This window comes from Streptomyces sp. NPDC003023 (assembly GCF_042888225.1).
Classification (GTDB): Bacteria; Actinomycetota; Actinomycetes; order Streptomycetales; family Streptomycetaceae; genus Streptomyces.
Genome location: NZ_JBIAPL010000004.1, coordinates 393295 through 450400 on the forward strand (window position 1 = coordinate 393295; position 57106 = coordinate 450400).

Below are 57106 nucleotides of genomic sequence, written 5' to 3' on the forward strand. Positions count from 1 at the left end.
ACGGGTCAGCACCGTGCCGGTGGGGTTGTGCGGGGTGTTGATCAGGAGCAGACGGGTCCGGTCGGTGACCGCGTCACGCAGCTCGTCCAGGTCGAGGCGGAACGCGTGCTCGTGCGGTCGCAGCGTCACGGGCACCCGTACACCGCCCGCCATCGCGATGCACGCCGCGTACGAGTCGTAGTACGGCTCCAGCGCGATCACCTCGTCGCCGGGCTCGACGAGCGCGAGCAGGGCGGCGGCGATCGCCTCCGTGGCACCGGCCGTGACCAGGACCTCGGTGTCGGGGTCGCAGGTGAGGCCGTGGAAGCGCCGCTGGTGCTCCGCGATCGCGCTGCGCAGCTCAGGGACGCCGGGGCCGGGCGGGTACTGGTTTCCGCGACCGTCGCGCAGCGCCCGCACCGCCGCCTCCCTGACCTCCTCGGGGCCGTCGGTGTCCGGGAAACCCTGGCCGAGGTTGATCGAGCCGGTGCGCAGGGCCAGCGCCGACATCTCCGCGAAGATCGTGGTCCCGAACTCCGCGAGCCTGCGGTTGAGCAGCGGTCGTGGGCTCTCGTCGCGTGCCGTGTCCGTCGTCATGGCGGCCATCCTGCGCGCAACCTCTGGAGTTGCTCAAGTCTGCTTTGGCTCCGCGCGGCCAGGGGCATCTCCCTGCCACGCCGGCAAGCGTCCGGCATGCGGCACGAGAAGCGGTCACGCGGCGTCGCGGGGGAACGAGAAGGACGGTGGGAAAGATGACGGTTCTCGGATTCGTACTGATCGGGGTACTGCTCGTCGTGGTCTTCACGGTGGTGGCGTCCGGCCGGAACCGCAGGGGCAGGCGGCGCGGCGCCGCGGGGAGCGCGTCGGGCGGGGGCTGGTGGGCCGGCGGCGGCAACTCGGGGGGTTGCGCCGGTTCGTCCTCCTGCGGCAGCAGCTCGTCCTGTGGCGGCGGCGGGGGCGGATGCGGCGGAGGCAGCTGACAGGGGCAGCTGGTCCGCGGGTGAATGTGCCCGGTGGGTGTGCCGAAAAGCGGCCAACTCCCGCCGGGCACGCCTCTGTTGGCGCTTCCGCCGTAAAAAGTCCGGCTGGTGTGTTGACTTCACGCCGCGTTTTCCGTTGAACAGTTGAACCCCCTGCCCCCGAGTGGATGGAAACCACGTCAAGTTGGGTAAAAACGCTGTGGGCATCATCCACTTCGTGATTCGCTCAATGTCGGAACCTGTTGGATCCATCCAGCCCTCGGACCTCTCGTGGACCCGAGCAGGCCACCCCCCACACGTCCTGCGATCCGTTTCCGGAGCGCCCAGGTCCACGCGTCCACCCAGCCGAAGCGCGCTTGCGGAGCCGACCCATGCTCACGATCATCGATACCGCCTACACCGACACCCGTGCCGACGACCTCGCCTGGGCGCTGGGTCGGGAGCCGCTCCCAGCCCTCGCCGTCCTCGACCTCGAACTCTCGGGCGCGAAAATCCAGTTGAGACTGCTGGGCGCGTCCCACCAGGTGCTGCTCGAAGAGGAGCAGGGCACCTGTTCGGAGACCGTCGCCTGCATGCCCGGCAGCAGCACGCCGCTGCCACTGGGCGTGGCCAAGCGGCTCGGCGACCGGGAGTACGAATTCGCCGCTCGCGTCGAGACGCTCTCGCAGCGCTCGTTCGCGGGCCGCGCCCAGGAGTTGCTCGCCCTCGTGGCCGACCATCCGCACGGTCTGGCCGGCACGTTCCCCGGCTCTCCGCACGCGTTCACCGCGATGGTGGCGCAGGGCGGCGAGGGTCAGGTGCGGTGGCGCACCTGGCACGCGTACCCGCAGGAGGGCCGTCTCGTGGTCACCCGTACGAGGGTTGGCGTCCCGGCCCACGCGTCGCCTGTTGCTCGCCCCGATCACCGCCCCGATCACCGCCCCGAGTACGGCCCGGGGCGTCGCCTCGGGCGGGACATCGAGCGGTCCGGGATGTAGTCGACTCGTGTGGGTGACAAACAGCCAACTCCTCGTGACGTAGCGTTACGTGGATGATCGACCGGCCGCAGACCTCGCCGCCCACGGGCCGGGTGCCGCTGCCCGTACGCCCGGAGGCCGGCCGTCATCTCGTGCTGGCGGCGGTCTTCGTGTGTGCCGCTTGCGGTCTGGTCTACGAGCTCGAACTGGTCGCGCTCGCCACGTATCTGATCGGGGACTCGGTCACCCAGGCGTCCGTCGTCCTGTCGGTGATGGTCTTCGCGATGGGCATCGGATCGCTCCTCGCCAAACGGCTGCGCTGCCACGCGGTCGTCGGCTTCGGACTTCTCGAAGCGGCGCTGGCGCTCGTCGGCGGCCTGTCGGCCTTGGTGCTGTACGCGTCCTTCGCGTGGATCGGCGACTCCAGGGTCGCCCTGGTGGGCTTCAGCCTGACCATCGGGGTTCTGATCGGTGCGGAGATACCGCTGCTGATGTCGCTGATCCAGCGCATCTCGCGGCGGGACGCCGAAGGCACCGTCGCAGACCTGTTCGCCGCGGACTACGTGGGAGCCCTCGTCGGCGGGCTGGCCTTCCCGTTCCTGCTGCTGCCCTGGCTCGGCGAGCTCACGGGAGCGCTGGTGACCGGCGGGGTCAACGCGGTGGCGGGCGGGGCACTGGTGCTGTGGCTGTTCCGCCGGGACCTCACGCCGCGCTGGCGGGTCCGGCTGCTGGTCGTCAACGCGCTGGTGCTGGCGCTGCTGGCGGGCGCCACCGTGATGGTCGACGAGTTCGAGCGCGCGGCACGCCGGGCGGTCTACGGCCCCGACGTGCGGGTCGCCGTGCGCACCGGGGTCCAGGAGGTCGTGCTCACCGGCGGGCCGCGGCAGCCGCCCGACCTGTTCCTCAACGGGCGGCTGAAGGTCAGGGGCCATGACGAGCACCGCTACCACGAGGCGCTCGTCCACCCCGCCATGCTCGGACGGCACGACCGCGTCCTGATCCTCGGCGGCGGCGACGGGCTGGCGGCCCGCGAGGTGCTGCGCCACGGGGACGTCCGCGCGCTGACCGTCGTCGAACTCGACCCGGGAGTCGTCCGGCTCGCCCGTACCGATCCCGCTCTCACCGCGCTGAACGACCGTGCCTACGACGACCCCCGGCTGCGGGTCGTCACGGCTGACGCCTTCTCCTGGCTCCGAGAGCACCGCGGTGACTACGACGTGATCATCTCCGACCTGCCCGACCCGGGCATCACCGCGAGCACCAAGCTCTACTCGCTCGAGTTCTACGGGCTCGCCCGGCGGACGCTGGCCGACGGAGGGAGGCTCGTCGTCCACGCCGGGCCGACCGCGCGGCCGCGGACGTACTGGACCGTCGACGCGACGCTGCGCGCCGCCGGGTTCACCACCGTCGCGTACCGGGTGCGCGGTGCCGCGTCGGGCGCGGCGAGCGGCCCGGAGCGGTTCGACCCCACCGTGGCCGCCGGTACCGACTGGGGGCTGCTGCTCGCGGCCACGGACCACACACCGCACCTCGGGCTCGGGGCGGACGTGCCGCGGCTGCGCTCGGAGGCGGCCGACACCTTCCGGCAGGACGCGCTCGCCGCCCAGCGCACCCGGTTGCCCGGACTGGCGCCGTCGACCCTGGTCCACCCGCGCTACGCGGACTGAGGACCACGTCCGCGGACCCCGGTGCGGGACCGGTGCGAAACCCCGGTGCGGGACCCCGGTGCGGGACTCCGCGCGCGCCGGACGCCCGCGGGCAGACGCCGGGTACGCGCCCGGCACGCGCGGAAAGGCAGACGCGGCGGGCCGTGCTGAGTAGGCTCGACTCCCATGGAGCATGAGGTGTTCGTTCCGGTACCGACCGAGACCCTCCGACGGGTGCTGAGGGACCCCGCCCGGGTCGCCCGCTGCGTCCCCGGACTCCAACAGGACGCGGACGAGGCCGCCGGGCCCCTCGCGGGGCGGCTCAAGGTCAGGGTCGCCGGCCACACCATCACGTACCGCGGCGCCCTGCACATCACGGAGCAGGCCGACGAGCGGGGCGGCGCCTTCGCGGTCGAGGGCGACGGTGCGGAGGCCCGCGGCACAGGTTCCGTGAAGGTGACGCTGATGATCCGTCCCGCGCCGACCGACGGCGGCACCACGGTGACGTTCACCGGCTCCTCGCGTGCGGAGGGCCGACTGGCCGACCTGGCGACCGGGGCGAAGACCTCGGCGGCGCACCGGCTCCTCGACCGTTTCGCGGAGGCACTGGCCGCGGCCGCCTTCGACGAGGCGGGTCGCCCGCAGCGCTCCGAAGGAGCCGACCGTACCGGCGCCGCCACCGCGGGTGCCGCGGCCGCGGCACCGGAGGACCCGGCCACCGGCGAGGGCCCTGAGGCCGGTGAGGACCCGGCGGCCGACGACCGGGCAGGGCAGCCCCGGCCCGCCGCGGACAACGGCGCCGACCGGTCGGATGACGACTCGCGGCCCCCCGCCGCCGACTCCGACCCGTCCGGCGCACCCCACGACCGTGCCGGAGCCGAGGCGACCGACGCCGACGGCGGTTCCGTCTTCGACGCGCCCGTGCCACCGCCCTCGCTCGGACCTGACGCCGACGACGAGTTCGAGGACCTCGACGGTGTGGACGGACTCGACGGCGCGGACGACTTCGACGGCATCGAGGCGCTCGACGACCTCTCCGGCCTGCCGGGCGCGGTGCCGGCGGAGGCCGCCCACGCCCGGCGCACCATGATCGGCCGCAGCGCCGAGGAAGTGGACCACGCCCCGCCGCGCGGGCGTTACGCGCCCACTCCCGCACCCCAGGCGGGCTCCGCCGGCGCGACTCTGCGTTGGCTCGCACCCGCGGCCGCCCTCGCGCTGGCATCGGCGGTCGTGGTCGGCAGGGCGTTGCGCCGCCGTAAGTGACACGCCGTAATGTCGGGGTGTGAGTAGCGAAAAGAGCATCCGGCTGGCCGCCGGTGACGTCGAGTTGACCGTGGATCCTACGATCGGCTGCCGCATCGCGAGCCTGCGTGTCGGCGGTACGGAGCTGCTGCGCCAGGGCGAGCGGTACGGCTCGTTCCCCATGGTCCCGTGGTGCGGCCGCACACGGGACGGCGAGTTCAGCAACGGCGATGTGCACCACCGGCTGCCACTGAACGCCGCGCCGCACGCCATCCACGGCACCGGTCGTGACACCGCCTGGAGCATCGCGCGGGCGGGTGACGGCGAGGCGCACTTCACCTACGACCTGAGCGACCCGTGGCCGTACACCGGGCGCGTCACGCAGACGTTCGCGCTGGCGGACGACTCGGTCACCATCCGGATGGGTGTGGAGACCTACGGGACGTCGTTCCCCGCGCAGGCCGGCTGGCACCCCTGGTTCCTTCGCAACCTCGGGGCCGGCGGCGCGGACGTACGGATCGACTTCACGCCCGAGTGGCAGGAGGAACGCGGTGCGGACCACCTGCCGACGGGCAAGCGCATCACACCGCTGCCGGGCCCGTGGGACGACTGCTTCGGCATGCCCGACGGGGTCGACGTGACTCTGACCTGGCCCGGTGAGCTGGAGCTGAAGGTCAAGAGCCCGGCGGAGTGGGTGGTGATTTACGACGAGCAGGCGGAGGCGGTCTGCGTGGAGCCGCAGTCCGGGCCGCCGAACGGTCTCAACACCCACCCCGAGTTCGTCACGCCGATCGAGCCGCTGGAGATCGCGACAACCTGGAGCTGGCGGCGGCTTTAAGCTCATGGGCATGACTGACGTGCGTGCTGAGCTGCTTCAGCAGATCAAGGACAAGGCCGTGGTGCACGGCAAGGTGACCCTCTCCTCGGGCATCGAGGCCGACTGGTACATCGACCTGCGCCGGATCACGCTGGACGGCGAGGCGGCGCCGATGGTCGGCCAGGTGATGCTGGACGCCACCGCCGACCTGGACTACGACTGCGTGGGCGGCCTGACGCTGGGGGCCGACCCCGTCGCGACGTCGATGCTGCACGCCTCCGCGGCGCGCGGCAAGCGGCTGGACGCCTATGTCGTCCGCAAGGCGGGCAAGGCGCACGGCATGCAGCGTCGCATCGAGGGCACGGACGTGAAGGGACGCCGCTGCCTGGTCGTGGAGGACGTGTCGACCACCGGCGGCTCCCCGCTGACCGCCGTCGAGGCGGTCCGGGAAGCCGGCGGCGAGGTCGTCGCGGTCGCGGTCATCGTGGAGCGCGGTGCCGCCCCCAAGATCGCCGAGGCGGGCCTCCCGTACGTCAACGCATACTCGCTCGACGAGCTCGGTCTCGCCTGATCAAGGGCTGACCTGCACGTACGCCATGGGGCGTTCTGTTTCACGTGAAACAGGACGCCCCTGTCGCATATCCGCAGGACAGGCATGCTGGTGCCCGGACGGGAGTCTGGAAAGATAGGCCGCGACGATGACGTCGCCCAAGGTCAGGGCCCAGCACCACACACCCGCACATCACAAGGAGCGGACACATGCCCATCGCGACTCCCGAGGTCTACAACGAGATGCTCGACCGGGCGAAGGCAGGCAAGTTTGCCTACCCCGCCATCAACGTGACCTCGTCCCAGACCCTGCACGCTGCCCTGCGTGGTTTCGCGGAGGCCGAGAGCGACGGCATCATCCAGATTTCCACCGGCGGAGCCGAGTTCCTGGGTGGTCAGCACAGCAAGGACATGGTCACCGGCGCCGTCGCCCTGGCCGAGTTCGCGCACATCGTCGCAGCCAAGTACGACATCACCGTCGCCCTCCACACCGACCACTGCCCGAAGGACAAGCTGGACGGCTATGTACGTCCGCTGATCGAGGTCTCCGCCGAGCGTGTGAAGGCCGGCCGCAACCCGCTGTTCCAGTCCCACATGTGGGACGGTTCGGCCGAGACCCTCGCCGACAACCTCACCATCGGGCAGGAGCTGCTCGCGCAGGCCGCCGCCGCCAAGATCATCCTCGAGGTCGAGATCACCCCGACCGGTGGCGAGGAGGACGGCGTCACCCACGAGATCAACGACGAGCTCTACACCACCGTCGACGACGCGCTGCGCACCGCGGAGGCCCTCGGCCTGGGCGAGAAGGGCCGCTACCTGCTGGCCGCCTCCTTCGGCAACGTGCACGGCGTCTACAAGCCGGGCAACGTCGTGCTCCGCCCCGAACTGCTGAAGGACCTGCAGGCCGGTGTCTCCGCCAAGTACGGCAAGGCCGACCCGTTCGACTTCGTCTTCCACGGCGGCTCCGGCTCCACCGCCGAGGAGATCGCCACCGCGCTGGAGAACGGCGTCGTGAAGATGAACCTCGACACCGACACCCAGTACGCCTTCACGCGCCCCGTCGCGGACCACATGTTCAAGAACTACGACGGTGTTCTGAAGGTCGACGGCGAGGTCGGCTCGAAGAAGACCTACGACCCCCGCACCTGGGGCAAGCTGGCCGAGGCCGGCATGGCCACCCGCGTCACGGAGGCCTGTGCGGCCCTGCGCTCCACCGGCACCAGGATCAAGTAGACGTCTGCCGCCACCGCGGGCCCGGCATCCCTTTCCGGGGCGCCGGGCCCGCGGTGTGTCCGACACCGGGAGGGTTCGATATGACCTTTGACTTCGATGCCGTCACAGACCGGCGGGGCACCTGGTGCGTGCAGTGGGACGGTGTCGCCGACCGGTTCGGCGCCGACGGCCTGCTCCCCTTCACCATCTCCGACATGGACTTCACGTCCCCGCCCGTGGTCCTGGACGCGCTGCGGGAACGAGTCGCGCACGGCGTCTTCGGCTACACCGACTGGCGCCACGAGGACTTCCTCTCCGCCGTCCGCGACTGGTTCGCCGTCCGGTACGGCACCCGTGTCGACACCGATCGCGTCGTGTACGCGCCCTCCGTGCTCAACCAGCTCTCCCAGCTGCTCCGGATGTGGACGGAGCCCGGCGACGGTGTCGTCGTCCACACCCCGACGTACGACGGCTTCATCAAGGCGGTGAAGGGCCTCGGGCGTGAACTGCGCGGGGTGCCCGTCGGCGACGGGGAAGCGCTGGAGCGGCAGCTCGCCCGGCACGACAGCAAGGTCCTCGTGCTCTGCTCACCCCACAACCCCACCGGCAGGGTGTGGACGCACGACGAGCTGACGAGGACCGCCGAGCTGGCCGCCCGGCACGGCGTCGCCGTCATCAGCGACGAGATCCACGCCGACTTCGTGCACGGCGGCGGAGTCCACCTGCCCTGGACCCGGTACGGCACCGGCCGCTGGGCACTCGTCACGTCCGGCACCAAGACGTTCAACTTCCCCGCGCTGAGCGGCTCGTACGGCATCATCGGCGACCCGGACGACCACGCGGAGTTCCTGCGCCGGATGGAGACCGGTGAGGGGCTGGCCTCGCCCGCCGTGCTCTCGCTCACCGCGCACATCGCCGCGTACCGCGAGGGCGGGCCCTGGCTGGACGAACTGCGGACCTACGTGGCCGGCAATCTGCGCATGCTCGCCGACCGGCTCGGGGCCGCCTTCCCGCAACTCGGCTGGGAACCGCCGCAGGCCGGATACCTCGCCTGGATCGACCTGCGCCCGCTCGGCGTGGGCATACGGATCGACGACGCCGCACTTCAACGGGAGCTGGTCGAACGGGAGAAGGTCGCGATCATGCCGGGTACGACGTACGGGAGCGCGGGCTTCGTCCGCCTCAACGTCGGCTGCCCGCGCAGCAAGGCGGAACGCGGTGCGGACGCGCTCGTCGCAGCGCTTCACCGCCTTGTCTGAGCTGTTCCGTCCGAGCCGTCCTGTCTGAGCACGCCTGCGCCGGAGTCGTCCGCGTCGGCCCGTGTGAGCTCTCCCCGCCCGAGCCGTTCCCGTCCGGCCGCTTCGTCCGGCCGTCCCGTCCGATCCGCCGGCCGGAGCCGTCCAGGGCCTCTGCTCGCGCCCACTCGTCCCGCCGCGGCCGGGCTGGGATGATCCTCGTATGGCCAATCGCCCGGACGACGAGCGCGACGAACCGGTCGAGGAGGCCGTCCGGCAGGAGCGGGCCGCCGGGCGGTACGGCCCCGGCGCCGACCCCCGCCCCGGGGGCCTCAGACTGTCGTCGGCCACCGGCCGCTGGGTGGTCCTGACGACCGTCCTCGGATCCGGGATGGCACTTCTCGACTCGACCGTCGTCAACGTCGCGCTGCCCCGGATCGGCAGGGACCTCGACGCCGACCTGTCGGTCCTCCAGTGGACCGTCAACGCGTACATGCTGACGCTCGCGGCGCTGATCCTGCTCGGAGGGGCGCTCGGCGACCGCTACGGACGCCGCCGCGTCTTCGTACTGGGCGTGGTCTGGTTCGCCGTCGGCTCCCTGCTGTGCGGCCTCGCACCGAACGGGGGCGTGCTGGTCGCCGCCCGCGCTCTCCAGGGCATCGGCGGCGCCCTGCTCACGCCTGGATCACTGGCCCTGATCCAGGCGAGCTTCCACCCCGACGACCGCTCCCGCGCGGTGGGTCTGTGGTCGGGCCTGGGCGGCGTCGGAGCCGCGATCGGCCCGTTCGTCGGCGGCTGGCTGGTCGACGGCCCGGGCTGGCGCTGGGTTTTCCTGCTCAACGTGCCGCTCGCCGTGCTGTGCGTGCCGGTGGCGCTGCGGCACGTTCCGGAGTCCCGGGACCCCAGGGCCACCGGCCGCTTCGACGCACTGGGAGCGGTGCTCGGCGCGGCGGCCCTCGGCCTCGTGACGTACGCGCTCATCGGCGAGGCACCGTGGGCCGGGCCGGCGGGCGCGGCGCTGGGCGTGGCCTTCGTCCTCGTCGAACGCCGGACGCCCGAACCGATGCTGCCCCTGTCGATCTTCGCCTCCCGCCAGTTCACCGCCGTCAACGTGGTGACGGTCTGCGTCTACGCCGCCTTCGGCGGGTTCTTCTTCCTCATCGCCCTCCAGCTCCAGGTCGTGTCCGGCTACTCGGCCCTCGGCGCCGGTACGGCCCTGCTGCCGACGACCGTCCTGATGCTGCTGCTGTCCGCGCGCTCGGGCGAGCTGGGCGAACGCATCGGCCCCCGCATCCCGCTCACCGTCGGGCCGCTGCTGTGCGCCGCCGGCATCCTGCTGACGCTACGGGTCGGCGAGGACCCGTCGTACCTGTCCGACGTGCTGCCCGCGCTGCTGGTGATGGGCCTCGGCATGGTCACCCTCGTCGCGCCCCTGACCGCGACCGTGCTGGCGTCCGTGGAGACCGGCCGGGCGGGCGTCGCCAGCGGCATCAACAACGCGGCGGCACGGGCGGCCGGTCTCATCGCGGTGGCGGCGCTGCCCCTGCTCGCGGGCATGGGGCCGGAGGCGTACCGCTCGGCGGCCGAATTCGGGGAGACGTACCGGCGGGCGATCCCGCTGTGCGCGGGCGTGCTGGTGGCCGGTTCGCTGCTCGCGTGGTGGACGGTGCGCCGACCCGGCGACGCGGGCCGCTGCCACCCGGAGTGCAAGGTCAACTGCGGCGTGACGTCCCCGCCGCTCGAGCCGCCGACCGCGACCGAACACCCCCGCCCCTGACGCCCCGGAGCGGTGCCCGACCTGTGAGACTGGGGGCCATGTCGATCCACGAGAACCTGCTCGGGGGCCCGCCCCCGACCCACCTGCCCGACGAGCCCGGCCCGCGTGAGCTGCTGGCCGGCAAAACCGCCGCCGCCGACGTCGCGGCCCAGTACCCGACCAGCTCGCTGGCCTGGGCACAGCTCGCCGACGACGCCTTCGAGGACGGCCGGGTCGTCGAGTCGTACGCCTACGCCCGCACCGGGTACCACCGCGGTCTCGACGCCCTGCGCCGCAGCGGCTGGAAGGGCCACGGCCCCGTGCCGTGGGAGCACGAGCCCAACCGCGGTTTCCTGCGCGCGCTGAACGCGCTGGCCCGCGCGGCCGGCGCGATCGGCGAGAAGGACGAGCACGAGCGCTGCACGACCTTCCTGCGTGAGTCGTCCGAGACGGCGGCGGAGACGCTGCGCTGATCCCGACCGGGCCGCGCTCGCGGGCGCGGCCCGGTTTTCTCGCGTGTCCCGGGCGGGGCCCGGTATCGCGTGTCGCGGGCGGGGCCCGGTATCGCGTGTCGCGGGCGCGGCCCGGTATCGCGTGTCCCGGGCGGAGCCCGGTCCGTGCCGCCTGGCGTCCGGATGCCGCTCCGGGGCATGTCCCGGACTGCTTTCGGCGAACCTGCGCCTGCCTGGGCTCACGTCGCCTTACGTCCCGGACACGCCCCTGCGCGTCGCCGGCCCTCCTCGCCCCCGTGGGTGCGGCGTGCGGGCCGTCTTCAGGCCGGTTGCCTACGACGACCTGTCTCACCGGTCCGTCCGTATGAGGTTCTGTTTATGATGCCGGTGGGGACCGGGGCCCACACCGGAACAGGAAGGGGCGGACCGCTACCCGGATCGTCGAGGAGACAGCGATGTCACATGACGCCGCCCCGAATCTGGACTTCGCGGGCACCACACCGTACGAGGACTACGTCCAGGCGGACGTCCTCACCCACCTCCAGCATCCGCGGTCGGACGACCCGGGCGAGATGGTCTTCCTGGTCACCACCCAGGTCATGGAGCTGTGGTTCACCGTCGTCGTCCACGAGTGGGAGACCGCCGCACGCGCCCTGCGCGAGGACCGGATCCCCGTGGCGATGGAGGCCCTGAAGCGGTCGGGACGCGAGCTGGAGGCCCTCAACGCCTCCTGGAAGCCCCTCGCCAACCTGACACCCGCGCAGTTCAACTCCTACCGTGACGCCCTCGGCGAGGGCTCCGGATTCCAGTCGGCGATGTACCGGCGGATGGAGTTCATGCTCGGCGACAAGTCCGCGTCCATGCTCGTGCCGCACCGTGGCGCACCGCGTGTCCACGCCGAACTGGAGAAGGCGCTGCACGAGCCGAGCCTCTACGACGAGGTGCTGCGGCTCCTCGCGCGCCGCGGGTACGCGGTGCCGGCCGAGGTGCTGGAGCGTGACCTGTCGCAGAAGTACGAGCCGTCCGAGCAGGTCGAGCGGGTCTGGGCCGAGGTGTACTCGGGTGACCAGGACACCGAGCTGGTCCGGCTCGGCGAGGCGCTCACCGACGTCGGAGAGCTGGTCTGGCGATGGCGCAACGACCACCTGGTGGCGACCCGGCGGGCCATGGGATCCAAGGTCGGTACGGGTGGCTCCGCCGGAGTCTCCTGGCTCGAGAAGCGCGCCCGCAAGAACGTCTTCCCCGAGCTGTGGACGGCGCGCAGCCATGTCTGAGTCCCTGGCCCAGCGGGCCGCGGCGCTCGACGCCGCAGACGAACTCGCCGGTGCGCGCAAGCTGTTCACCCTCGACGACGCGGTCTACCTCGACGGCAACTCGCTGGGCGCACTGCCCGCGCACGTCCCCGACCGGGTCGCCGACGTGGTGAACCGGCAGTGGGGGCAGCTGCGCATCCGCTCCTGGACCGAGGGCGACTGGTGGACCGCGCCCGAGCGCGTCGGAGACCGGATCGCGCCTCTTGTGGGCGCGGCGCCGGGACAGATCGTGGTCGGCGACTCCACGAGCGTCAACGTCTTCAAGGCCGTCGTGGGCGCGGTACGGCTCGTCGACGACCCGGCGCGCACGGACGTCCTGGTGGACGCGACGACGTTCCCGACGGACGGCTACATAGCCGAGTCGGCCGCGCGCATGACCGGCCGCCGGATCGTCCCCGTCGACCCGTCCGACCTGCCGTCGGCTCTCGGACCGACCACGGCGGTGGCGCTCGTCAACCATGTCGACTACCGCTCCGGCCGGCTCCACGACCTGCCCCGCCTGACCGCCGCCCTCCACGACGCGGGCGCCCTCGCGGTCTGGGACCTGTGCCACAGTGCCGGCGCCCTTCCGGTCGGGCTCGACGCGCACGGGGTCGACCTGGCGGTCGGCTGCACCTACAAGTACCTGAACGGCGGCCCCGGTTCGCCGGCGTACCTGTACGTCGCCGAACGGCATCAGGCCGCGTTCGACTCGCCCCTGCCCGGCTGGACGTCCCACGCGGACCCGTTCGCGATGACCTCCGGGTACGAGGCGGCCTCCGGGTCGACCCGCGGCCGGGTCGGCACACCCGACATCCTGTCCATGCTGGCCCTCGAGGCCGCGCTGGACGTCTGGGACGGGATCTCGATCGAGGCGGTACGGGCCAAGAGCCTGGCCCTGACGGACTTCTTCCTGGAGTGCGTCGAGGCGTACGTCCCCGCAGGGCGGGTCACCTCCCTGACCCCCGCGGAGCACACCTGTCGCGGCAGCCAGGTCGCTCTGCGCTGCGAGGGCGCTCCGCGGGTGATGGAGGAACTGATCGCCCGTGGCGTCGTGGGCGACCTGCGCCGCCCGGACGTGCTGCGGTTCGGTTTCACGCCGCTGTACGTCGGCTTCGCCGACACGGAGCGAGCGGCGCGGGTCCTGGCGGACATCCTCTCCGCGTAGCTCCTGGCCGGGGTCCCGGGAGCTTGCGCGTCCCCGGGACCCCCGGCCGGCCGGGAGCGGCGGTGACACCGACGACGCCGGTCAACGCGTCGCGCGTCGGCTGCGGATGCTCAGCGCGACAACGGAGACGAGGAACCAGAAGGCACCGAACGCCGAGTATCCGGCCACGGTGGACAGGTTGCTCGTCGCCGAGGCGGACGTGGCGGCGATGGTGGCACCGGCGAGTACGGACTGTCCGCCGCTGATGACCATGGGCCACTGGGCGCCGACGGTGCGCCGGCGCCGGATCGCCACGACGAGCTGGATCGCTCCGGAAAGGAGGGCCCAGACGCCGAACACGAGAAGGGCCGTCGCGACGGTGGTGAGGACGGCGGCGATCATCCCGGCGGTGGCGGCGAGACCGAGACCGATGTTGAGGGTGCTGACGCTGCTCGAGGAGCCGGTTCCGGCCGTGCGACGCTCGATGAGCGTGGCGACGACGTCCCACAGGGGGTAGACGACGAGCAGCACGGCCGCGATCGTCGTGGGCTTGTCCGCCGACACGAGCGAGGCGGAGGTCGTGAAGACGAGTGCCACCCAGATCAGCGAGAAGGCGACTCGGATCAGGTGGAGCGATCGGAGTCCGGAGGCCGTGGCCGTGGCCGTGGCGGTGGCGGTGGCCGGAGCGGTCGAAGTTGCGGTGGTCTGAGTCATCGGGTGTCCCGTTGTGATCGTGACGGTGCGAGACGGTCGCCTCGCCGAGGAGTCTCAGCGGCATCGGGAGGGGCCGCGTACTTCGAACGAAGTACTTCTGCCGTTCACCTTCGACCGAACGCGTGCTGCTGCCCCCGTCGACCGGGACAGCTCGGTCGTCTACTTCGTTCGAAGTACACGGCCGCCGCGCTCGTGAACGAGAATCGGTTCATGGCCAAGGCGCGGAGCAGTCAGGACGGGCCCGCGGCGCCGCTGTGGGTCCGCCGCCCCGAGGTGCTGCACCGGGTCGCCTGTTCGACGGCTGCGCTGGTGTTCGCCGGGCAGATCGTGGCGGCGACAGCGCGCGGGGCGGACTGGCCGACGGCCCTCTCCGTACTCCTCGCCGGTGGCGGCGTCGCCCTCTCGTGGTGGAAGCCGTGGGCGGGGCTGGTCGTGACGAGTGCGGCGTCCTTCGCCGTCACGGCCGTGGGCCACGACCCCCTGTCGGTGTGGATGATGGCCGTGCTCGTGCTGTTCTCCGTCACTCTCAGGGGAAAGCAGCCGCTGGTGGGGACCGGCATCGTGGCGGCGTTCTTCCTGGGCGCGTTCATGACGGTCGGAGGATTCCGCGGCGGTGCGGTCGTGGGAGCCGCGGCCCTCTTCTCGGCCATGGCGGGAGGCGCGACGGGAGCCGCGCTCCGCATCCACCGGGAGCACTGGTGGACCCTGGAGGAACGGGCCGAGACCGCCATCGCCACCCGCGAGATCGAGGCCACCCGTCGAGTGACCGAGGAGCGTCTCCGTATCGCCCGGGACCTCCACGACGTCATCGGCCACCAGGTCGCGATGCTGAGCCTGCACCTCGGTGCGGCGGAGATCGGGCTGCCCGAGGACGCCGAGTCCTCCCGGCAGGCCCTCGTCTCGGCCAGGTCCAGCGCCCGTACCGTCGTCGTCGAGACGCAGCGCATCCTCTCGCTCCTCCGCCTCGGGGACGACGTCTCCGGCGACGAGGCGCTCCGGCCGACCCCGGCGCTCAGCGGCCTGGAAGCACTCATCGCCTCTTTCGAGAGCATCGGCCTGGACGTCCGGGCCTCCATCGACGTTCCGGCCGGCTTCGTGGAGCCGAGCGTCGGCGTGACGGTCTACCGGGTCGTTCAGGAAGCGCTCACGAACGCCTACCGGCACGGGGAGGGGACGGCGACGGTGGATGTCCGTGAGCACGACGGCAGGATCCGCGTCACCGTGGAGAACCGCGTCGGTGATGCGCTCCGCGGCTCCGACGCGGGCAGCGGGCTCGGACTCGTGGGGATGCGCGAGCGCGTCGAGTCGTCCAACGGGCGGCTGACGATCGACAGCCACGACGGGCGATTCCGGGTCCGGGCGGAGTTCAGCCCGCTGGGAGCTGTTGTCCGATGACACGGATTCTGATCGTCGACGACCAGGACGAGATCCGGGCAGGGATCCGGGCGATGCTTCGGCTCGACCCGGAGCTCGTCGTCGCCGGGGACCTCTCCGACGGACTCCAGGTCGTCCCCTTCCTCCGGGACCACCCCGTCGACCTGGTGCTGATGGACATCCGGATGCCCGGCATCGACGGCGTCGAGGCCACCCGCCGGATCCGCGCGGAGCATCCGCCCGAGGAGACGCGGGTGATCGTGCTGACCACGTTCGACCAGGACGACATCGTCCTCGCCGCGCTGCGCGCGGGCGCCAACGGCTTCCTGAGCAAGACCGTGAGCCCCGCCGAACTCGTCGCCGGAATCACCGAGGTCGTGAACGGCGGGGGTGCGCTGTCGGCCGCCGCGACGGCCGCGCTCATCGGTCACATGACCGACAGCCCGCCGCCGGTGATCGACAAGGAACTGCTGCGACGCTTCAGCGCCCTCACACCGAGGGAGCGGGACGTGGTCGTCCTCGTCGCGAGCGGTCTCGGCAACGACGAGATCGCGGCCCAGATGTCCGTGTCACCGTTCACCGTGAAGACGCATGCGGTTCGAGCCATGACCAAAGTCGGCGCCCGCGACCGAGCCCAACTGGTCTCCTTCACCTTCCGGGCCGGCCTCTACCCCTGAACCCGCGAGCCGCGGCGGCACCCGGACACCACGCCACTGGACCGGCCCCGCCCGGGACGCGCAGGGCCGGGCAACGCCCGGGAGGCGCAGGGCCGGGCAACGCCCGGGACCCGCACCCGGACGCCACACCACCCGGACCGGCCAGGAGGCTGGTAGCGTCCGCGCTGGTCAGGTGGAACAGGCCACCCCCGCGGGACTGTTGGAGCAGCACATGCCGGACCCCGTCGCCCGTGACGCCGCCGAGGAAGCGTCGGCGATGTCGCACCCCGCCGTCGCGCCGGACGCCTCCGCCGCGTACGGGGATCATCCCGACCAGGTCGTCGACTTCTACGCGCCCCGCACCGGGCACGCCACCGCCCCGTTGGTGGTCGTACTGCACGGAGGGGCGTGGCGGGCACCGTACGACCGGGGACATGTGACCCCGTTCGCCGATTTCCTGGCGCGCCGCGGGCTCGCCGTAGCCAATGTCGAGTACCGCCGTGGCCGGGAGATCCCGCAGCAGCGCGGTGAAGCCGGCCCTGTCGCCGGGCGCTGGCCGGAGACGCTCGACGACGTGGCCGCGGCGATGGACGCCCTGCCGGACCTGGCACGGAAGGCCCTGCCGCAGGCGGACCCGCGGCGGATCGTGGTGACCGGCCACTCCGCGGGGGGTCAGCTGGCGCTGTGGGCGGCCTCCCGGCATGTGCTGCCGGTCGGCTCGCCGTGGCGGCAGACCGCGCCGCCCGCGTTCCGGGGCGTCGTCGCGCTCGCACCGATCGCGGACTTCGGCACCGCCGTCGAGCTCGGCGTGTGCGGCGGTGCCGTGCGCCAACTGCTGGGCGGCGAGGCGCAGTACGAGGAACGGGCCGCGCACGCCGACCCGGCGGCGCTGCTGCCGACCGGCATCGCCACCGTCGTGGTGCAGGGCCGTACGGACATCGTCGTGCCGCAGGCCGTCTCCGAGGCGTACGTCGATGCCGCGGCGAGGGCGGGCGAGACCGTCGGATGGACGCTGCTGGAGGAGGTCGGGCACTTCCCGCTGATCGACCCGGCGGCCGACGCCTGCGCGGTGGTGGCGGAGGAGATCGCCCAACTGGCCTGGTGACGGGGATCCGCGACCGCACCCGGGCCGCGGCCGTCGCGTACGGGACCGGCCGCGTACGCCCGGCGGGACAGGTCCGGCTCGCCGCAGGCGGTCCGGACACCGAAACCCGGCCCGGCCAGGTAGTACTCAGGGGGGACCCCGCAGGATCCGCAGCGATGCTGACGCCCCGGACGGTCCTGCCCGCTTACCGTCTTCACTGTGACCGAGAAGACCCGCAGCCCCGAATACGACCTGGCCCAAGGGGCGCTCAGCGGCCTCCGCCAGGACCTCTTCCACGACGCGTTCGCCTACCGGCCGCTGCCGCCGCTGCGATCCGACGGGCCACTGGTCCGCCGGCTGCCGGGCGAGCGGATACGCCGGGGCGCGGTGTGGCTGCCGCACGCTGTGGTCCTCTTCATCGCGTTCCTCACGGTGGTCATCGCCTACGCCGACGACGACGGTGGCCTGTCTCTGCTGCTCGGTGGCTTCGTGCCCGCCATCGCCGTCGTGATGACGCTGGTCAGGCCGGTCGGCGCCTGGTGGGTGTCGATGATCAGCACACCGTTCGTGAGCGTGATGGCAGGCTTCGGGGACTGGCCGTGGGCGCCCGCAGGGTTCCTGGGCCACCTCACCGTGATGACCGTGGTGGCGGCACGCACCCGGCCGCGCACAGCGGCCTGGATGTGGCTGATCAGCGCCGCGTACGGGCTGTTCGCCGACACCGTGTTCCAGCGCGGTCTGGGCGGCGTCGCTCCCGGCATGATCTTCGCCTCTGCCGTGTCCCTGCTGATCGTGAGCATGTTCCTGATCCGCCGCAGGGCCGATCAGGAGGTCGCCGCCCAGCAGACCGTCACCGCCACCGAGCGCGACCGGCGGACCCTGCTGGAGGAGCGCACCACCATCGCCCGCGAGCTGCACGACGTGGTCGCCCACCACATGTCGGTCGTCGCCATCCAGGCCGAGGCCGCCCCCTACCGGGTGGAGAACCCGCCGGAGGAGCTGGAGAAGGCGTTCGCCACGATCCGCGAGAACGCGGTCGCCGCGCTCACCGAACTGCGCCGCATCCTCGGTGTCGTACGGGCGGAGGACTACCAGGCCCCCGACGCGCCGCAGCCGGTCCTGGCCGACCTCGAGAACCTGCTCGCCAACGTCCGCGAAGCCGGTCTGGAGACCGAGAAGACCATCACCGGCGCGGTGCGGGAGCTGCCGCAGGGCGTGGAGCTGTCGGCGTACCGGATCATCCAGGAGGCGCTGAGCAACGCGCTTCGCCACGCCCCCGGTTCGACCGCCAAGGTCGAGGTCTCCTACGTGCTGGGCGGTCTGGGACTGCGGGTCGTCAACACCGCGCCGCAGGGGCTGGTCAAGCCCGCCGGCCAACGGGCCACCGCCTCTCAGGGAGGGTTGCGCCCGTCCTCGTCGATCGGCGCGGGTCACGGCATCACCGGCATGCGGGAACGTGTGACCATGCTCAGCGGAGAGATGACCGCCGCGCCCACCGAGGACGGCGGGTACGAGGTCACCGCCTTCATCCCGGTCGCCGCCACCCCCGCCACGCCTGCCGAGGAGACCTCATGACGATTCGCGTCCTCATCGTCGACGACCAGATCATGGTCCGCGAGGGCTTCTCGGTCCTGCTGAACGCCATGCCCGACATCGAGGTCGTCGGCGAGGCCGTCAACGGTCGTGAGGCGGTCACGAAGGTCGCGGAGCTCGCGCCGGACGTGGTCCTGATGGACATCCGCATGCCCGAGCTGAACGGCATCGAGGCGACCCGCGAGATCGTCGCCGCGCACGCCGGTTCCAGGGTGCTGGTGCTCACCACCTTCGACCTGGACGAGTACGTGTACCAGGCGCTGCGCGCCGGGGCCTCCGGTTTCCTGCTGAAGGACGCCTCCGCCCGGCAGCTCGCGGACGGTGTACGCGTGGTGGCGGCCGGCGAGGCGCTGCTCGCACCGACCGTCACCCGCCGGCTGATCACCGAGTTCTCCAAGCTCTCGCAGACGCCGCGCCCGGCCGCGATGACCCAGGTCGCCGATCTGACGGAGCGCGAGACGGAGGTCCTGGTGCTGATCGCGCAGGGCCTGTCGAACGCCGAGATCGCCTCCCACCTGGTCGTCGCGGAGTCGACCATCAAGACGCATGTCAGCAGGGTCCTCGTGAAGCTGGGGCTGAGGGACCGTACGCAGGCGGCCGTGTTCGCCTACGAGGCGAGGCTGGTCACACCCTCGTAGACGGGGCTAACGTCCCGGCATGGACGCTGGAACCGACGTGCCCTTCGAACCCTGGTCCCCCTCGTTCGTCGCCGACCCGTACCCCGCCCTGGCCGAGCTCCGTGCCCGGGGGCGGGTGCACCGGTTCGAGCCGACGCGGCAGTACCTCGTGCCGCACCACGCGGACGTGTCGGCGCTGCTGCGTGACCGGCGGCTGGGGCGGACGTATCTGCACCGCTTCACGCACGAGGAGTTCGGGCGCACCCCGCCGCCCGCCGCGCACGAGCCGTTCCACATCCTCAACGACAACGGTCTGCTGGACCTCGAGGCCCCGGACCACCCCCGGATCCGGCGGCTGGTGACGAAGGCGTTCACCCCTCGGACCGTGCAGGCGCTCCAGCCGGTGGTGGAGCGGCTGGCGGCCGGCCTGGTCGCCGGCTTCAGGAAGGCGGGCGGCGGCGATCTGCTGGCCGAGGTCGCGGAGCCGCTGCCGGTGGCGGTGATCGCCGAGATGCTGGGCATCCCGGAGTCGGACCGTCCGCTGCTGCGGCCCTGGTCCGCCGACATCTGCGGGATGTACGAGCTGAACCCCTCGCAGGAGACGGCGGCGCGGGCGGTGCGGGCGTCGGTCGAGTTCAGCGCCTATCTGCGGGAGCTGATCGCCGCCCGGCGGGTCGAGCCGGGGGACGACCTGATCTCCGCGCTGATCGCCGCCCACGACGAGGGCGAGCGGCTGAGCGAGCAGGAGATGATCTCCACCTGTGTGCTGCTGCTGAACGCGGGGCACGAGGCGACCGTCAACACGACGGCCAACGGGTGGTGGACGCTGCTGCGCCACCCCGAGCAGCTGGCGGCCCTGCGGGCGGACCACTCGCTGCTGTCCACGGCTGTGGAAGAACTGATGCGCTTCGACACCCCGCTGCAGCTCTTCGAACGCTGGGTGCTCGACGACATCGAGATCGACGGGACCGTGGTGCCCCGCGGCTCCGAACTGGCGCTGCTCTTCGGCTCGGCGAACCGCGACGGCGCCCGCTTCGAGCACCCCGACACCCTGGACCTGGCGCGGAAGGACAACCCGCACGTCACGTTCGGCGCGGGCATCCACTACTGCCTGGGCGCGCCGCTGGCGCGCGTCGAACTGCTGGCGTCGTTCGGGGAACTGCTGAGGGAGTGCCCGACGATGCGGCTCGCGGAGGAGCCGCGGTGGAAGCCGGGCTTCGTGATCAGGGGACTGGAGGAGCTGCGGGTCGAACTGTGACGGTGCGCGCGGCACGCCGCCGCGGGCGGTACGAGGCCGAGCCGGCCGGTCCTGGAAGGGGCGGGGAGGGCCGGGCCCGCCGCCGCGGCTCCGGCCCCGACCCGTACGTCCCCGTCCCGCCCCGCGGCTACTTCGTCTCCAGATCCCGCCGCCGGAACCCCTCCAGCCCGGCCCACACCAGCCCCGCCGCGACCACCGTCAGCACCACCATCGGCGTCCAGCTCATCCCCGACGCCGGCAGCCGCGGCACATGCCCGAACGGCGACACGTCGCTCATCCAGTCCGGGAACCGCAGGAGCGGCCCCAGGTAGCCCACCACGAACGCGTACACCGGTACGACCCATGCCGCCGCGCTCGCCCGCGGGAACCAGCCGAAGAGCACCACGGCGACCCCGACCGTCACCCACAGGGCCGGTGCGTAGGCCAGTGCCGCACCCACCAGTTCGAGGAACAGCCCGCCGTCCGAGGCCGAGGCCGCTCCCGAGAGGCCGAAGCCGATGCCCGCCAGGAGCAGCAGTCCGGTGCCGCCGGCCATGGCCACCGCCAGGTGGCCGCCCACCCAGCGGGTGCGGGACAGGCCGGTCGCGAGCAGTGGCTCCGCCCGCCCGGCGGTCTCCTCGGCGCGCGGCCGCAGCGCGGCCATCACCACGTACACCGCCGCCACGACCGCGATGACGACCATCACCATCGAGGCGAAGGACTCCGCCATGGTGGCGCCGCCGATCTCCGCCAGCGCCTCCTGGATCTGGTCGATGTTCTTGAGCATGTCCTCGGCCTCGCCGAGGATCGACCCGTACATCGCGCCCATCAGGAACAGTCCGGCGCCGAAGCCGGTCAGCATGCCGCGGTGCAGCCGCAGCGCGAAGCCGAGCGGCGTGCTCAGGGCGTCGGAGGCGACCGGGCTGCCGGGCCGCGAGGCGCGCAGGCCCGCGCCCACGTCCCGTCGGGTGGAGAGCACGAAGCCGGCGGCGGCGCACAGCGCGGCGAGTGCGAGGCACAGCAGCAGCGGCCACCAGCGGTCGTCGACGTAGACGTACGTCCGCTGGACCCAGCCGATCGGGGACAGCCACGACAGGGCGTCGTTGCCGCCCGAGTCGCCCGCGGCACGCAGCACGTACGCGACGCCGATGACGGCCAGCGCCATGCCGGAGGCGCCGCGGGTGTGCGCCGTGATCTGCACGGTGACGGCGGCGACGGAGGCGAAGACGATGCCGACGGCGGCGTGCGCGAAGCCGTAGAGCAGCGATCCGCCCGTGTCGATGCCCTCGATGCCCAGCCCGCCGAGGCCGACGGCCATCAGCAGGGCGAGCGCCACGTCGGCGAGTACGGCCACGGCGAGCGCCGCCGCGAGCTGCGCGTGGCGTCCGACGGCGGCGGAGCGCACCAGCTCGGCGCGGCCCGTCTCCTCCTCGCCCCGGGTGTGCCGGGTGACGATCAGGACGCTCATCAGGCCGACCATGACGGCTGTGAAGCCCAGCATCTGGTGGCCGAGCATGGCGCCGAAGCCGTAGTCGTCCAGATAGTGCCGTGGTCCGCTCATGGCGAGACCGGCGGGGCTGTCCATGGTGCCGACGGCGGCGGCGCGGTCCTTCGGGTCGGCGTAGAGCGTCTTGTAGTTGCCGGCCGTCGAGAGCGTGCCCACGAACAGGGCGAGGAGCCAGACCGGGAGCCGGACACGGTCCCTGCGCAGGGCGAAGCGGATCAGCGTACGGGTCCCGGCGAGCGGACCCGCGGCGGTGGCGGGCCCCGCCGTGGCGGGTGCCTTCGTGGCGGTGGCGGTACTCATCGCGACACGCCCCCGGCCTCTGTGCCGTGGCCGTTCCCCGCGAGTTCGTCGCCGTAGTGGCGGAGCATCAGCTCCTCCAGCGTCGGCGGGTGGCTGATCAGGCTGCGTACCCCGAACTCGGAGAGCCGGCGGATCGCGCCGTCCAACTCCGCGCCGTCCACGGCGAACCGCACCCGGCCGTCCTCGGTCCGCACGTCGTGCACGCCCGGCAGCCCCGCGAGACCGGAGGCCGGGCGGGCCGTCTCCGCCTCGACGGTCGTACGGGTCAGATGCCGCATCTCGCTGAGCGTCCCCGACTGCACGACCCTGCCCCGGCGGATGATGCTGACCCGATCGGCCAGCTTCTCGACCTGGGCCAGGATGTGGCTGGAGAGCAGCACGGTCCTTCCCGCGGCCTTCGCCTCCGCGATGACGTCCTGGAAGACGACCTCCATCAGGGGGTCGAGTCCGGCGGTCGGCTCGTCGAGCAGCAGGAGTTCGGCGTCGGACGCGAGGGCGGCGACGATCGCGACCTTCTGCCGGTTGCCCTTGGAGTAGGTCCGGCCCTTCTTCGTCGGATCGAGGCCGAAGCGTTCGACGAGTTCGTCGCGCCGCCGCTTGTCGATGCCGCCGCGCAGCCGGGAGAGCAGGTCGATGGCCTCGCCACCGGTGAGGGAGGGCCACAGTTCGACGTCGCCGGGGACGTAGGCGAGGCGCCGGTGCAGTTCGACGGCGTCGTGCCAGGGGTCCTTGCCGAGCAGTTGCGCCGCCCCGGAGTCGGCGCGCAGCAGGCCGAGCAGGACCCGGATGGTGGTCGACTTGCCGGCGCCGTTGGGGCCGAGGAAGCCGTGGACCTCACCGGCCCCGACGGCGAGGTCGAGGCCGTCCAGCGCGTGTGTCCGCCCGAACGACTTGTGGAGTCCGGAGACGGTGATTGCCTTCGTCATGCTTCAGAACGTACGCTGTTTTCACAAATTTCTGAAGTTAAGGAAGCGTATAAACTCGCTCTCAGGCGATGACCAGGGAGAGGACCCGGTGGTGACTGAACAGACCGCGGCGGCGGCGCGGCAGCCGCGTGACGAGGAGGCGGTGTCCGCTTTCGTGGAGCGCTTCGCCGCCCAGCTCGTCGAGGCGGGCATGACCCGGATGCCCGCCCGCGTCTTCGCCGCCCTGCTCTCGTCCGACGCCGGTGTGATGAGCTCGGCCGAGCTGGGAGCCCAGCTCCAGGTCAGCCCGGCCGCCGTCTCCGGCGCCATCCGCTACCTGTCCCAGGTCGACATGGTGTCCCGCGAGCGCGAACCCGGCTCCCGCCGCGAGCGCTACCGGGTGCACGGCAACCAGTGGTACGAGGCGCTCACCAACCGGGACCAGATCCTCAAGCGCTGGGAGGGCACGCTGCGCGAGGGCGTGGCGAGTCTCGGCCCCGGCACGAGGGCCGGGCGCCGGATGTCGGAGACGCTGGAGTTCTTCCAGTTCCTGGAGAAGGAACTCGTCCTGCTCATGGAGCGCTGGCGCGAGCATCGCGACCAGCTCTACGGCAAGCCCTGACCCCGCCCCGCCGAACCGGCGCGCCCTCACATCGGGCTCCCGGGCGTCAGCCCGCGGGGCCCCGGCGCCGGCCGCCGGCGCGGCACCGAGTCAGGCCGCCCCCGGTGCCGCCTGCCGCACCTACGCCCTCCTACGCCCGCCCACGTCGGGCTCCTGGGCCTCTGCCGGGCAGGCCCGCTGCGGCCCCGGTGCCATCCACCGGTCGGCGTACGCCCGCGTCAGCCCGCCGGGGCGGGGACCGGCAGTGTCAGGCCCCACGCGCCCGCACGGCACGTCCACGTCCGGGTCCGGACCGGGCCCGTGAGGTGCGCGTCCGCGCGATAGCGGAAGTCCGCGCCCGAGACGGTCACCGACCGGGCGCTCGCACGCAGCGGCTCCTCGTCCGTGCCGTGCCGTACGACGACCTCGGCGCGGCCGCCCAGGCCGGCCCGCACGGTCACGTCCTCGACGGGCCGGTCGAGGTCGGTCAGCAGGACACCGTCCGCCTCCACCCGCAGCCGGTGCGTACGCACCGGAGCGGCCACGGGGGCGGGGCCCACGAGCGTGCGGACCAGGGAGCGGGCCGTGGTCCACACCGACACGCCCTCCGCGCGCTGCACCGGGCGCGTCGCCGGAATCGCCAGATCCCCCAGCACCACACCGTCGCTCTCGTCCACCAGCAGGTCCAGCCGCCGCGGGCTGCCGTCGAGGACCGCCCTGGCCGCCGCCACCGCCCCGGCGGGCACGCCGAGCGAGTGCGCGAGCCGTACGGAGGCGCCCACCGGGACCAGTGCCAGGACGCCGTCACCGAGCCAGCGGTCCCGGTGCAGCAGGGACACGGCCCTCAGCAGCGCCCGGTCGTCGCCCACCACGACCGGTCGCCGGGGCCCGCGCCGGGCCAGGGCCCGGGCGAACTCCTCCGGCCCCTGGGGAAGGCAGATTTTCGCTTCTGCCCCGCCGCACAGCACATCTTTCGCGATACGCACGGACTCGCCGTCCATTCGGCGGGCGACCGGGTCGATGACCACCAGCAGCTGGTCGTGAGCCGACACCTCGGTCCTTCCTCGGGTAGCATCTTTGTGCAAGAGCCCCTTGCGCTATTGCGCCAGGGGCTTCGTCTATTCCGGGGCAACCTGTCCCAGGACTCAGGCATGGCTCCGGCCCCCCTGACCTTGGTCTTGCCCCGCCCGGAAGGGGTGTACGCCTGTGCCCGCACTTGTGCTGCTCGGTGCTCAGTGGGGTGACGAGGGCAAGGGAAAGGCCACCGACCTGCTCGGTGGATCCGTTGATTATGTGGTGCGCTACCAGGGTGGCAACAACGCCGGCCACACGGTCGTCGTCGGCGACCAGAAGTATGCGCTCCATCTGCTCCCTTCCGGAATCCTCTCGCCCGGATGTACTCCGGTCATCGGCAACGGTGTCGTCGTGGACCCGGCGGTTCTGCTCTCCGAGCTGAGCGGGCTGAACGACCGCGGCGTCGATACGTCCAAGCTTCTGATCAGCGGCAACGCCCATCTGATCACCCCGTACAACGTCACCGTCGACAAGGTGACGGAGCGCTTCCTCGGCAAGCGCAAGATCGGGACCACCGGCCGCGGCATCGGCCCGACGTACGCCGACAAGATCAACCGGGTCGGTATCCGCGTCCAGGACCTCTACGACGAGTCGATCCTGATGCAGAAGGTCGAGGCGGCTCTCGACACCAAGAACCAGCTCCTCACCAAGGTCTTCAACCGCCGTGCCATCGAGGCGGAGAAGATCGTCGAGGAGATGCTCCAGTACGCGGAGCAGATCCGGCCGTACGTCGCCGACACCACGCTGATCCTGAACAACGCCATCGACGAGGGCAAGGTCGTCCTCTTCGAGGGCGGCCAGGGCACGCTGCTCGACGTCGACCACGGCACGTACCCCTTCGTCACCTCCTCCAACCCGACCGCGGGCGGCGCCTGCACCGGTGCGGGCGTGGGACCGACGAAGATCAGCCGGGTCATCGGCATCCTCAAGGCGTACACGACCCGTGTCGGCGCCGGCCCGTTCCCGACCGAGCTGTTCGACGAGGACGGCGAGGCACTGCGCCGCATCGGCGGCGAGCGTGGCGTCACCACCGGCCGTGACCGTCGCTGCGGCTGGTTCGACGCGGTCATCGCGCGCTACGCGACCCGTGTCAACGGCCTGACCGACTTCTTCCTCACCAAGCTGGACGTGCTCACCGGCTGGGAGCAGATCCCCGTCTGCGTCGCCTACGAGATCGACGGCAAGCGCGTCGAGGAGCTGCCGTACTCGCAGACCGACTTCCACCACGCGAAGCCGGTGTACGAGATGCTGCCGGGCTGGTCCGAGGACATCACCAAGGCGAAGACCTTCTCCGACCTGCCGAAGAACGCGCAGGCGTACGTGAAGGCGCTGGAGGAGATGTCCGGCGCGCCGATCTCGGCGATCGGCGTCGGCCCCGGCCGGACCGAGACGATCGAGATCAACTCCTTCCTGTAGGCCTGCCCGGCAGGACGGACACGGCACGAGGGCCCCGGACGCGCATGCGGCGTCCGGGGCCTTCGCGTCGGTGCCCCGCAACCGGCGGACGAGGTCCGCCGGCGTACGAGGCGGGCAGGGCCTTCTCCTTGCCGCGCACGCGGCTGGTTAGGCTGCGTGTTCCGAATGTTCACGCCGGCGCCGAGGCGGGAGCACTGCCGATGCCGGTTCAGGGGTGAAGACACATGGCGGATCGCCAGACGACCCAGTTGCTCGACAGCATGCGGCGGGGCATGCCGTTCGAGTTCACAACCACGATGTCGATGACGAAGCGGCTCGCGACGCTGGTGTGCGTCGCCGAGCTGTTCGGCTACCAGTACGCCGGGGCCCGGCAGGAGCTCTTCTCCATCAAGCTGGCCTTCACCCCCGACCCGAGCCCGCAGGCGCAGGCGCGTGCCGCGCAGTACTGGCCGTACGCACCCCGGATCCCCGAGATCCCGCAGCAGGTGCTGGAACTCAACAAGAAGCGGGTTCTGTTCGACCTGAGCAGCAGGGCCGCGCTGCTGAGGCGGCTGCCGGTCATCGGGATCGCGCTCCTGCTGGCGAGCCTGCGACCGCTCAGCTCCCTGGGCGACAGCCCTGGTCTGGTTCTCGGCTACGTGTGCTTCCTCGCCGCGGTCGCCGGCCTCGGTGTCTGGTTCAACTTCGCTCGCCACAAGAAGGCCGGCGCACACCTCGAGGCCGCGGGTTTCGTACGCCACGAGCCCTCCCCCGGCCAGGTCTCCTACCTCCCGCCCGGCAGCCTGCCGCCCGCACAGTGGCACGGGCCGCAGCAGTACGGGCCCGGCCCGCAGCAGGGGTACACCCAGCAGCCCTACGGCGGGCCACAGCCTCCGTCCCCGGCGCCGCAGCATCAGCAGCACCAGCACCAGCACCAGCAGCCGTACGCCCAGCAGCCCCCGTACGGTTACCAGCCCCCGGCCCAGTCCCCGGCCCAGTCCCCGTACGGTCACCAGCCCTACGGCGGTCAGCCGCCGCAGTGAGGCACGGCGGTGGCGGGCGGTGGTCGGCACGTCGCCGTCCGAGCCGCTGCCGACGCGTGGCCTCGGCGAGCGAGATCGACTCGTTCCGGTGGACCATCCGCGGGACACTGGTAGACCCCCGAGGGGCAGATCCGCGGCGAGGGCCGAGCGTCTTCGCCGTGGATCCGCGCCCGGGGTTCCTCCGTGTCGGCCGCCGGCACCGGAACCGGTGCGCGTGCCGCGTGCCGCGATGCCGCCCGGACGCGCCCGCCCCGATCGGGCCCGGCGCTGCCGGGCCACGGCATTCGCACGGCCGAAGCCGTGTATTCGCCGGGAATTCACCCCAAGCACCGACACATGGGCAGCCGGGGCGCTAGAACCACAGGACGCACCCTCGTCCTCGCGTCCCGGAGGCCCTCTTGCCCACCTCAGCGTCCCCTGCTCGCCGCCCGCGCCGTGCCCTGCTCGCAGGCGGCGCGCTGCTGGTCGCCGCCGTCACGGCCGCGACCGCGCCGATCGCCACCGCCCACCCCGAGGGCCAGGGCGGCGGCAAAAGCGCCGGCAACGCCGGGAACGGCTGGTTCCAGCGGGTGTCGACCATGCCGGCGTACACGTTCGACGCCGCCGGCGAGCAGCGTGAGCAGACCGCCGTCGAGATATCCGCCGCGAGCGCCGACGGGAAGACCGTCGTCTCCACCGACTCGCCCGCCGGACGGATCCTCTTCACCGACCTGCGCCGGCTCGACGCCCCCGAACCGCTGGGCCACCTCGACGTGGGCGGTGAGCCCACCTCCGTGGACGTCCTCGGCGACCGCTACGCCCTGGTCGCCGTCAACACCTCCGCCGACAGGCAGCACCCCGGCGGTGAGTTGCACGTCGTGGACCTGCGAACCCGCCGGACGGTGCGGACACTTCCGCTCGCCGGGCAGCCCGACTCGGTCGACCTGTCCGCCGACGGCCGGTACGCCGCGGTCGCCATCGAGAACGAGCGCGACGAGGACGTCGACGACGGCGCCCTGCCCCAGGCCCCCGGCGGCCTTCTCCAGGTCGTCGACGTCATCGGCGACGACCCTGCGGACTGGACGGTCCGCCAGGTCGGCCTGACCGGCCTCGCGGACGTCGCGCCTCAGGACCCCGAGCCGGAGTACGTGAGCGTCAACTCCCGCAACCAGGCGGTCGTCACCCTCCAGGAGAACAACCACCTCGTGGTCGTCGACCTGGCCGCCGGGAAGGTCGTCAAGGACTTCCCCGCCGGTTCCGCCACCGTCACCGGTGTGGACACCGTCTCGGACGGCGAGATCGCCCCGACCGGCACGATCACCGCCGCCCGTGAGCCGGACGGTGCGGCCTGGATCGACGACCGGTACGTGGCGACCGCCGACGAGGGCGACTGGCAGGGCGGCTCCCGCACCTGGACGGTCTTCGACACCCGCACCGGTGCCGCGGTCTTCTCCTCGGGCCGCGAACTGGAGGACCTGGCGATCCGCCACGGCCAGTACCCGGAGAAGCGTGCCGGGAAGAAGGGTGTCGAGCCCGAGAACATCACGGTCGCCGTCATCGACGGCACCCGCTACGCCTTCGTCGCGCTGGAGCGCGCCAACATGGTCGCCGTCTACGACCTGACCGATCCGCTCGCCCCGAAGCTGCTGCAGGGCCTGCCGACTGCCGTGGGCCCCGAGGGAGTCCTGGCGGTGCCGCGCCGGAACGCACTCGTCGTCTCGTCCGAGGAGGACTCCGCGAAGGACGGGGTGCGTGCCGCGCTCAACGTCTACCGGCTCACCCACCGCTCACAGGACGCCGCGCCGCGCGCCAACACCGCCGCGCCGAGCATCGTGGCGGCCGGCCCCGGGCTCGGCTTCGGTGCCCTGTCCGGGCTCAGCGGGGTTCCCGGCAGCCGCCACGGTGTCGTGGCCGTCACGGACTCCGCGTACGGGCCGAGCCGGGTACTGAGCGTCGACACCGGCCGCACGCCCGCCGTCGTCACCTCCGCCCTGCCCGTCACCAAGGGCGGCAGGGCCGTCTCGTACGACGCCGAGGGTGTCGCCGCCAGGCAGGAGGGCGGTTTCTGGGTGGCCTCTGAGGGCGACGGGAAGAAGGTTCCCAACCTGTTGGTGGAGGTCGGCGCCGACGGTGCGGTGCTGAGCGAGACCCCGCTGCCCACCGCTCTGACCGCCGGGGCGGCCAAGTACGGCCTGGAGGGTGTCGCCGTCACCGGCGAACACGTGTGGCTCGCGGTCCAGCGCGAGTGGGCGGCGAACGCCCCCGGGACCACCACCCTCGCCCGCTACACCCCGGCCACCGGCGAATGGGCTTACGCCGCCTACCCGTTGGAGCGGGTCCCCGCCACCGCCGCGGACGGCACATGGCACGGCGTCAGCGAACTGACCGCCGTCGACGGCGACACCCTGCTGGTCCTGGAGCGCGACAACCGGCGCGGCGCGGAAGCCGGCCTCAAGGCGGTCTTCCGTGTCGACCTGGGACGCGTCAGCCCGGCCGCGACGATCGGAGACGCCCCGGTCGTCATCAAGCGCATGGTCGAGGACCTGCTCCCTGCCCTGACCGCCGACGGCTCACCGGCCGACGACAAGCCCGAGGGTCTCGCGATCACAGGGGCAGGCGCCCTCGTTGGCGCGGTCGACAACGACGGCCTGGACGACGCTCCCGGTGAGTCCGTCCTTCTGCGTCTCGGCCGCGCACCCCGCCACTGACACCGGAAGCGCCGGGCGCCCTGTCCGCGCAGGTACGTGCGACAGGGGGCCCGGCGTCCGGCTCAGGGCCAGATCCGGTGGTACGCGATCCCACCGGTCCGCCGTCCGGACGTCGTGGACGCCGCGGACGCCGCCGTGGGCGGTCACTTGCGGAAGTACTCCGCCGGTTCGCCGTCCGCGCTCATGCCGTACATGAGCAGACGCTCCTTGCCCTCGAAGCGGTCGATGCGCAGGTTCTGCGACGAGCCCGCCGGCGAGCACTCGGGGTCTGACTGACCGGGGTCGAGGGTGGGCGGGCCGACGATCACCAGGTCGCCGACGCCGCCGAGCACGGCGGTACTGGCGCAGTTCACCGAGTCACCGGTTTCCTCGCCCGTCTCGTCGTCGGTGCGGGGGTAGTTCTCGGTGAACCGTACGAGCGGGGCGCCGACCGGCCCCTGGGTGACGGTCATCTCGAAGGTGCGGGGGTCCTCGTAGCCCGGTGGTGCGTCGAGGACGTCGAACTTCTGCTTCCAGTAGCCGACGAACGCGGGCGGAAGTGCCTTGGGCCCGCTCTTCGACCGGTGGAACGTGGCGCTGACGTCGCCCGACGTCCACTCGAGCACCTCGGGGGACCGCACGGTGAGGGTCTGGTGCGCGGCGGGTGTGCAGCGCTTCTCGGGGACGCTGGTGGTCACGTCGCTCTCGCCGAAGACGATCCGGTCGGCGTCGGCGGACACCAGGGTGGAGCGCCCCATGCACAGCCGCTCGCCGGTGACGTGGACGTACACCCCGGTCTTCTCACCGGCCCGGCCCTGGGTGATCTCCAGACGGCCGGTCTCGTAGGGCGCGTCGGCTCTGCCCCGCAGCACGCCCTCCCAGGCGCCCAGGAAGTCGTCGGGCACGATTCCCTCCTGGCGGTCGGACGGGGTGACCGCGGAACCGGTCCCGCCCGGCGTGCCCTTGGCGTTCTCCGTCCCCCCGTCGTCGTCCGGGGACAGGGCGAAGAAGGTGCCCGCGGCCGCGAGTAAGGCGGCCGTCAGGGCGGCGACCAGCACGGTGCGCAGATGCCGGCGGGGCAGGGGCGTGTCGGTGGAAGCCGGTGCCGGTGCCGGTGCCGGTGCCGCTGTCGGTGTCGGCATCGGTGTCGGGGGAGTCGGGTCCCCGTCGGCGTCGAGCAGCCGGGCCGCGTGCCGTCCGAGCCCCGCCAGCAGCCCTGCCGGCAGCCATGGTTCGTCCGGCAGTGTCACGTCCGACAGTTCGGCGGCGGTCGGCCGTGCGGTCGGCCGCTTGTCCAGACAACGGCGTACCAGGGAGTCGAGCTCGGGCGGCAGCCCGGCCAGGTCCGGTTCCTCGTGCGCGATACGGAACAGGACGGCGTGCACTCCGCTGTCCGCGGACCCGAACGGCGGGCGTCCGGTGGCCGCGTACGCCAGCACGGCGCCCATGCAGAAGATGTCGGACGCTGGTGTGAGCCGCTCGCCGCGCACCTGCTCGGGTGACATGAAGCCCGGTGAGCCCACGACCGCGCCGGTCGTGGTCAGCCCGCCGTCGGTGACGGTGTCCACGGCGCGCGCGATGCCGAAGTCGATGATGCGGGGACCGTCGACGGTGAGCAGGATGTTGGACGGCTTGAGGTCGCGGTGCAGAAGCCCGGAGGCGTGGATGTGCCCGAGCGCGTCGGCGAGTCCGGCGGCGAGCGCGCGCACGGAGTGCGCCGGGAGCGGCCCGTACTGGTCGACGACCACACTGCGCAGTGACGGGCCCGGTACGTAACCGATGGCCACCCAGGGGGAGTCGGCGGTGGTGTCGGACGCGATCACGGGTGTGGTCCCGGCGCCCCCGACCCGCTCCAGTGCCTCGACCTCGCGCGCGAACCGGCGACGGAACTCGTCCTGCGCGGCGAGCTCGGCACGGACGAGCTTGACCGCGACGGTGCGCCCGCCCGCGGACCGGGCGAGATAGACCCGGCCCATGCCCCCGACCCCGAGCCGTCCGAGGAGCCGGAAGGGGCCGATCTGCGCGGGATCTTCGGGCATCAAGGCATCCACGTCCGGATCTTCGCACACCCGGACCGGCAGGACCCGGCCCTCGCCGAACCCCCGCCGGACCGCCCGCCGAACCCCCGCCGGGCCACCCGCCGAACCCCCGCCGGATCGCCGCCGGATCTTCGCCGGGCCGCCCGACGGACCGGTCCCTGTGGGCCGGTTGAACACCTCGGAGCCGCCGCACGTACTGGAACGGGAGGCCTCGGTGTCCGGGGTCCATCTCACCTGTGAAGCCATTCCGTTACGACCTTGGGGCCGCGCATGATGCACGCACGACACCGGCGCGTACGACGGAAAGTCCAGCGGATCGTGCGGCTGGCCGCCGTGGTCGGGCTGTTCAGCGGCGGTCTGATGGTCTCCGGTGCCATGGCGGGCGAACCGCCGAAGGACGCGCCGCGAGCCACCGCGGACCCGGCCGCGGAGCTCGTCTCGCGGCTCGGCCCGTCCCGTACCGCGGGCAGTTGGACCGGCGCCGACGGTCGGACGGTCGTCGCCGTCACCGACCAGGACGCCGCGGAGGAGGTACGCCGGGCGGGCGCGGAGGCGAAGGTCGTGGAGCACAGCATGGACCGGCTCCGCTCGGCCACCGAGGCCCTGCGCTCGGCGCCCCGCGTGGCCGGTACCGCGTGGGCGGTCGACTACGCCGACAACGGCATCACCGTACGCGCGGACAGCACCGTCTCCGGCGGCGACTGGTCACGCATGTCGGGTCTCGCGGAGCGGATCGGTGGCTTCGTCCGCATGGAGCGGACCGAGGGCACCTTCACCACCAGGGTGAACGGCGGCATCCCGGTCTTCGGCGACCAGCGGCGGTGCACCGCGGGCTTCAACGTCACCAACGGGCAGGACACCTTCATCCTGACGGCGGGGCACTGCGGTCCGCAGGACACGACCTGGTTCCAAGACCGTCAGGGCGACGAGCTCGTCGGCACCACGACCGCGGCCAGCTTCCCCGGCGACGACTACTCCCTGGTGCGCTACGAGAACGTCGACGCCCTCGACCGCACCAACGTCGTCGACATCGGCGGCGGCCGGGGCGTACGGATCGTCGGGGCCGGCGAACCCGCCGTGGGCCAGCGGGTGTTCCGCAGCGGCAGCACGACCGGCTTCCGTTCCGGCGAGGTGACGGCCCTGAACGCGACCGTCAACTACCCGGAGGGCACGGTCACCGGCCTGATCGAGACCACGGTCTGCGCGGAGCCCGGGGACAGCGGCGGTCCTCTGTTCTCCGAGGGACTGGCGCTGGGCGTGACCTCCGGAGGCGACGGGGACTGCACCACGGGCGGCACCACCTACTTCCAGCCGGTGACCACCGCCATGGAGACCCTCGGGGTGAACCTGACGGGTGGCCCGCCGGGCCCCGCGGACCGCGACGATGAGGAAGCCGGAGCCGGCGCACCGCCCGTGCCGGCGTCGCCCACCCCGCCGGCACAACCCGGTGAGGGCCTCGGATCGCGTGCGGTCACCTCGATCGTCGACTTCGGCGACCCGGCACTGGGGGCGGGCCTCATCGGCCTCAGCCTCACCGGACTCGTGGGCGCGCGCTGGCTCGTGTCGGCCCAGGAACGCAGGGAGTACCGCAGCTTCCACAACGCCAGCTGGGGCTGACCCGAACCGTGGGTGTCCGGCGGCTCAGCCCGTCTTCGTGTACGTGAGGGGAACCCCGCCGGAGCCGACGAGTTCGCGGACGACGGTGATGTCGTTCGGCATGTTCAACCGGCTCCACTGGCCCGGCGAGCAGGACGTCCGGTCGCCGAACGTGACGGCCGTCGGAGAGAGTTCGAGAGGCGGTCCGGCGGCCCGGAGAGTGGCGGACCAGCGGCAGTCGTAGTTCGGCCCCGTTCCACTGAGGGTCATGACCTGCTCGCCCGACGAGCCCTGTGTGATCGTCATGATCCGGACGTTGGTGCCGTCCGCGGTGTCGAAGGTCGCCCGCCAGGTGCCGACGTACTCCTGCGGCACGTCCCCCGCCGTCTGCGGGGTCGGGGAGGCGCCGGTGGGCGCCGGGTCGGGAGTGTCCTTGGAGGGGCCCGGTGTCTCGGGACCGGGCTTGGGGTCCGCCGAGGTCCGGTCGCCGTGATCCTTGGACATGAAGGCGTAGACCGAGCCGCCCGCGCCGAGCGCGACGACCAGGGCGACCGCGATCAGCGCGAGTGTCCCGCCGCGCGAGCCACGGCGCGGAGGCGGGGCCGGGGCATGGGCCACAGGAGTGTACGGGGCGGGGTGGTACGGCTGGGGACGGCCGTATGCGTGCCCGGGTGAAGGCGGCGGCGGGGTCGGAGCCGGCATCGGCGCGGGTCCGGGTGCGGGTGGCGGCGTCGGCATCGCGCGGGGTGGCGCGGTCAGCGTCGGAGGCTGCGCGGGCGGCCGGGGCTGCTCGGCATCCAGCAACCGCACCGCGTGACGGCCGAGTTGGGCGATCAGCGTGCCGGGAAGCCACGGCTCGCCGTCCGGGTCGGCGGCCGTCCGCTCCAGGATCTGCGCGACCGTGGGCCGCGCGTCCGCCTCCTTGCGCAGGCAGTCGCGGATCAGGCCGAGCAGGTTCTCCGGCACGCCGGACAGGTCCGGCTCCTCCTCCGCGATACGGAACATCTGCGCGTGCCCGCCGCTGTCGGCGGAGCCGAACGGGAGTCGTCCGGTGGCCGCGTAGGCGAGTACGGACCCGAGGCAGAAGACGTCGCACGCCACGGTGACGGCGGCGCCGCGCACCTGCTCCGGCGACATGAAGCCGGGGGACCCGACGAGTGCGCCGGCGCGGGTGAGGCCGCCGTCGGTGACCGTCTCCAGTGCCCGCGCGATGCCGAAGTCGATGACGCGCGGCCCGTCGATGGTGAGCAGGATGTTCGACGGCTTGAGGTCACGGTGGATGAGCCCGGCCCCGTGGATGTCCGTCAGCGCGTGGGCCAGTCCGGAGGCCAGCAGCCGGACGCTGCGCTCGGGCAGCGGACCGTGCTCGCCGGCGACGACGGTGTGCAGTGACGGCCCGGCGATGTACCCGGTGGCGACCCACGGGACCGGCGCCTCCGTGTCCGCGTCGAGCACGGGAGCGGTCCACTGTCCGCCGACGCGCAGGGCGGACCGTACCTCGAGGCGGAACCGGTTGCGGAACTCCTCCTGTTCGGCGAGCTCCTGCCGTACGAGTTTCACGGCGACCGTGCGGCCGCGGTCGGACCGGGCGAGGTACACCTGGCCCATGCCGCCGGCGCCGAGCCGGCTCAGGATCCGGTACTCGCCGATGTGGTGTGGATCCCCCGGTGCCAGCTGCTCCATCGCCGCGCGGCCCTTCCCCCGTACCGAATTGTTCGACGGACCGAGGATAGTGCGCCCGTCACGCGCCATAAGGGTCAGGATCCGACCGCGTGCCCGCCCGCGGTCGCCCCCGCCGACCCGTCTGCGAGCCCGCCCGGTCCCCCCTGTATCCGTCCGGATTCCCGATCGCGACCCGGATTCCAGGTCGCGTTGTACGCGAGGAGACAGTCCCGGCGGTCGAACCGGTTCCCGGAGGGAAAGCCCGCTCGAGGAGGGGGCGCGCCACTAGCCTTCGTCCGCGTGCCTCGGTCCGTGCGATTCGTCCGCTGTGTTCGCAGTGGCCGCCGTGTCCGCCGTGTCCGCCGGGGAAGCGTCTTCCGCCTCGATCGTGCCCATCACCGCCGAGAGCTGTTCCAGGACCCGTACGGTCTCCGAGAACCGCTCCGGTCCCAGCGCGTCCAGCAGCCGGTTCGCCAGCCGTGCGTGCCCCGGGTCGAGCTGCTCGATCGCGGCCCGCCCCTCGTCCGTCACATGCAGCAGTTTCGCGCGCCGGTGGGCCGGGTTGGGGCGGTATTCGGCGAGCCCCTGCCCGGCCAGCACGTCGGCGATGCGCTGCACGCTCTGCCGGGTGATGCCCATCGTGCGGGCGACCTGCGCGACCGACTGCGGCTCGCGCAGTACGGCGCCGAGCACCTGCCAGCGGGCCGCGGTCAGCCCTGCCTCCCGGGCCAGCCCGTCGGAGACGGTGATGAACTGTCCGTTCAGCCGGAAGACGCCCAGTGCCGTACGGGTCAGCAACTCCTGCGGGTGGCCGGCGGGCCTCATGAGTTCAGCACCGCGAAGGCCGCCGGGTCCGAGTCGTGGAACAGCCGGTACCAGGCGTCCAGTTTCTCCCCCTCGTACACGCCGAGACGGGCGAAGACCTCGCGCGCGAAGGCGACCGGCTCGGTCGGTCCGGCGGTGATCAGGTCGCCGGCCGTGACGGCGTCCGTGTCGACGTAGTGCTCGCCGCCCTTGTAGCCGGTGGCGGCCAGGTAGAACGAGACGGCGCTGGTGTGCGGGCGGTCGTCGAGCAGCCCTTCACGGGCGAGTCCGGCGGTGGCGCCGCAGATCGCGGCGACCGGGACACCCGCGTCGAGGAAGGTGCGGGCCTCGGCTGCGAAGGGTGCCAGGTCGTCGCCGGTGTCCCAGAGGTTCGCTCCGGTGAGGATCAGCAGGGCGCTGTCCGCCGGATCGAGGTCGGCGAGCGCGAGGTCGGGCTGGATCCGGACGCCGCCCATGGTGGTGACCGGCTCGGTCGTCGGGCCGACCGTCCTCACCGTGAAGCCGTTCTGGGTGAGATGAGCGGTGGTGTGGCCCGTCTCCCAGTCGGCATAGGTGTCGTACACGGCCAGATGAACGGTCTTGCGGGTCATGGTGCCCTCCTCGACGCGTATACCTATATGACAGCAGACTGTCATTACGGCAGCATGCTGTCAATGGACTTCCTGTCGTCCGGAGCCAGACACCCTGCCCAGATAAACGGCCGAGTCCATACAAGGTGGCCATGTCGTCGCCCGTCGGCGGCTCCCTACGCTGGGACGCATGACCCCTCATGCCTCCTCCGCCGCTCCCGACGCAGACCCCCGGGCCGGCGCTGCCGTGAAGGCCGCCGACCGTGCCCATGTGTTCCACTCCTGGTCCGCCCAGGGCCTGATCGACCCGCTCGCCGTAGCCGGTGCGGAGGGGTCCTACTTCTGGGACTACGACGGCAACCGCTATCTCGACTTCACCAGCGGCCTCGTCTACACCAACATCGGCTACCAGCATCCGAAGGTCGTCGCGGCGATCCAGGAGCAGGCCGGGAAACTCGCCACCTTCGCGCCCGCGTTCGCCGTGGAACCGCGCTCGGAGGCCGCGCGGCTGATCGCCGAGCGCACTCCGGGCGACCTGGACAAGATCTTCTTCACCAACGGCGGCGCGGAGGCCGTCGAGAACGCCATCCGCATGGCCCGTCTGCACACGGGCCGCCCCAAGGTGCTCTCCGCCTACCGCTCCTACCACGGTGGCACGGCGACGGCGATCAACATCACCGGCGACCCGCGCCGCTGGGCCAACGACAGCGGCACGGCCGGCGTCGTCCACTTCTGGGCGCCGTTCCTCTACCGGTCCCCGTTCTACTCCTCGACACAGTCGCAGGAGTGCGAGCGCGCCCTCGCACACCTCGAGGACACCATCGCCTTCGAGGGTCCGCAGACGATCGCGGCGGTCATCCTGGAGACGATCCCCGGCACGGCCGGCATCATGACGCCGCCGCCCGGCTATCTGGCCGGCGTCCGCGAGATCTGCGACCGGTACGGCATCGTCTTCGTCCTCGACGAGGTCATGGCGGGCTTCGGCCGCACCGGCAAGTGGTTCGCCGCGGAGCACTTCGACGTCGTGCCCGACCTGATCACCTTCGCCAAGGGCGTCAACTCGGGTTACGTACCGCTGGGCGGCGTGGCGATCTCCGCCGAGATCGCGGCAACCTTCGACAAGCGGCCCTACCCGGGCGGTCTCACGTACTCGGGCCACCCGCTGGCGTGCGCGGCCGCCGTCGCCACGATCCAGGTCATGGAGGACGAGAAGGTCGTCGAGAACGCGGCGATGATCGGCGAGACCGTACTCGGACCCGGCCTGCGGGCCCTGGCCGAGCGCCACCCCTCGGTCGGCGAGGTGCGCGGCACGGGCGTCTTCTGGGCACTCGAGCTGGTCCGCGACCGTGAGACGCGCGAGCCGCTGGTGCCGTACAACGCGTCGGGCGAGGCGAACGCGGCGATGGCGGCGTTCGGCGCGGCCTGCAGGAAGAACGGCCTGTGGCCCTTCATCAACATGAACCGCACCCATGCCGTCCCGGCGTGCAACGTGACCGAGGCGGAGGCGAAGGAGGGCCTTGCCGCGCTGGACGCGGCGCTGTCGGTCGCGGACGGGTGGGTGGCGTAGCGGGCCACGGGTTCGCGGGTGGCGTACCGCACTTCGCGCGGTGGCCCCGGACTGCCCCGGCCGGGCTGCTTTCGGGCCCCGCCGGTGTTCGAGGCGCGGGGGTCCGGGGCAGCGCCCCCCGGACCCCCGCGTGAAGCGCGCTACCGGGTCCGGGCGGGGTGGGCACCCGCTACCCCGCCCCCCACTCCCCCCGCTCGACCTCCAGGAAGCGTCGTCTCCGCGGCCCCCGGTACAGCAGCCCCTCCCACCCCAGCCCCGCCAGCGCGTCCGCGCACGCCTTGAGCCGGTCTTCCTCCTCCTGCGCGGCACCGCTGCCCGGCGGACCGAGCCACTCCACGTACACCGTCTCCGGGCGTTCGCCGGGCCGGACCCGGTAACCGGTCGCCGTGCGCCGGGCGGTGCCGTCCGCCGCGACGGCGGACGGCGGGAAGCCGGACGCCTCCAGCGCCAGCGCCACCGCCCGCACGATCCGGGTCAGTTCCCACGGCGCCGGCACGGCCTCGCAGCCCGTGGCATTCGCCGTCCGGCGGATCCGCAGCAGCCCCTCGAACGCGGTCCGCACCTCCGTCGGCCTCCTGGGCTCCGCCACCACGGGCCCGTCACCGGTGGCCGGTTCGAACACGTCATCCGCCACGACCATCGCCTCCCCTCGCGGAACGGCCTCGACCGCCCCGACCGTACGCCGGGCACCCGGCGCGCATCACCCCTGGCCTATCGTGTCCGGGACCGAAGGCGAAGGAGAAGCCCACGATGCCCGGCTACGGCAGCGGCAACGGCGGCGGGAACGGCAATGCGAGCGCCGTCACCCGCAGCACCCTGCGGCAACAGATCGCCGATGCTCTCCGTGACGAGGTCCTCGCAGGGCGTATGCAGCCGGGCCAGGAGTTCACGGTCAAGGAGATCGCGGAGCAGTACGGCGTCTCGGCGACGCCCGTGCGCGAGGCCCTGGTCGATCTCTCCGCCCAGGGGCTGCTCGACTCCGACCAGCACCGCGGTTTCAAGGTGCACCAGTTCTCCGTCGACGACTACCGGACCATGGTGGACACGCGGTCGCTGGTCGTGGACGCGCTCTTCGGCCGGATCGACGGCTCCACGCCGTGCCGGCACACCCCGGAGGCGCTGCTGTCCGTGCGGCGCCGGGCCGAGGAAGCCGCACGGGCGGCGCGCGCCGGGGACCTGGACATCCTGATCGGCTACGACCTGCGCTTCTGGCGTGAACTCGGCGCACTGGTGGCGAACCGATACATCTGCGACTTCCTGCACCGGCTGCGGGTGCAGGCATGGGTGTTCGCCGTACCGCTCCTGCGCGCCGATCCGGAGCTGTCCGACTGGCTCTGGGCCGGTCACCAGGACGTCATCGACGCGGTGACCAGGCGCGACGCGGACGGCGTACGCGCCGCGATCCGCGCGTACAACGACCACGCGCTGGCGTGGGCGGACCGGCTTCAGCAACGCGAACGGCGGGGGCGTCAAGAGCGGTGAGCGTGGATCTGAGCGTCGTCGTGCCGGCGTACAACGAGGAGGCACGGCTGAGGCCGACGCTGGACGCGGTCTGCGCGTACCTGCGGGCGGATCCGCAGCGGTGGGGCGCGTGGGAGCTGATAGTCGTCGACGACGGGTCCACCGACGCCACCGCGAAGATCGCCCAGGAGGCGGCGGAGGAGGAACCGCGGATCCAGCTCGTGTCGAGCGGGACGAACCACGGCAAGGGCAGCGCCCTGCGCCTGGGCGTACTGGCCTCGTACGGCCGCCGGGTGCTGGTCATGGACGCGGACATGGCGACGCCGATCGAGGAGCTCGACCGGCTCGAGGCGGAGCTCGAGGGTTCCGGCGCCGCCGCGGTGATCGGGTCGCGCGCCCACCCCGACGCCCGGATCGAGGTGCACCAGCGGCGGGGGCGGGAGTGGCTCGGCCGGATGGGCAACCGGCTGATACGGGCGGTCGCGGTGCCCGGCATCCGCGACACCCAGTGCGGCTTCAAACTGTTCGACGGCGACAGGGCCCGCACCGCGTTCGCCGACTCCAGGCTCGACGGCTGGGGCATCGACGTCGAGATCCTGCGCTTCTTCCGCCGCGAGACATGGCCCGTCACAGAGGTCCCGGTCCGCTGGTCGCACCGGACGGGTTCCAAGGTAAGACCCGCGGACTACGCCAAGGTGCTGCTGGAACTGCTGCGGCTGCGCGCCCGTGAGGTGCGCCGGGTGGACCTGGCCGTCACGGGGCTGTTCCTGGTCGCCTCCGTACTGCTCTACAAGGGCCTGTGGACGGACCTGGACCGCGCCTACATCCGTGACGCGGGACAGGACCAGAACCAGTGGGAGTGGTTCTTCGCCGTCACCGCCGACAACGTCGTCCATCTGCGCAACCCGCTCTTCACGACCCTCCAGAACAATCCCGACGGCGTGAACCTGATGGCCAACACGGTGATGCTCGGCCTGTCCGTGCCCTTCACCCCGGTCACCCTCGCCTTCGGTCCGACCGTCACCTGGGCGCTCGTCCTCACCCTCGGGCTCGCCGCCACCGCGACCGCCTGGTACCGGCTGATCGCCCGGTGGACCGTCCCCAACCGCTGGGCCGCCGCGCTCGGCGGGGCCTTCGCCGCGTTCGCGCCGCCGATGATGTCGCACGGCAACGCCCACCCCAACTTCCTGGTCCTGTTCATGATCCCGGTGATCATCGACCGGGTGCTGCGTCTGTGCGAGGGGCACGACGTCCGGCGGGACGGTGTGCTGCTGGGCCTGTTCGCCACGTACCAGATCTTCCTCGGCGAGGAGCCGCTGCTGCTGGCCGCGATGGGGCTGCTGCTGTTCGTGCTCTCGTACGCGCTCGCCGCCCGTGACGTGGCCCGCACGGCATGGCGGCCGCTGCTGCGCGGCACGGGCATCGCGCTGCTGGTGTGTCTGCCGCTGGTGGCGTTCCCGCTGGGCTGGCAGTTCTTCGGGCCGCAGAGCTACAAGAGCGTGCTGCACGGCGACAACGCCGGCAACAGTCCGCTCGCCTTCCTGCAGTTCTCCGGCCGGGCGCTGCTGGGCTCCGACGCCGGGGCGGACCCGCTCGCCATGAACCGCACCGAGCAGAACGCCTTCTTCGGCTGGCCGCTGATCGCGCTCGCCGTCGCCATCGTGATCCGCCTGTGGCGGCGGCCGCTGGTCAAAGCGCTCGCCTTCACGGCGGTCGCCGCGGCCCTTCTCTCCCTCGGTCCGAAGTTCCGCATCCCGTACACGGACATCGTGCTGACCGGCCCCTGGCGGGCGCTTGCCCACCAGCCGCTGTTCGAGTCGGTCATCGAGTCGCGGGTCGCGATGATCTGCGCACCGGCCCTCGGGATACTGCTCGCGCTGACGGCTCAGCGGCTGACGGCCTGGCGGCCGATGCTGCGCGGGCTGGGGTTCGCCGCCCTGGCGGCGGCACTCGTTCCCGTGCTGCCGACCCCGTATCCCGTACGCGAACGGCCCCCTGTACCGGGCTTCGTCGCGCAGGGCACGTACGAGAAGTACCTCGCGGAGGGCGAGTCCCTGGTCACCGTGCCGCTGCCGGACCCGGGCAGCGCGGAGGCGCTGTACTGGCAGTCGGCGACCGGACTGGGCTTCAAGGTGGCGGGCGGCTACTTCAACGGCCCGTGGGGGCCGGACCGTATCGGCATCTACGGTGCGACCCCCAGGCACACCTCCAACCTCCTGAGAGACGTCCGCAACTCCGGCCGCGTACCGGTGATCGGCCCCAACTGGCAGGCCCAGGCCCGCCACGACCTCGAGGCGTGGAACGCGGGCGTGGTGGTGCTGGCGCCGCAGTACAACGAGGGGCCGCTGTACGAGACGGTGGAGAAACTGCTGGGCCGACCGGGGGAGAGGGTGGCCGGGGTGTGGGTATGGGACGTGGGAGAGGTGTGACAAGGGGGGACCGGACCGTGCGAAATCGTGCTGAACGGCACCTTCGCGGGCCGCTCCCACCGCATTACGCTGTCCCGACCATCGTCTTTCTTCACGTTTCCTCCACCCGGGGCCACCGACCTCGTGTCCGCACGGCCCCGGGACCCTCAACCGCACCCGCGTGCCCGAACTGCTGAGAGCGAGCCCTCCCTTGGCCTGTGACCTGTGGCTGGTCCCCCTTGTCGATGTGCTGTGCCACAGCCCCGACAATCCGTTCGCCGAAGAGATCGCCTCCTACGACAAGGCACTGACCGGCGCGGGCCTTCCGACGGTGCCCGTGTTCGCCTACATGCCGGGCCTGTCGGGCGATGTCGCGCCGGTCGCCGGGTTCGACTACGACGCGCTGCACTTCCTGCGCCGCGCCTATCTGCTGCAGCTGTGCGGGCTCGCAGTGACACCGGTGGACGAACTGGGCGGCGACTACGAGCAGTTGCTGGAGATGTTCGAGTCGACGGCGCAGCAGTCGCACCTGGTGTGGCACTACGACCACGCGGGCGCGTACGTCCCTGTCGACTTCGCGAGTCCGCTGTTCAACGACGAACTCCTCGAGGGGGGCGGTCCCCTGGGCTCCACCCAGGGCCTGCTGCGCGAGCTCGAGTACGTGGCCCCTTCCATCGGTATCGACCCGGCGAACCCGCCGGCCGCGCCTCAGCCGCCGGAGCGCCCCACCGCCTTGGAGGAGCCGGCGGGGCCCATCCCGTACGACGAGAGCCCGTTCGCCCGTGAGCGGCACGTCTGGCTGGGGCTGCACGCGGCGGCGACCAGGAGTCTCGGCCAGGGTTCGATGATCATCTTCAGTTGACGTGACCGCCCGTGTGCCGGGCGGTCAGACGCCGGACAGGTGCCCGACGGCTGTCGGTCACCTTGTCCCGGTAGGACCGGGGCATGTCACAGACGAGTGCCTCCGCCGAGGCAGCGGCCGCCGAGGAAGAACTCCCGCGGCCGGAGCGGTTCGACGACGTAAAGGGCTGGTTCTGGCCGGCCGATCAACTTCTCTTCGACTGGTTCCTGGCACGGCAGGACGCCACCGGTCAGAAGGGTGACATGGTGGAGCTCGGGGCCTATCTCGGCAAGAGCTCCGTCTTCCTGGGGAGCTATCTGCGCGAGGGGGAGACGTTCACCGTCTGCGACCTGTGGGACTCTCCCGCACCGGACGACTCCAACTCCGCCGAGATGGACCGCTCGTACTCCACGCTGACCAGACGCGCCTTCGAGGCCAACTACCTCTCGTTCCACGACCGGTTGCCGACCCTGGTCCAGGCCCCGACCTCGGTCATCACGTCCGAGGTCGCGGCGGCGAGCTGCCGTTTCGTGCATGTCGACGCCTCCCACCTGTACGAACACGTGCACCTCGACATCCAGGCCGCCCGCAAGCTCCTCGTGCCCGAGGGGATCGTCGCCTTCGACGACTTCAGGGCCGAGCACTGCCCGGGTGTCGCGGCCGCGGTGTGGGGCGCGCTGCCGACGACGGACCTGCGGCCGATCGTCATCACCGGCACCAAGCTGTACGGGACCTGGGGCGACCCGGACCCGGTGCGCGAGGAGCTGCTCGAGTGGCTCGCCGGGCGTACGGACATGTGGCACGGGGTGGAGGAAGTCGCCGGGCGCCCTCTCATCCGTGTCAAGGCGAACAGGTCGACGGGCACCCCGCGTCATCCGGAGTCCCGCCACGAGCCCCTTCCCCGGCCCGAACCACTGCCCGCGGAGACGGCGCCCGTCGCGGCCGCCCCCGAGCCGGTGGCCCCCGAGCCGGCGGTGGCACCGGCTCGTCGCCGGCCGTCGCTGGCCCGCAGGGTGGCACGGGAGGTGCTGCCCCCGATCGTGACGCGGGCGCTGACCTCGAACAAGGAGCGCCGGCCGTCGCGGTGACGGAACACGGACGACGGATGGCGTCGGCCGGAACCGGGCCCGTCCCGGGGAGGGCGAATTCCATGGTGGCCTGATCCCGACGGCGAGGTATCTTCCTGGAGCGGCGCGTCGAGGTTCTCTCCGCGCCGCTTCAGGGAGGGAACACATGCGCGTATCACTGCTTCGGCGCCTGGCCGCACTGGCCACGACGCTGGGGCTCACCTCGCTCGGGCTTCTCGGCGCGAGTGCGGCGCCCGCACAGGCCGCGATCAGCGACTGCCCGGCGGGCTACTTCTGTGCCTGGAAGAGCGACAACGGCACAGGCACCATGTTCAGGACGAACACCAACACGGCGACGCTCGGGTCCTGGGACAACACGTTCCACTCGGTCGTGAACCACACGTCGAAGTTCGCCTGCCTGTACGACGATCCGAACTATGGCCTGGCCGGCAACGTCTCCGTGTGGAGCCCCGACCCCGCGGGCACCGAGTGGGGGTACTCGCACGGCTCCGTCAGCTCCGTGAGGCTCGTGCCGACCGAGCGGGAATGCGCCTACCCGGCCTACCCCCAGTGGTACGCGGGCACCGCGCCCACGGCGGCGGGCTTCGGCGACCTCGACGCCGACCGCAGGGCCGACGTCATCGTCAGGGACAGGGCGGGCCGGCTCTGGTTCCTGCCCGGCGACGGCACCGGACGGATGATCGGCACCGCCGGCTGGAACGCCATGGACGCCCTCGCCCGCCACGGCGACTTCAACGGCGACGGCCGGGAGGACCTGATCGCCCGCGAGGCGTCCACCGGCAAGCTGTGGCTCTACCCCGGCACCGGCACCGGCAGCCTCGGCACGCGCAAGCTCATGGGCAGCGGCGGCTGGAACAGCATGGGCCGGATCGTCGGTTACGGAGACCTCTCGGGCGACGGCCGCTCGGACTTCCTGGCCGTCGAGAAGTCCACGGGCAGGCTGTGGCTGTACCCCGGCACCGCGACCGGAACCCACGGTGTGCGCAAGCTCGTCGGCACCGGCGGCTGGAACGGTATGAACGCCCTGGTCGGGGCCGGTGACATGAACGGTGACGGCCGTGCCGACCTGATCGGCCGGGAAGCCTCCACCGGGAAGCTGTGGCTGTACCCGGGCAAGGCCGGATACCTCGGTTCCCGTGTGCTGATCGGAACCGGCGGATGGAACGTCATGGACGTCCTCCTCGGCGTCGGCGACATCTCCGGCGACGGCCGCGCGGACCTCGCCACCACGACCAGGAGCACCTTCGTCGGTGAGGGCTGCCGGGGCGTCGGCTGCCAGCTGGTGTACTCGGGACGCGGCACCGGCGGACTGGAACCGGGTGAGGTGGTGGCCACCGACTGGCACCACCTGAACGGCGCCTTCTGACCGGCCGAAAGAGCCCCGCCCGACGCAAGAGCCCCCGCTGCGACGCAAGAGCCCCCGCTGCGACGCGGAGGCCCTTTCCGTCGAGCGGGGGCCCTTTCCGTCCTGTGCGGCACCGGCCGTCGCCTCAGCGCGGCGGCTCCGGAGGGCGCTGCCTCGGCATGTTCGGGCGGGTGGTCGGCGGGAGCGGGAAGCGGCCCTGGATGACCCCCGGCGCCTGCTGGGCGTCGCCGGCCGCCCGCGGCGCCGGCGCGGTGTGCATACGAAGGGGAGCCGGAGCCGGCCGGAACTCGGTCATCCAGTCCGACGTCTCCGAGCGGACCAGGTCGGCGACGTCCTCCGAGAAGCGGCGCAGCACACCGAGGCAGCGTTCCGCCGCCTCGCTCGCGGTGCCCTCCGCCGGGCCCAGGATCTCGCGCACGCTCTCCGACGCCCAGTCGTACTGGAGAACCTGCAGACGCCGCTGCACCGCCTGCGCGGTGGCGACGTTCCGCATCCACCCGGCCGTCAGCCCGAAGTACCGGTCGCAGGCCAGGCAGGCCGCCGCCAGCAGCAGGGAGAGGTAGCCCCACGGGGCCGCGCTGACCACCGCCCCGGTGAGGTCGAGCAGGGGGAGCGCCGAGCCCGCGACGACACCCAGGGCCGTGCCCAGGCGCAGCACACGCGCGGCGCGACGCTTGCGGACCCGGTCGGACAGATACCAGTCCGCCGTGCGCAGTGCGTCCGCCACGACCCAGCGGTAGAGCTCGTCCAGCCGGGCCGCGGGCTCGCCCCAGTCTCCCTGCGGGAACGGCCGCCCTCTCAGATCATCCGGCGGCGCCTCACCGCCCTCCCGGCGGGCCGGCCCCCCGGGCTGCATCTCCGGCTGGCTCACCGGTGCACTCCTCTGCGCTCTGCTGACGATCAGGACTGACGACCACGACCGACGCCCAGGACTGACTATCAGGTCCGGATAGGTGCTGAAAAGGTGCTGACGTTACACCGCGTGACGTACGTGGCGCGCGTGCGTTCTGATGCGGCGCAGGCCCTTCATACCGCCAAATGGTGGGCTGTGGGCCCGCCATCCCGGTATTTCCGCCCGCACGGGGGGTCTGGTCAGGTAAAGGCGCCGAGAACACGGCCTGCCCGCTCACTCGAAAGAGTTGCCCGATGCGGGGTGGGGCGGGCCGCAGGGTGAGCACGTAGGCTCAAGGTGTACCGCAACGTACAGCGCGTTCAGTCGTCGACGTAGCCAGGAGTGACCGTGATCCCCGGTGGTGGCCAGCCCAACATGCAGCAGCTGCTCCAGCAGGCCCAGAAGATGCAGCAGGACTTGGCTCAGGCCCAGGAAGAGCTGGCGCGGACCGAGGTCGAGGGCCAGGCCGGCGGCGGGCTCGTGAAGGCCACCGTCACGGGTTCCGGCGAGCTGCGCGGCCTCGTCATCGACCCGAAGGCCGTGGACCCGGAGGACACGGAGACCCTCGCGGACCTCGTCGTCGCCGCCGTCCAGGCCGCGGGCGAGAACGCCCAGCAGCTCCAGCAGGACAAGCTCGGACCGCTGGCGCAGGGCCTCGGCGGCATGCCCGGCATGCCGTTCTGATCCCGTACCGCGGTTGGCCTTCTGGCGGCCCCGGTCACCAACTACCGTAAGCAGCAAGCACTCCGAGGAGAGGCGTTCCGTTGTACGAAGGCGTGGTCCAGGACCTCATCGACGAACTGGGCAGGCTGCCCGGCGTCGGTCCCAAGAGCGCGCAGCGGATCGCCTTCCACATCCTCCAGGCCGAGCCGACCGACGTACGCCGTCTCGCCCACGCCCTGCTCGAGGTCAAGGACAAGGTCCGCTTCTGCGCGGTGTGCGGCAACGTCGCCCAGCAGGAGCAGTGCAACATCTGCCGCGACCCGCGCCGCGACCTCTCGGTGATCTGTGTCGTGGAGGAGCCCAAGGACGTCGTCGCGATCGAGCGGACCCGGGAGTTCCGGGGCCGCTACCACGTCCTCGGCGGGGCCATCAGCCCCATCGAGGGCGTCGGCCCGGACGACCTGCGCATCCGCGAGCTGCTCGCCCGCCTCGCGGACGGCACGGTCACGGAGCTCATTCTGGCCACGGACCCCAACCTGGAGGGCGAGGCGACCGCCACGTACCTCGCACGGATGATCAAACCCATGGGTTTGAAGGTCACGAGGCTGGCCAGTGGACTCCCTGTCGGGGGAGACTTGGAATACGCCGACGAAGTCACGCTGGGGCGTGCCTTCGAGGGGAGACGACTGCTCGATGTCTGACGCCATGCTGCACGCCGTGGGCCAGGACCCGGACGACTTCGCCGTCCAGATCGCCGACTCGATCGAATCCTTCATCGTGGCCACCACCGAGGTCGCGAAGGGCGACGAGCCCGACAGCGCGATCCCGTTCCTGCTGCTGGAGGTCTCCCAGCTGCTGCTGACCGGCGGCCGGCTCGGTGCGCACGAGGACATCGTCCCCGACGAGCGGTACGAACCCGACACCGGTCCGGACGCCGACGTCGACGACCTGCGGATGCGGTTCGCGACGATGCTGGAACCGATCGACGTCTTCTCCGAGGTCTTCGACCCGTACGAGCCGCGCAAGGCCCCCGTCCCGTCGAGGATCTCCGACAGCCTCGCGGACATCATCATGGATCTGCGCCACGGGCTGGCCCACTACCGTGCGGGCCGGACGACCGAGGCGCTGTGGTGGTGGCAGTTCTCCTACTTCTCCAACTGGGGCCCGACCGCCTCCGCGACGCTGAGGGCACTCCAGTCCCTGGTCGCCCACGTCCGCCTCGACCAGCCGCTCGCCGAGCTGGACGGTCTCGACACCGACGAGGACCTGACGGAGGAGGCGCTGGCCGAGGAGGCCGGCAAGGTCATGGTCGAGGAGATCCTGGGCACCGAGGGACTGCGCGGAGCCCGCTGATCCGGGGGCAAAGGCCGTGGCGGGACGTCACGTACGGACCTCATTTCGTTCCGACGCCGATGTTCATACGGCTGTGCAGCACCGCGACCCCGTCCGCTCCCGCACGCTCCTCGAGCATGCCGCCCAGCACCTGACGGGCCGCGCTCCGGCGCTCCTGCGACACGTCGGCGAGGAGCACGGCGGCGATCGGATGGCTGGATGCTGTCACCTCCCACAAGTGGTCGGCGGAACGAATCCTGACGGGCCAGTCCACCGTCTCGACGCGGACGTCGGTGAGCTGCGCGCCGGTCATCGCGCGGCGCATCTTCTCCGGGTCCACCAGCCGGAACGGCGGCGGTGGGGGATCGGTCGGCGGTGTGAAGCCCGGCACCGCCGCCCGCAGCGCGCCGAAGAAGAAGGCGATGAACTCGGTCTCGTGGACCGGTGATCCGAACGCGACGAGCAGGGCTCGCCCCGCCGGTCCGATGACGCGGACCATTTCCGCCAGTCCACCGTCCAGGTCGGGGAAGAGCGACACGCCGTTCTGCGAACCTGCGACGTCGAAGGTGTCGTCCGGCAAGTCCAGGGCCGAGCCGTCCATCACCCGGCTGTCCACGTCGGCGGCCAGGCCCTCCTCGCGCGCTCGGGCCGCGAGGCGTTCGACCATGGCGGGGGAGTAGTCCGTCGCCGTGACGTGCGCGCCGAGGCGGGCGGCGGGGATGCTCAGCGCGCCGCTGCCGGCTGCCACGTCCAGGAAACGCATGCCGGGCCGGACGCCTGCCAGACGCAGGGCCTGCTCGCCCAGCGGTTCGGTCAGCGGCGTGACGTGCCGGTCGAAACCCGGTGCGATGCGGTCCCAGGCCGCCTGTTCCCGCGCCTGCTGTGTCGATGCCGGGGTGGTCATGACCGTCACCTTCCTTCGAGAGCCGAGCGCAGCGCACGGAGGAACGCCGCCGGCTGATCCATGGGCGGTTCGTCACCGGCCCGGTCGATCACGTGCAGCGGCCAGCCGTAGCGGGCGCTCGCGGCCTCTGCCGTACGGACTCGTGTCTGAGGGTCCTGCCGTCCCCAGATCAGCGCGGTGGGAACGGTGATCCGCCGCAGGACTTCGTCGGGGATGGCGGGCATGGCGAGCCGTGGCATGAGGGTCCGCATCGCGGCCTTCTGCCGGGAGGTGCGGGCCGTGCCGACGGCGTACGTCTTCAGCGCTTCCAGTGTGCCGCCCAGCTCCTGTGCCACCCGGTCCGGGTCGGCGGAGCACGCGCGGAAGAGGCGGTCGATGGAGCTCGGGGCAGGACGAGCGACGAAGCCGGCGAGGGCGACGGCGAACGACGGCCTCGGCCGGAACCGGGACAGCCCGTAGCTGTCGACCAGGATCAGGCGCTGGAGCCGGTCGGGGCGGGCTGCGGCGAAGCGGGCCGCGATGGCCCCGCCGAGCAGGCGTCCGACGACGACGGGGGCCGACGGGCAGGTCTGCTCGACCAGGTCCTCCAGCCAGCTGACGGTACGGTCGGCGTCGAGGCGCTCTTCTCCCGTGTCGGAGGAGCCGTGCCCGGGGAGGTCGGGTGCGACGACACGATGGGTCGTCACGAGGTCCGGGAGGATCCGGGTCCAGTGCGCCGCGCACTCCCCAGGACCGTGCAGGAGCACGATCGGCGGGCCGTCGCCGCCCTCCAGGACGGCGGTGTCGACACCGGCGCAGGTGATGTGCCGCTCGGTGACGGGGAGCGGGGTGAGCAGGGTCTCACGCGCGTCGACGACAGCGCTGGTGGTCATGATGTCCACCTCTTCCTGGCGTACGGCGTGGTCCGACGGACCTGACGCTGCCGACGCTACGGACGGGCGTTGGGGCACCGCATCGATCGCCTGTACCAATCCGGCATGCGGCACGAGTGGTTCGTACGTACCACTCCCGTGTACGCGCCGCTTGCCGGCGTCCGGTCAGAGCACCCCGTGCCGGTACGCGAACGCGGTGGCCGCGGCACGGGAGGACACACCCAGTTTGGCGAAGACGTTCTGCAGGTGGCGGCGGACCGTGTGCTCGCTGATCACCAGTTCCGCCGCGATGTCGCGGTTTGTCCGCCCGGCCGCCGCCAGCGCGAGCACTTGCACCTCACGGTCCGTCAGCCCGCCCGCGGTCGCGGGAGCGGGGCGGCGGTCCGGGTCGAGCGTTTCGAGACGCGCGAGGTCGGGGGCCGCGCCCAGTTCACGGAAGACGCCGCGCGCCCCCTCCAGGTCCAGACCGGCGGTGTCGTGGTCGCCGAGACGGTGGCAGGCGAGCCCGATGAGGGCACGTGTGCGGGCGTCCTCGTACGGGACCCGCAGCTCGAGCCAGAGCTGCCGGGCCCTGTTCAGTTCGGCACAGGCGGCGCGGGGGTCGCCCTCGGCGAGGAGTACCGTCCCCGTCGCCTGGGCGGAGATCGCACGGAGCAGCGGTGCGTCGAAGTCGGCTGCCGCAGCCGCCAGTTCGTCGGCGGCGGTGCGGGCGGCGGACAGGTGGCCGGACGCGACGTCGGACCTGTCCTCGTCGGACCTGTTGTCGTCGGACCTGTCGTCGTCGGACCTGTTGTCGTCGGACGCCTCGCCGGCGGCGAGCACGACCTCCACGTACGCGGCCAGCACCTTGGTCCGGGTCGGCCGGTCCTGGGCGTCCGCGACGATCCGGCTCAGTGCCGCCTTGGCGTCAGCCGGCCGGCCCTGCGCGAGCCTCAGCAGAGCCAGCCCGGGCTGCGGCGCGTGCCCGTGCTCCGCCGAATGCCGGTAGGCCTGTTCGGCCTCCTTGAACTCCCCTTGCAGACGGAGCAGTTCGGCCTGCTGGTAGTACGCCATGCCGATCGCCGGTTGCCCGGGCGGCGACGACAGCCTGTCGAGTGCCTGCCGTACCTCCGTCATCGCCGTACCCCACTCGCCGTGCATCTGCGCCATCTCCGAGCGGTGCACCAGGCACTGGCCGCGGTAGGGCACGAGATCCGGCTGCTCAGCGCACCAGCGGCTCAGTACGCCCGCCCACTCCTGCGCCCGGCGGAGATCGAAGACCTGCTGGCAGGAGATGATCGCGGCGCACTGGACGATTCCGGCGACGACCGGCGACACCTCGTCCACGGTGACCGAGGACATCACCTCGTCGAGCAGCCCCAGCCCCTGTGCCCGCTCGCCCATCAGGATCAGCGCCTGGGCTCGGCCCAGCAGTGAGAGTGCCGCCAGGTCACGGTCGTGGAATCGGTCGGCGATCTTGGCGGCCTGGCCGAAGGCGGCGTACGCCGCCGGGGCGTCACCGCTCTCCAGTGTCTGCAACGCCATGGGCACGACGAGGTACCCCTGCTCCACACAGTCCACCGCACCCTCGCCGACCAGCCGTTGCGCCCGCCCGATCCAGCCGCCGCCGCGAGCCGGTTCCCCGCGATTGACCAGGAGCAGTCCGAGCCAGAACGCGCACCGCGCCGCTCCGGGGACGTCGCCCCCCTCCAGCAGCGCAAGGTGTGCCCGCTCCCAGGCGCGGGAACTGCTCTCGTCCCGGCCCACCAGGTATGCCGCTGTCGCGAGTCGTTCGAGGTCCTCGGCGGCGAGCGGGGCGTGATTGTCGGCGGCGGAGAACAGGCTGTAGGCGCGCGCCCACTTCCGCAATCCGAACGCGGTCCGGCCGTCCTCGAGGGCATGGACCGGTGTATCGAGTGGGGACATGTCCGCCTCCCGCCGACGCCGCCCCCGGCGCGCACCTGACATTTTACGCTTTGCCGCCTGCCGCCTGGTGGTGGGCGGGGGCCTGTGCCGCCCGCGCCCGCCGCCCGCCCACCCACCAGGTGGCTCCCCGTGGCCGCCGGGTGTGTGAGCCGGGCCACATCCTCGCGTAGCCCGGTTCCTCTTGGGCAGTAGCCAGTCCGAGCGACCGCGGACGCCCTTGCGGGACTTCCGGAGTGATCACCAAGTGAGCGGGACATCTCACCATGTGACATCTCAGGGGCTATCCGCGGTCGCTCGATAGACTGAGCCGACCGCAGTAATGACTGCAGAAGACCGAGCGAGGAGCGCACGTGGGCCTTGTCGTGCAGAAGTACGGAGGCTCCTCCGTTGCCGATGCCGAAGGCATCAAGCGGGTCGCCAAGCGAATCGTCGATGCCAAGAAGAACGGCCACCAAGTGGTCGTCGTGGTGTCGGCGATGGGTGACACGACGGACGAGCTGATCGATCTCGCCGAGCAGGTATCTCCGATCCCTGCCGGGCGTGAGTTCGACATGCTGCTGACCGCTGGAGAGCGGATCTCCATGGCGCTGCTGGCCATGGCGATCAAAAACCTGGGCCACGAGGCCCAGTCGTTCACCGGCAGCCAGGCAGGCGTCATCACCGACTCGGTCCACAACAAAGCGCGCATCATCGATGTGACGCCGGGCCGGATCCGCACGGCGCTCGACGAGGGCAACATCGCCATCGTCGCCGGCTTCCAGGGTGTGTCCCAGGACAAGAAGGACATCACCACGCTCGGGCGTGGCGGTTCCGACACCACGGCGGTGGCGCTGGCCGCCGCGCTGGACGCCGAGGTCTGCGAGATCTACACCGACGTCGACGGCGTCTTCACCGCCGACCCCCGGGTCGTGAAGAAGGCCCGGAAGATCGACTGGATCTCCTCCGAGGACATGCTGGAGCTCGCCGCCTCGGGCTCCAAGGTGCTGCTGCACCGCTGCGTCGAGTACGCACGCCGATACAACATCCCGATCCACGTCCGTTCGTCCTTCTCCGGACTGCGCGGCACCTGGGTCAGCAACGAACCGCAAGGGGATCAGAAGGTGGAGCACGCCATCATCTCGGGAGTCGCCCACGACGTCTCCGAGGCGAAGATCACGGTCGTCGGGGTGCCGGACAAGCCGGGCGAGGCCGCGGCCATCTTCCGCACGATCGCGGACGCCGAGATCAACATCGACATGGTCGTCCAGAACGTCTCCGCGGCCGCCACCGCTCTGACGGACATCTCCTTCACCCTCCCCAAGACGGACGGCCGCAAGGCCATGGACGCCCTGGAGAAGGCGAAGAACGCCATCGGCTTCGACTCGCTGCGCTACGACGACCAGATCGGCAAGATCTCCCTGGTCGGCGCCGGGATGAAGACCAACCCGGGCGTCACCGCCTCGTTCTTCGAGGCGCTCTCCGACGCGGGCGTGAACATCGAGCTCATCTCCACCTCCGAGATCCGCATCTCGGTGGTCACCCGCGCCGACGACGTCAACGAGGCCGTGCGCGCCGTCCACAGCGCCTTCGGGCTCGACTCCGACTCCGACGAGGCCGTCGTCTACGGCGGCACCGGGCGATGAACCGCCGGCACGGAGGCGTGCGGCGATGACCCGCAAGCCGGCGCTCGCGGTCGTCGGAGCGACCGGAGCGGTCGGCGCGGTGATGCTCCGGATCCTGTCCCAGCACGCGGACGTCTGGGGCGAGATCCGACTCGCCGCCTCCCCGCGCTCGGCCGGCCGCAAGCTGGCCGTGCGCGGGGAGGAGTGCGAGGTGCTCCCGCTCGGCGAGAACGTCTTCGACGGAATCGACGTCGCGATGTTCCTGGTGCCGGGCGAGGTGTCCGAGCGCTGGGCGCCCGTCGCCGTTGCCAAGGGCGCCGTCGTCGTCGACGCCTCACCGGCCTTCCGGATGGACCCGGACGTCCCGCTGGTCGTCCCCGAGGTCAACCCCCATGCCGTGCGGCTGCGCCCGCGCGGCATCGTCGCGAGCCCGCACGACACGACGCTCGCCATGCTGCCCGCCGTCGGTGCTCTGCACGCCGAGTTCGGCCTCCAGGAGCTGGTCGTCTCCTCCTACCAGGCCGTCAGCGGCGCGGGCCGGGACGCGGTGGCCGCCCTGCGGACCCAGCTGTCGCTGGTCGCGGGTACGGAGCTGGGCGCCGGGCCCGGAGACGTACGGCGCGCGGTGGGCGACGACCTCGGCCCCTTCCCCGCGCCGCTGGCGCTCAACGTGGTGCCCTGGGCGGGGACGCTCGCCGACGACGGCTGGTCCTCGGAGGAACTGGGACTCCGGGCCGAGACACGCAAGATCCTCGACCTGCCGGCCCTGAAGGTGACCGCGACCTGTGTGCGTGTACCGGTGCTCACGACGCACTCACTGTCGGTGCACGCGCGTTTCGAGAAGGAGATCACCGTCGACCGGGCGCACGAGGTCCTCGCCACCTCGCCCGGAGTCGTGCTCTACGACAACCCCGAGGCGGGCGACTTCCCCACGCCCGCCGACGTGGTGGGGACCGACCCGACCTGGGTGGGGCGGGTGCGGCGGTCGCCGGACGACGCCTGCGGTCTCGAACTGTTCGTGTGCGGCGACAACCTCCGCAAGGGCGCTGCCCTCAACTCGGCCCAGATCGCCGAGGCCGTGGCCGCCGAGTACGGCTCGGGGACGGGCGACGGCCGGGCTGTCAGTGGCGTCTCGTAATCTCGTTGGTCCCAGCAGTCAATTCAGGCGCGATTCGGTGCGGGGCTTTGTAGGATCTGTGGACGCCCTGTGAGGAAATCGATGGCCTGTGCCACTTGAACTGGGGCTTCGGCATGTTTGATGATTCGCACCCCCCTTGCTGCAACCGGTAGTTGGGCGGGAAGCGTCTTTGCGGCACCCGCACACGGTGTCGCGAAAAAATGGGGCATTGGGGAAGAGCGGTGCGCATGCGGGTATCCAGTCCGCCGTCAAAAGCGGTGGCGTACGCGTACAACCCTGGCGGGGGGCAGCGTGTCCAACAGGCGTGGCAGAGGTTCTCGACATCGCAAGGGTGGCCCCGGGCCGCGGCGCTTCGGTGCGCCCGCTCCGCAGACCCCGTCCGGCCGGCGGCATGCCGGTGATCGCACCCATGCCCGCTTCGCGGACGACCCGCGTGCCGTCACAGCGGCCGGGCACTGACGACGCCATGGCCGCCGGCACCACCGTCGATCACCTCACCGAGACCTACCGCGCCCACTACCGGTCGCTGCTGGGCCTTGCGGCGCTCCTCCTCGACGACACGGCGTCCTGCGAGGACGTGGTCCAGGAGGCGTTCATCCGGGTCCACTCGGCGCGCAATCGCGTACGGGACCCGGAGAAGACCCTCGCCTATCTGCGGCAGACCGTGGTCAACCTCTCCCGCTCCGCGCTGCGCAGGCGCATCCTCGGCCTCAAGCTGCTCTCCAAGCCGATGCCGGACATGGCGAGCGCCGAGGAAGGCGCGTACGACCAGCTGGAGCGGGACGCGCTGATCAAGGCGATGCGAGGACTGCAGCGCCGTCAGCGCGAGGTACTGGTGCTGCGGTACTTCGCCGACATGACCGAGGCGCAGGTGGCCGAGACGCTCGGCGTCTCCCTCGGCTCCGTGAAGGCGTACGGCTCACGCGGTATCGCGGCGCTGCGCGTCGCCATGGAGGCCACGAAATGAGCAGACGCGGCGACAGCTTCGAGTGTTCTGGAAATTCTGAGCATTACGGGCCGGACGGGCCGTTTGACGACCGGACTGGGAACAAGATTGTGAACAACGGACCGACCGACGGGAAGGACCTCGGCGGGAAGCTTTTCGGCGGGGAGACCGGGGCGGGGGCCCGAGCGGAGACCCGGGCCGAGACCGCCGCGGGGACGGGAGCGGGGACGGGAGCGGACGAGGACGCGCTGCGGCGGCTGCTGCACAGCGTCGTCAACGACATCGAACCCTCGGCCGGTGCGCTGGACCACCTGCGCCGGGCGGTCCCGGCGCGGCGGGCACGCAAGCGGCAGGCCCTCGTCGGCGCGGCCGCGGCGGCCCTGCTGATCTGCACCGCCGTCCCCGCCTTCGTGCACGTGGCGAACTCCGGCGGCGGGGACAGTGCCAACCCGGTCAACGCCGGGCACGGTGAGGAGTCGCAGGGCGGCACGGGCAACGCCCCGGGCGTCACCGGCGGTGACAACGGCGTCAAGGGGCCCACGCAGGGCACCGGGGACGCGATCCCTCCCGGCACGAGCGCCGGGCCGAACCCCCCTGTCGGACCGCCCGCCGACGGCCTCGGGGACGGTGCCTCCGGAGCGGTCCAGTCGCCCGCGGCGGGCGAAGTTGAGCCGTGCACGGCAGGGCAGCTGAGCGTCTCCACCGAACTGGGCCAGCCCGACGCCGAGGGCAAGGTGTACGGCACTTTCCGGATCACCAACACCTCGGCCACCGACTGCCTCGCCAGCGGGTCCTCCGTCGGTTTCCAGACGCAGGGCGCCGCCGACGCGACCCGTATCGGCGTCAGCCGCCACGCCGAGGGCGACGCCGCGACGGGTCTGCCCGCCCCGGCGCCCACGGAATCGGACACGCTCGTCGTGGCGGCGGCCAAGTGGTACGAGACGAAGTTCGCCTGGGTCCCCTCCGACACATGCCCGACCGAGGGCGCCTCACCCGCCCCCTCGCCGTCCGAGGGCGGTACCGCCGGTGGCGGCGGAGCGGGCGGTGGCGGTGGCAGCCAGGGCGGCACCGGCACGACCGACGGGAGCGCCGTCGAGCCGCAGCTCGTCACTGAGGGCGCCGTGAAGGACGGCAGCGTGACGGTCACGTACGCCGCGCTGGGCGGCTCCGTCGGCGGCCAGTCGAGCGTCCCCAACGCATGTGCCGGAACGATCTACTACACGGGCATGCTGGCCGGACAGTAACGGGCTCGGGGCCCGCCCCGAGCTCCTGTACGGGGGCTCGCCGCCGGCTGTGTACGTCGCGCCGGGACGTCGAGACGTCTTACGACGTCACGAATTCACGTCGTATCGCCGTCATGTCGTCATGCAGTCATGCCGTCACGCCGTCGCGGGGTCCAGCC

Annotated in this window: 51 protein-coding genes (2 of these 51 running past the window's edge); 36 read left to right on the forward strand and 15 right to left on the reverse strand. The window is 71.9% G+C overall.

Annotated elements, in window-relative coordinates; genetic code table 11:
* On the reverse strand, window positions 1–585 hold the beginning of the coding sequence (locus tag ACFYV1_RS16970) for a pyridoxal phosphate-dependent aminotransferase (RefSeq protein ID WP_389396242.1). It extends 621 nt beyond the left edge of the window; only the first 585 of its 1206 coding nucleotides appear in the window; the start codon lies at window positions 583–585; its stop codon lies off the left edge, out of view.
* Window positions 586–731: 146 nt separating this feature from the next.
* Between ACFYV1_RS16970 and ACFYV1_RS16975 the strand changes: the two genes are divergently transcribed.
* From ACFYV1_RS16975 to kynU, 12 genes are all read left to right on the forward strand, one after another.
* Entirely contained in the window at window positions 732–959 is a 228-nt protein-coding gene (locus tag ACFYV1_RS16975; protein ID WP_389396243.1) for a hypothetical protein, read from the forward strand.
* Window positions 960–1330: 371 nt separating this feature from the next.
* Complete coding sequence (locus tag ACFYV1_RS16980; RefSeq protein WP_389396244.1) at window positions 1331–1936, forward strand: DUF2617 family protein; 606 nt, start codon at window positions 1331–1333, stop codon at window positions 1934–1936.
* Window positions 1937–1989: 53 nt separating this feature from the next.
* A complete protein-coding gene (locus ACFYV1_RS16985) occupies window positions 1990–3582 on the forward strand; it encodes a polyamine aminopropyltransferase (RefSeq protein ID WP_389396245.1) in 1593 nt (530 codons plus the stop codon).
* A gap of 165 nt (window positions 3583–3747) precedes the next feature.
* Window positions 3748–4824 (forward strand): SRPBCC domain-containing protein, encoded by a 1077-nt coding sequence (locus ACFYV1_RS16990; protein WP_389396246.1) that lies wholly within the window; start codon window positions 3748–3750, stop codon window positions 4822–4824.
* A 19-nt stretch (window positions 4825–4843) separates the two neighbouring features.
* A complete protein-coding gene (locus ACFYV1_RS16995) occupies window positions 4844–5641 on the forward strand; it encodes an aldose 1-epimerase (protein ID WP_389396247.1) in 798 nt (265 codons plus the stop codon).
* Window positions 5642–5651: 10 nt separating this feature from the next.
* Window positions 5652–6191: an orotate phosphoribosyltransferase gene (gene pyrE / locus ACFYV1_RS17000; protein WP_356899387.1), complete on the forward strand. Its 540-nt coding sequence runs from the start codon at window positions 5652–5654 to the stop codon at window positions 6189–6191.
* Window positions 6192–6379: 188 nt separating this feature from the next.
* The gene (gene fbaA, locus ACFYV1_RS17005) at window positions 6380–7402 is read left to right on the forward strand and encodes a class II fructose-bisphosphate aldolase (RefSeq protein WP_389396248.1); all 1023 of its coding nucleotides are present in this window, start codon (window positions 6380–6382) and stop codon (window positions 7400–7402) included.
* Window positions 7403–7482: 80 nt separating this feature from the next.
* Entirely contained in the window at window positions 7483–8640 is a 1158-nt protein-coding gene (locus tag ACFYV1_RS17010) for a MalY/PatB family protein (protein ID WP_389396249.1), read from the forward strand.
* Window positions 8641–8839: 199 nt separating this feature from the next.
* A complete protein-coding gene (locus tag ACFYV1_RS17015; RefSeq protein ID WP_389396250.1) occupies window positions 8840–10393 on the forward strand; it encodes an MFS transporter in 1554 nt (517 codons plus the stop codon).
* A gap of 38 nt (window positions 10394–10431) precedes the next feature.
* The gene (locus ACFYV1_RS17020) at window positions 10432–10845 is read left to right on the forward strand and encodes a DUF3151 domain-containing protein (protein ID WP_389396251.1); all 414 of its coding nucleotides are present in this window, start codon (window positions 10432–10434) and stop codon (window positions 10843–10845) included.
* Between the two features lie 434 nt (window positions 10846–11279).
* Window positions 11280–12098 carry a tryptophan 2,3-dioxygenase family protein gene (locus ACFYV1_RS17025; protein ID WP_389396252.1) on the forward strand — a complete coding sequence of 273 codons (819 nt, stop codon included), beginning with the start codon at window positions 11280–11282 and terminating at the stop codon, window positions 12096–12098.
* Window positions 12091–13284 (forward strand): kynureninase, encoded by a 1194-nt coding sequence (kynU, locus tag ACFYV1_RS17030; protein ID WP_389396253.1) that lies wholly within the window; start codon window positions 12091–12093, stop codon window positions 13282–13284. Before ACFYV1_RS17025 ends, kynU begins: the two co-directional genes overlap by 8 nt.
* An 81-nt stretch (window positions 13285–13365) precedes the next feature.
* On the opposite strand, the gene ACFYV1_RS17035 is transcribed toward kynU, so the two are convergent.
* Window positions 13366–13977, reverse strand: a complete 612-nt coding sequence (locus tag ACFYV1_RS17035) for a DUF308 domain-containing protein (RefSeq protein ID WP_389396254.1) — start codon at window positions 13975–13977, stop codon at window positions 13366–13368.
* A gap of 210 nt (window positions 13978–14187) precedes the next feature.
* Between ACFYV1_RS17035 and ACFYV1_RS17040 the strand changes: the two genes are divergently transcribed.
* From ACFYV1_RS17040 to ACFYV1_RS17065, 6 genes are all read left to right on the forward strand, one after another.
* The gene (locus ACFYV1_RS17040; RefSeq protein ID WP_389396255.1) at window positions 14188–15372 is read left to right on the forward strand and encodes a sensor histidine kinase; all 1185 of its coding nucleotides are present in this window, start codon (window positions 14188–14190) and stop codon (window positions 15370–15372) included.
* Window positions 15369–16028 carry a response regulator gene (locus tag ACFYV1_RS17045; protein WP_389396256.1) on the forward strand — a complete coding sequence of 220 codons (660 nt, stop codon included), beginning with the start codon at window positions 15369–15371 and terminating at the stop codon, window positions 16026–16028. The genes ACFYV1_RS17040 and ACFYV1_RS17045 overlap by 4 nt, the downstream gene beginning before the upstream one ends.
* Window positions 16029–16239: 211 nt before the next feature.
* Window positions 16240–17112: an alpha/beta hydrolase gene (locus ACFYV1_RS17050; protein WP_389396257.1), complete on the forward strand. Its 873-nt coding sequence runs from the start codon at window positions 16240–16242 to the stop codon at window positions 17110–17112.
* Between the two features lie 198 nt (window positions 17113–17310).
* Window positions 17311–18666, forward strand: coding sequence for a sensor histidine kinase (locus ACFYV1_RS17055; protein WP_389396258.1), 1356 nt, complete (start codon window positions 17311–17313; stop codon window positions 18664–18666).
* Complete coding sequence (locus ACFYV1_RS17060) at window positions 18663–19322, forward strand: response regulator (protein ID WP_389396259.1); 660 nt, start codon at window positions 18663–18665, stop codon at window positions 19320–19322. Before ACFYV1_RS17055 ends, ACFYV1_RS17060 begins: the two co-directional genes overlap by 4 nt.
* A 19-nt stretch (window positions 19323–19341) precedes the next feature.
* Window positions 19342–20559, forward strand: a complete 1218-nt coding sequence (locus ACFYV1_RS17065; protein WP_389396260.1) for a cytochrome P450 — start codon at window positions 19342–19344, stop codon at window positions 20557–20559.
* A gap of 127 nt (window positions 20560–20686) precedes the next feature.
* On the opposite strand, the gene ACFYV1_RS17070 is transcribed toward ACFYV1_RS17065, so the two are convergent.
* Window positions 20687–22345 (reverse strand): ABC transporter permease, encoded by a 1659-nt coding sequence (locus ACFYV1_RS17070; protein WP_389396261.1) that lies wholly within the window; start codon window positions 22343–22345, stop codon window positions 20687–20689.
* Window positions 22342–23271 (reverse strand): ABC transporter ATP-binding protein, encoded by a 930-nt coding sequence (locus ACFYV1_RS17075; RefSeq protein ID WP_389396262.1) that lies wholly within the window; start codon window positions 23269–23271, stop codon window positions 22342–22344. The genes ACFYV1_RS17070 and ACFYV1_RS17075 overlap by 4 nt, the downstream gene beginning before the upstream one ends.
* Before the next feature lie 88 nt (window positions 23272–23359).
* Between ACFYV1_RS17075 and ACFYV1_RS17080 the strand changes: the two genes are divergently transcribed.
* On the forward strand, window positions 23360–23872 hold the full coding sequence (locus tag ACFYV1_RS17080) for a GbsR/MarR family transcriptional regulator (protein WP_389396263.1): 513 nt from the start codon (window positions 23360–23362) through the stop codon (window positions 23870–23872).
* A gap of 218 nt (window positions 23873–24090) precedes the next feature.
* Here ACFYV1_RS17080 and ACFYV1_RS17085 read toward each other — a convergent pair whose 3' ends face one another.
* Window positions 24091–24903 carry a diacylglycerol kinase gene (locus tag ACFYV1_RS17085; protein ID WP_389396264.1) on the reverse strand — a complete coding sequence of 271 codons (813 nt, stop codon included), beginning with the start codon at window positions 24901–24903 and terminating at the stop codon, window positions 24091–24093.
* A gap of 154 nt (window positions 24904–25057) precedes the next feature.
* On the opposite strand from ACFYV1_RS17085, the gene ACFYV1_RS17090 reads away from it, so the two are divergent.
* From ACFYV1_RS17090 to ACFYV1_RS17100, 3 genes are all read left to right on the forward strand, one after another.
* Entirely contained in the window at window positions 25058–26341 is a 1284-nt protein-coding gene (locus ACFYV1_RS17090; RefSeq protein ID WP_389396265.1) for an adenylosuccinate synthase, read from the forward strand.
* 224 nt (window positions 26342–26565) lie between these two features.
* A complete protein-coding gene (locus tag ACFYV1_RS17095) occupies window positions 26566–27363 on the forward strand; it encodes a hypothetical protein (RefSeq protein ID WP_389396266.1) in 798 nt (265 codons plus the stop codon).
* Between the two features lie 398 nt (window positions 27364–27761).
* On the forward strand, window positions 27762–30050 hold the full coding sequence (locus tag ACFYV1_RS17100; protein ID WP_389396267.1) for an esterase-like activity of phytase family protein: 2289 nt from the start codon (window positions 27762–27764) through the stop codon (window positions 30048–30050).
* A 143-nt stretch (window positions 30051–30193) separates the two neighbouring features.
* On the opposite strand, the gene ACFYV1_RS17105 is transcribed toward ACFYV1_RS17100, so the two are convergent.
* Window positions 30194–32068, reverse strand: a complete 1875-nt coding sequence (locus tag ACFYV1_RS17105; protein WP_389396268.1) for a serine/threonine-protein kinase — start codon at window positions 32066–32068, stop codon at window positions 30194–30196.
* Window positions 32069–32338: 270 nt separating this feature from the next.
* Between ACFYV1_RS17105 and ACFYV1_RS17110 the strand changes: the two genes are divergently transcribed.
* Window positions 32339–33685, forward strand: coding sequence for a S1 family peptidase (locus tag ACFYV1_RS17110; RefSeq protein ID WP_389396269.1), 1347 nt, complete (start codon window positions 32339–32341; stop codon window positions 33683–33685).
* Between the two features lie 24 nt (window positions 33686–33709).
* Here the strand turns inward: ACFYV1_RS17110 and ACFYV1_RS17115 are convergent, their stop codons facing one another.
* From ACFYV1_RS17115 to ACFYV1_RS17125, 3 genes are all read right to left on the reverse strand, one after another.
* Window positions 33710–35347 carry a serine/threonine-protein kinase gene (locus tag ACFYV1_RS17115; RefSeq protein ID WP_389396270.1) on the reverse strand — a complete coding sequence of 546 codons (1638 nt, stop codon included), beginning with the start codon at window positions 35345–35347 and terminating at the stop codon, window positions 33710–33712.
* 264 nt (window positions 35348–35611) lie between these two features.
* Entirely contained in the window at window positions 35612–36151 is a 540-nt protein-coding gene (locus tag ACFYV1_RS17120) for a MarR family winged helix-turn-helix transcriptional regulator (RefSeq protein ID WP_389396271.1), read from the reverse strand.
* Window positions 36148–36741, reverse strand: coding sequence for a type 1 glutamine amidotransferase family protein (locus tag ACFYV1_RS17125; RefSeq protein WP_389396272.1), 594 nt, complete (start codon window positions 36739–36741; stop codon window positions 36148–36150). The genes ACFYV1_RS17120 and ACFYV1_RS17125 overlap by 4 nt, the downstream gene beginning before the upstream one ends.
* Window positions 36742–36910: 169 nt before the next feature.
* On the opposite strand from ACFYV1_RS17125, the gene ACFYV1_RS17130 reads away from it, so the two are divergent.
* A complete protein-coding gene (locus ACFYV1_RS17130) occupies window positions 36911–38287 on the forward strand; it encodes an aspartate aminotransferase family protein (protein ID WP_389396273.1) in 1377 nt (458 codons plus the stop codon).
* A 169-nt stretch (window positions 38288–38456) separates the two neighbouring features.
* Here ACFYV1_RS17130 and ACFYV1_RS17135 read toward each other — a convergent pair whose 3' ends face one another.
* Window positions 38457–38927: a hypothetical protein gene (locus tag ACFYV1_RS17135; protein WP_389396274.1), complete on the reverse strand. Its 471-nt coding sequence runs from the start codon at window positions 38925–38927 to the stop codon at window positions 38457–38459.
* A gap of 110 nt (window positions 38928–39037) precedes the next feature.
* Here ACFYV1_RS17135 and ACFYV1_RS17140 point away from each other — a divergent pair, with 110 nt between their 5' ends.
* The 5 genes from ACFYV1_RS17140 (at window position 39038) to ACFYV1_RS17160 (ending at window position 45451) form a co-directional block, all read left to right on the forward strand.
* On the forward strand, window positions 39038–39769 hold the full coding sequence (locus tag ACFYV1_RS17140; protein WP_389396275.1) for a GntR family transcriptional regulator: 732 nt from the start codon (window positions 39038–39040) through the stop codon (window positions 39767–39769).
* Window positions 39766–42177: a dolichyl-phosphate beta-glucosyltransferase gene (locus ACFYV1_RS17145; RefSeq protein ID WP_389396276.1), complete on the forward strand. Its 2412-nt coding sequence runs from the start codon at window positions 39766–39768 to the stop codon at window positions 42175–42177. Before ACFYV1_RS17140 ends, ACFYV1_RS17145 begins: the two co-directional genes overlap by 4 nt.
* A gap of 190 nt (window positions 42178–42367) precedes the next feature.
* Window positions 42368–43018 carry a hypothetical protein gene (locus ACFYV1_RS17150; RefSeq protein ID WP_389396450.1) on the forward strand — a complete coding sequence of 217 codons (651 nt, stop codon included), beginning with the start codon at window positions 42368–42370 and terminating at the stop codon, window positions 43016–43018.
* Between the two features lie 83 nt (window positions 43019–43101).
* Complete coding sequence (locus tag ACFYV1_RS17155) at window positions 43102–44085, forward strand: class I SAM-dependent methyltransferase (RefSeq protein WP_389396277.1); 984 nt, start codon at window positions 43102–43104, stop codon at window positions 44083–44085.
* A gap of 145 nt (window positions 44086–44230) precedes the next feature.
* A complete protein-coding gene (locus tag ACFYV1_RS17160) occupies window positions 44231–45451 on the forward strand; it encodes an FG-GAP-like repeat-containing protein (protein WP_389396278.1) in 1221 nt (406 codons plus the stop codon).
* Window positions 45452–45575: 124 nt separating this feature from the next.
* Here ACFYV1_RS17160 and ACFYV1_RS17165 read toward each other — a convergent pair whose 3' ends face one another.
* Window positions 45576–46322, reverse strand: coding sequence for an SLATT domain-containing protein (locus tag ACFYV1_RS17165; RefSeq protein ID WP_389396279.1), 747 nt, complete (start codon window positions 46320–46322; stop codon window positions 45576–45578).
* A 369-nt stretch (window positions 46323–46691) separates the two neighbouring features.
* On the opposite strand from ACFYV1_RS17165, the gene ACFYV1_RS17170 reads away from it, so the two are divergent.
* From ACFYV1_RS17170 to ACFYV1_RS17180, 3 genes are all read left to right on the forward strand, one after another.
* Window positions 46692–47027 (forward strand): YbaB/EbfC family nucleoid-associated protein, encoded by a 336-nt coding sequence (locus tag ACFYV1_RS17170; protein WP_389396280.1) that lies wholly within the window; start codon window positions 46692–46694, stop codon window positions 47025–47027.
* A gap of 80 nt (window positions 47028–47107) precedes the next feature.
* Window positions 47108–47707, forward strand: coding sequence for a recombination mediator RecR (recR, locus tag ACFYV1_RS17175; RefSeq protein WP_188276897.1), 600 nt, complete (start codon window positions 47108–47110; stop codon window positions 47705–47707).
* Window positions 47700–48359 (forward strand): DUF5063 domain-containing protein, encoded by a 660-nt coding sequence (locus ACFYV1_RS17180; protein ID WP_389396281.1) that lies wholly within the window; start codon window positions 47700–47702, stop codon window positions 48357–48359. The genes recR and ACFYV1_RS17180 overlap by 8 nt, the downstream gene beginning before the upstream one ends.
* A 40-nt stretch (window positions 48360–48399) precedes the next feature.
* Here the strand turns inward: ACFYV1_RS17180 and ACFYV1_RS17185 are convergent, their stop codons facing one another.
* The 3 genes from ACFYV1_RS17185 to ACFYV1_RS17195 form a co-directional block, all read right to left on the reverse strand.
* Window positions 48400–49242, reverse strand: a complete 843-nt coding sequence (locus ACFYV1_RS17185; protein ID WP_389396282.1) for a class I SAM-dependent methyltransferase — start codon at window positions 49240–49242, stop codon at window positions 48400–48402.
* Between the two features lie 5 nt (window positions 49243–49247).
* The gene (locus ACFYV1_RS17190; protein ID WP_389396283.1) at window positions 49248–50114 is read right to left on the reverse strand and encodes an alpha/beta fold hydrolase; all 867 of its coding nucleotides are present in this window, start codon (window positions 50112–50114) and stop codon (window positions 49248–49250) included.
* Between the two features lie 165 nt (window positions 50115–50279).
* Window positions 50280–52019, reverse strand: coding sequence for a LuxR C-terminal-related transcriptional regulator (locus tag ACFYV1_RS17195; RefSeq protein ID WP_389396284.1), 1740 nt, complete (start codon window positions 52017–52019; stop codon window positions 50280–50282).
* Between the two features lie 350 nt (window positions 52020–52369).
* Between ACFYV1_RS17195 and ACFYV1_RS17200 the strand changes: the two genes are divergently transcribed.
* From ACFYV1_RS17200 to ACFYV1_RS17215, 4 genes are all read left to right on the forward strand, one after another.
* Complete coding sequence (locus ACFYV1_RS17200; RefSeq protein ID WP_389396285.1) at window positions 52370–53641, forward strand: aspartate kinase; 1272 nt, start codon at window positions 52370–52372, stop codon at window positions 53639–53641.
* Window positions 53642–53666: 25 nt separating this feature from the next.
* Window positions 53667–54758: an aspartate-semialdehyde dehydrogenase gene (locus tag ACFYV1_RS17205; protein ID WP_389396286.1), complete on the forward strand. Its 1092-nt coding sequence runs from the start codon at window positions 53667–53669 to the stop codon at window positions 54756–54758.
* Between the two features lie 304 nt (window positions 54759–55062).
* Window positions 55063–55725 (forward strand): SigE family RNA polymerase sigma factor, encoded by a 663-nt coding sequence (locus ACFYV1_RS17210; RefSeq protein ID WP_389396287.1) that lies wholly within the window; start codon window positions 55063–55065, stop codon window positions 55723–55725.
* An 89-nt stretch (window positions 55726–55814) separates the two neighbouring features.
* Window positions 55815–56948, forward strand: coding sequence for a hypothetical protein (locus ACFYV1_RS17215; RefSeq protein WP_389396288.1), 1134 nt, complete (start codon window positions 55815–55817; stop codon window positions 56946–56948).
* Between the two features lie 135 nt (window positions 56949–57083).
* On the opposite strand, the gene ACFYV1_RS17220 is transcribed toward ACFYV1_RS17215, so the two are convergent.
* Window positions 57084–57106 carry the 3' portion of an SURF1 family protein gene (locus tag ACFYV1_RS17220; RefSeq protein ID WP_389396289.1) on the reverse strand. Its footprint extends 733 nt past the window's final position, so 23 of the gene's 756 nt are visible here — the last part of the coding sequence; its start codon lies off the right edge, out of view; the stop codon is at window positions 57084–57086.

Coding starts and splice junctions, on each gene's coding strand:
- ACFYV1_RS17015 (WP_389396250.1), top strand. CDS start 8,840: ATGGCCAATCGCCCGGACGACGAGCGCGACGAACCGGTCGAGGAGGCC.
- ACFYV1_RS16975 (WP_389396243.1), top strand. CDS start 732: ATGACGGTTCTCGGATTCGTACTGATCGGGGTACTGCTCGTCGTGGTC.
- ACFYV1_RS17095 (WP_389396266.1), top strand. CDS start 26,566: ATGGCGGATCGCCAGACGACCCAGTTGCTCGACAGCATGCGGCGGGGC.
- ACFYV1_RS17070 (WP_389396261.1), bottom strand. CDS start 22,345: ATGAGTACCGCCACCGCCACGAAGGCACCCGCCACGGCGGGGCCCGCC.
- ACFYV1_RS17130 (WP_389396273.1), top strand. CDS start 36,911: ATGACCCCTCATGCCTCCTCCGCCGCTCCCGACGCAGACCCCCGGGCC.
- ACFYV1_RS17025 (WP_389396252.1), top strand. CDS start 11,280: ATGTCACATGACGCCGCCCCGAATCTGGACTTCGCGGGCACCACACCG.
- fbaA (WP_389396248.1), top strand. CDS start 6,380: ATGCCCATCGCGACTCCCGAGGTCTACAACGAGATGCTCGACCGGGCG.
- ACFYV1_RS17050 (WP_389396257.1), top strand. CDS start 16,240: ATGCCGGACCCCGTCGCCCGTGACGCCGCCGAGGAAGCGTCGGCGATG.
- ACFYV1_RS17040 (WP_389396255.1), top strand. CDS start 14,188: ATGGCCAAGGCGCGGAGCAGTCAGGACGGGCCCGCGGCGCCGCTGTGG.
- ACFYV1_RS17180 (WP_389396281.1), top strand. CDS start 47,700: ATGTCTGACGCCATGCTGCACGCCGTGGGCCAGGACCCGGACGACTTC.
- ACFYV1_RS17020 (WP_389396251.1), top strand. CDS start 10,432: ATGTCGATCCACGAGAACCTGCTCGGGGGCCCGCCCCCGACCCACCTG.
- ACFYV1_RS17190 (WP_389396283.1), bottom strand. CDS start 50,114: ATGACCACCAGCGCTGTCGTCGACGCGCGTGAGACCCTGCTCACCCCG.
- ACFYV1_RS17185 (WP_389396282.1), bottom strand. CDS start 49,242: ATGACCACCCCGGCATCGACACAGCAGGCGCGGGAACAGGCGGCCTGG.
- ACFYV1_RS17010 (WP_389396249.1), top strand. CDS start 7,483: ATGACCTTTGACTTCGATGCCGTCACAGACCGGCGGGGCACCTGGTGC.
- ACFYV1_RS17160 (WP_389396278.1), top strand. CDS start 44,231: ATGCGCGTATCACTGCTTCGGCGCCTGGCCGCACTGGCCACGACGCTG.
- ACFYV1_RS17110 (WP_389396269.1), top strand. CDS start 32,339: ATGATGCACGCACGACACCGGCGCGTACGACGGAAAGTCCAGCGGATC.
- ACFYV1_RS17140 (WP_389396275.1), top strand. CDS start 39,038: ATGCCCGGCTACGGCAGCGGCAACGGCGGCGGGAACGGCAATGCGAGC.
- ACFYV1_RS17035 (WP_389396254.1), bottom strand. CDS start 13,977: ATGACTCAGACCACCGCAACTTCGACCGCTCCGGCCACCGCCACCGCC.
- ACFYV1_RS17045 (WP_389396256.1), top strand. CDS start 15,369: ATGACACGGATTCTGATCGTCGACGACCAGGACGAGATCCGGGCAGGG.
- ACFYV1_RS16990 (WP_389396246.1), top strand. CDS start 3,748: ATGGAGCATGAGGTGTTCGTTCCGGTACCGACCGAGACCCTCCGACGG.
- ACFYV1_RS17060 (WP_389396259.1), top strand. CDS start 18,663: ATGACGATTCGCGTCCTCATCGTCGACGACCAGATCATGGTCCGCGAG.
- kynU (WP_389396253.1), top strand. CDS start 12,091: ATGTCTGAGTCCCTGGCCCAGCGGGCCGCGGCGCTCGACGCCGCAGAC.
- ACFYV1_RS17195 (WP_389396284.1), bottom strand. CDS start 52,019: ATGTCCCCACTCGATACACCGGTCCATGCCCTCGAGGACGGCCGGACC.
- ACFYV1_RS17065 (WP_389396260.1), top strand. CDS start 19,342: ATGGACGCTGGAACCGACGTGCCCTTCGAACCCTGGTCCCCCTCGTTC.
- ACFYV1_RS17105 (WP_389396268.1), bottom strand. CDS start 32,068: ATGCCCGAAGATCCCGCGCAGATCGGCCCCTTCCGGCTCCTCGGACGG.
- ACFYV1_RS17155 (WP_389396277.1), top strand. CDS start 43,102: ATGTCACAGACGAGTGCCTCCGCCGAGGCAGCGGCCGCCGAGGAAGAA.
- pyrE (WP_356899387.1), top strand. CDS start 5,652: ATGACTGACGTGCGTGCTGAGCTGCTTCAGCAGATCAAGGACAAGGCC.
- ACFYV1_RS16985 (WP_389396245.1), top strand. CDS start 1,990: ATGATCGACCGGCCGCAGACCTCGCCGCCCACGGGCCGGGTGCCGCTG.
- ACFYV1_RS17120 (WP_389396271.1), bottom strand. CDS start 36,151: ATGAGGCCCGCCGGCCACCCGCAGGAGTTGCTGACCCGTACGGCACTG.
- ACFYV1_RS17075 (WP_389396262.1), bottom strand. CDS start 23,271: ATGACGAAGGCAATCACCGTCTCCGGACTCCACAAGTCGTTCGGGCGG.
- ACFYV1_RS16980 (WP_389396244.1), top strand. CDS start 1,331: ATGCTCACGATCATCGATACCGCCTACACCGACACCCGTGCCGACGAC.
- ACFYV1_RS17115 (WP_389396270.1), bottom strand. CDS start 35,347: ATGGAGCAGCTGGCACCGGGGGATCCACACCACATCGGCGAGTACCGG.
- ACFYV1_RS17205 (WP_389396286.1), top strand. CDS start 53,667: ATGACCCGCAAGCCGGCGCTCGCGGTCGTCGGAGCGACCGGAGCGGTC.
- ACFYV1_RS17125 (WP_389396272.1), bottom strand. CDS start 36,741: ATGACCCGCAAGACCGTTCATCTGGCCGTGTACGACACCTATGCCGAC.
- ACFYV1_RS17135 (WP_389396274.1), bottom strand. CDS start 38,927: ATGGTCGTGGCGGATGACGTGTTCGAACCGGCCACCGGTGACGGGCCC.